The organism is Streptomyces sp. NPDC048297 (genome assembly GCF_043201585.1).
Lineage (GTDB): Bacteria > Actinomycetota > Actinomycetes > Streptomycetales > Streptomycetaceae > Streptomyces.
The window spans coordinates 1-56,126 of record NZ_JBICZA010000006.1; the positions used below are offsets into that span (position 1 = coordinate 1).

The 56,126-nt window shown below is 68.9% G+C and carries 54 protein-coding genes, 1 tRNA gene and 2 pseudogenes (1 of these 57 running past the window's edge); 39 read left to right on the top strand and 18 right to left on the bottom strand.

All coding sequences use genetic code 11. The features are described 5' to 3' along the window. Positions 1–97: transposase (locus tag ACGFYV_RS08295; protein WP_030183493.1), on the top strand; the 97-nt coding region annotated here is incomplete at its 5' end. 70 nt (positions 98–167) lie between these two features. On the opposite strand, the pseudogene ACGFYV_RS08300 reads toward ACGFYV_RS08295, so the two are convergent. The 3 genes and pseudogenes from ACGFYV_RS08300 to ACGFYV_RS08310 all read right to left on the bottom strand — a co-directional run. Then, positions 168–314, bottom strand: a pseudogene (locus ACGFYV_RS08300) (MerR family DNA-binding transcriptional regulator); the annotation flags it as partial. A gap of 61 nt (positions 315–375) precedes the next feature. Then, positions 376–885 (bottom strand): glutathione peroxidase, encoded by a 510-nt coding sequence (locus ACGFYV_RS08305; protein ID WP_393877557.1) that lies wholly within the window; start codon positions 883–885, stop codon positions 376–378. Between the two features lie 298 nt (positions 886–1,183). After that, entirely contained in the window at positions 1,184–2,155 is a 972-nt protein-coding gene (locus ACGFYV_RS08310; RefSeq protein WP_393877558.1) for an ArsR family transcriptional regulator, read from the bottom strand. A gap of 255 nt (positions 2,156–2,410) precedes the next feature. Here ACGFYV_RS08310 and ACGFYV_RS08315 point away from each other — a divergent pair, with 255 nt between their 5' ends. Continuing rightward, a complete protein-coding gene (locus tag ACGFYV_RS08315; protein WP_393877559.1) occupies positions 2,411–3,625 on the top strand; it encodes an MFS transporter in 1,215 nt (404 codons plus the stop codon). Here the strand turns inward: ACGFYV_RS08315 and ACGFYV_RS08320 are convergent. Then, the gene (locus ACGFYV_RS08320; protein WP_393877560.1) at positions 3,546–4,397 is read right to left on the bottom strand and encodes a slipin family protein; all 852 of its coding nucleotides are present in this window, start codon (positions 4,395–4,397) and stop codon (positions 3,546–3,548) included. The two genes, ACGFYV_RS08315 and ACGFYV_RS08320, sit on opposite strands and share 80 nt — an antisense overlap. Positions 4,398–4,549: 152 nt before the next feature. Further along, on the bottom strand, positions 4,550–7,018 hold the full coding sequence (locus ACGFYV_RS08325; protein ID WP_393877561.1) for a SpoIIE family protein phosphatase: 2,469 nt from the start codon (positions 7,016–7,018) through the stop codon (positions 4,550–4,552). Positions 7,019–7,350: 332 nt separating this feature from the next. On the opposite strand from ACGFYV_RS08325, the gene ACGFYV_RS08330 reads away from it, so the two are divergent. The 3 genes from ACGFYV_RS08330 to ACGFYV_RS08340 all read left to right on the top strand — a co-directional run bounded on the left by ACGFYV_RS08330 (position 7,351) and on the right by ACGFYV_RS08340 (position 12,239). Then, positions 7,351–9,021 carry a stealth family protein gene (locus ACGFYV_RS08330; RefSeq protein WP_393877562.1) on the top strand — a complete coding sequence of 557 codons (1,671 nt, stop codon included), beginning with the start codon at positions 7,351–7,353 and terminating at the stop codon, positions 9,019–9,021. Between the two features lie 91 nt (positions 9,022–9,112). Beyond that, on the top strand, positions 9,113–11,137 hold the full coding sequence (locus ACGFYV_RS08335) for a stealth family protein (protein ID WP_393877563.1): 2,025 nt from the start codon (positions 9,113–9,115) through the stop codon (positions 11,135–11,137). A 112-nt stretch (positions 11,138–11,249) separates the two neighbouring features. Next, positions 11,250–12,239, top strand: coding sequence for a virginiamycin B lyase (locus ACGFYV_RS08340; protein WP_393877564.1), 990 nt, complete (start codon positions 11,250–11,252; stop codon positions 12,237–12,239). Positions 12,240–12,254: 15 nt separating this feature from the next. Here ACGFYV_RS08340 and eccCb read toward each other — a convergent pair whose 3' ends face one another. Beyond that, a complete protein-coding gene (gene eccCb, locus ACGFYV_RS08345) occupies positions 12,255–16,592 on the bottom strand; it encodes a type VII secretion protein EccCb (RefSeq protein WP_393877565.1) in 4,338 nt (1,445 codons plus the stop codon). Continuing rightward, entirely contained in the window at positions 16,555–17,037 is a 483-nt protein-coding gene (locus ACGFYV_RS08350; protein ID WP_393877566.1) for a hypothetical protein, read from the bottom strand. Before ACGFYV_RS08350 ends, eccCb begins: the two co-directional genes overlap by 38 nt. Before the next feature lie 270 nt (positions 17,038–17,307). Here ACGFYV_RS08350 and ACGFYV_RS08355 point away from each other — a divergent pair, with 270 nt between their 5' ends. From ACGFYV_RS08355 to ACGFYV_RS08390, 8 genes are all read left to right on the top strand, one after another. Then, entirely contained in the window at positions 17,308–17,565 is a 258-nt protein-coding gene (locus tag ACGFYV_RS08355) for a hypothetical protein (RefSeq protein WP_393877567.1), read from the top strand. A 3-nt stretch (positions 17,566–17,568) separates the two neighbouring features. Further along, positions 17,569–17,907 (top strand): hypothetical protein, encoded by a 339-nt coding sequence (locus ACGFYV_RS08360; RefSeq protein ID WP_393877568.1) that lies wholly within the window; start codon positions 17,569–17,571, stop codon positions 17,905–17,907. Positions 17,908–17,935: 28 nt separating this feature from the next. Continuing rightward, positions 17,936–19,432 carry a translation initiation factor IF-2 gene (locus ACGFYV_RS08365; RefSeq protein WP_393877569.1) on the top strand — a complete coding sequence of 499 codons (1,497 nt, stop codon included), beginning with the start codon at positions 17,936–17,938 and terminating at the stop codon, positions 19,430–19,432. A gap of 31 nt (positions 19,433–19,463) precedes the next feature. Then, positions 19,464–20,807 (top strand): type VII secretion-associated serine protease mycosin, encoded by a 1,344-nt coding sequence (gene mycP / locus ACGFYV_RS08370; protein WP_393877570.1) that lies wholly within the window; start codon positions 19,464–19,466, stop codon positions 20,805–20,807. A gap of 183 nt (positions 20,808–20,990) precedes the next feature. Further along, positions 20,991–21,455: a hypothetical protein gene (locus ACGFYV_RS08375; RefSeq protein ID WP_393877571.1), complete on the top strand. Its 465-nt coding sequence runs from the start codon at positions 20,991–20,993 to the stop codon at positions 21,453–21,455. Positions 21,456–21,464: 9 nt separating this feature from the next. Then, complete coding sequence (locus ACGFYV_RS08380; RefSeq protein ID WP_393877572.1) at positions 21,465–22,460, top strand: hypothetical protein; 996 nt, start codon at positions 21,465–21,467, stop codon at positions 22,458–22,460. 30 nt (positions 22,461–22,490) lie between these two features. Further along, positions 22,491–23,303, top strand: a complete 813-nt coding sequence (locus tag ACGFYV_RS08385; RefSeq protein WP_393877573.1) for an alpha/beta hydrolase — start codon at positions 22,491–22,493, stop codon at positions 23,301–23,303. Between the two features lie 66 nt (positions 23,304–23,369). Then, positions 23,370–23,900 (top strand): hypothetical protein, encoded by a 531-nt coding sequence (locus ACGFYV_RS08390; RefSeq protein ID WP_393877574.1) that lies wholly within the window; start codon positions 23,370–23,372, stop codon positions 23,898–23,900. Positions 23,901–24,200: 300 nt separating this feature from the next. On the opposite strand, the gene ACGFYV_RS08395 is transcribed toward ACGFYV_RS08390, so the two are convergent. After that, a complete protein-coding gene (locus ACGFYV_RS08395; protein WP_393877575.1) occupies positions 24,201–24,461 on the bottom strand; it encodes a cold-shock protein in 261 nt (86 codons plus the stop codon). Positions 24,462–24,765: 304 nt separating this feature from the next. After that, positions 24,766–25,518 carry a GntR family transcriptional regulator gene (locus ACGFYV_RS08400; RefSeq protein ID WP_393877576.1) on the bottom strand — a complete coding sequence of 251 codons (753 nt, stop codon included), beginning with the start codon at positions 25,516–25,518 and terminating at the stop codon, positions 24,766–24,768. Between the two features lie 78 nt (positions 25,519–25,596). Between ACGFYV_RS08400 and ACGFYV_RS08405 the strand changes: the two genes are divergently transcribed. The 5 genes from ACGFYV_RS08405 to ACGFYV_RS08425 all read left to right on the top strand — a co-directional run bounded on the left by ACGFYV_RS08405 (position 25,597) and on the right by ACGFYV_RS08425 (position 29,173). Further along, complete coding sequence (locus ACGFYV_RS08405) at positions 25,597–25,875, top strand: hypothetical protein (RefSeq protein ID WP_393877577.1); 279 nt, start codon at positions 25,597–25,599, stop codon at positions 25,873–25,875. A gap of 550 nt (positions 25,876–26,425) precedes the next feature. After that, on the top strand, positions 26,426–26,623 hold the full coding sequence (locus ACGFYV_RS08410) for a hypothetical protein (RefSeq protein ID WP_393877777.1): 198 nt from the start codon (positions 26,426–26,428) through the stop codon (positions 26,621–26,623). Next, on the top strand, positions 26,620–27,363 hold the full coding sequence (locus tag ACGFYV_RS08415) for a GntR family transcriptional regulator (RefSeq protein WP_393877578.1): 744 nt from the start codon (positions 26,620–26,622) through the stop codon (positions 27,361–27,363). The genes ACGFYV_RS08410 and ACGFYV_RS08415 overlap by 4 nt, the downstream gene beginning before the upstream one ends. Next, positions 27,360–27,662 (top strand): hypothetical protein, encoded by a 303-nt coding sequence (locus ACGFYV_RS08420; protein WP_393877579.1) that lies wholly within the window; start codon positions 27,360–27,362, stop codon positions 27,660–27,662. The genes ACGFYV_RS08415 and ACGFYV_RS08420 overlap by 4 nt, the downstream gene beginning before the upstream one ends. 686 nt (positions 27,663–28,348) lie before the next feature. Then, positions 28,349–29,173 (top strand): DUF4231 domain-containing protein, encoded by an 825-nt coding sequence (locus ACGFYV_RS08425; RefSeq protein WP_393877580.1) that lies wholly within the window; start codon positions 28,349–28,351, stop codon positions 29,171–29,173. Positions 29,174–30,212: 1,039 nt separating this feature from the next. On the opposite strand, the gene ACGFYV_RS08430 is transcribed toward ACGFYV_RS08425, so the two are convergent. Further along, positions 30,213–31,571: a hypothetical protein gene (locus tag ACGFYV_RS08430; RefSeq protein ID WP_393877581.1), complete on the bottom strand. Its 1,359-nt coding sequence runs from the start codon at positions 31,569–31,571 to the stop codon at positions 30,213–30,215. 827 nt (positions 31,572–32,398) lie between these two features. On the opposite strand from ACGFYV_RS08430, the gene ACGFYV_RS08435 reads away from it, so the two are divergent. Both ACGFYV_RS08435 and ACGFYV_RS08440 read left to right on the top strand, forming a co-directional pair. Beyond that, a complete protein-coding gene (locus ACGFYV_RS08435) occupies positions 32,399–33,136 on the top strand; it encodes a hypothetical protein (RefSeq protein ID WP_393877582.1) in 738 nt (245 codons plus the stop codon). 30 nt (positions 33,137–33,166) lie between these two features. Then, positions 33,167–33,895, top strand: coding sequence for a hypothetical protein (locus ACGFYV_RS08440; RefSeq protein WP_393877583.1), 729 nt, complete (start codon positions 33,167–33,169; stop codon positions 33,893–33,895). A 240-nt stretch (positions 33,896–34,135) separates the two neighbouring features. Here ACGFYV_RS08440 and ACGFYV_RS08445 read toward each other — a convergent pair whose 3' ends face one another. Further along, complete coding sequence (locus ACGFYV_RS08445) at positions 34,136–34,600, bottom strand: NUDIX hydrolase (RefSeq protein WP_393877584.1); 465 nt, start codon at positions 34,598–34,600, stop codon at positions 34,136–34,138. A gap of 18 nt (positions 34,601–34,618) precedes the next feature. Between ACGFYV_RS08445 and ACGFYV_RS08450 the strand changes: the two genes are divergently transcribed. The 12 genes from ACGFYV_RS08450 (at position 34,619) to ACGFYV_RS08505 (ending at position 41,988) form a co-directional block, all read left to right on the top strand. Beyond that, positions 34,619–35,398 carry a GntR family transcriptional regulator gene (locus tag ACGFYV_RS08450; protein ID WP_393877585.1) on the top strand — a complete coding sequence of 260 codons (780 nt, stop codon included), beginning with the start codon at positions 34,619–34,621 and terminating at the stop codon, positions 35,396–35,398. A gap of 138 nt (positions 35,399–35,536) precedes the next feature. After that, positions 35,537–35,893 carry a hypothetical protein gene (locus tag ACGFYV_RS08455; RefSeq protein ID WP_393877586.1) on the top strand — a complete coding sequence of 119 codons (357 nt, stop codon included), beginning with the start codon at positions 35,537–35,539 and terminating at the stop codon, positions 35,891–35,893. Between the two features lie 2 nt (positions 35,894–35,895). Beyond that, positions 35,896–37,251, top strand: a complete 1,356-nt coding sequence (locus ACGFYV_RS08460; protein ID WP_393877587.1) for an FtsK/SpoIIIE domain-containing protein — start codon at positions 35,896–35,898, stop codon at positions 37,249–37,251. An 83-nt stretch (positions 37,252–37,334) separates the two neighbouring features. Then, positions 37,335–37,538 (top strand): hypothetical protein, encoded by a 204-nt coding sequence (locus tag ACGFYV_RS08465; RefSeq protein ID WP_393877588.1) that lies wholly within the window; start codon positions 37,335–37,337, stop codon positions 37,536–37,538. Further along, positions 37,538–38,191 (top strand): DUF2637 domain-containing protein, encoded by a 654-nt coding sequence (locus ACGFYV_RS08470; protein WP_393877589.1) that lies wholly within the window; start codon positions 37,538–37,540, stop codon positions 38,189–38,191. Before ACGFYV_RS08465 ends, ACGFYV_RS08470 begins: the two co-directional genes overlap by 1 nt. 31 nt (positions 38,192–38,222) lie before the next feature. Continuing rightward, positions 38,223–38,417 carry a hypothetical protein gene (locus tag ACGFYV_RS08475; RefSeq protein WP_393877590.1) on the top strand — a complete coding sequence of 65 codons (195 nt, stop codon included), beginning with the start codon at positions 38,223–38,225 and terminating at the stop codon, positions 38,415–38,417. Between the two features lies 1 nt (position 38,418). Further along, a complete protein-coding gene (locus ACGFYV_RS08480; protein WP_089102147.1) occupies positions 38,419–38,610 on the top strand; it encodes a mobile element transfer protein in 192 nt (63 codons plus the stop codon). A 13-nt stretch (positions 38,611–38,623) separates the two neighbouring features. Then, positions 38,624–38,779: a hypothetical protein gene (locus tag ACGFYV_RS08485; protein ID WP_263209767.1), complete on the top strand. Its 156-nt coding sequence runs from the start codon at positions 38,624–38,626 to the stop codon at positions 38,777–38,779. 24 nt (positions 38,780–38,803) lie between these two features. Further along, complete coding sequence (locus tag ACGFYV_RS08490) at positions 38,804–39,133, top strand: SpdD-like protein (RefSeq protein WP_393877591.1); 330 nt, start codon at positions 38,804–38,806, stop codon at positions 39,131–39,133. Between the two features lie 91 nt (positions 39,134–39,224). Next, a complete protein-coding gene (gene repSA / locus ACGFYV_RS08495) occupies positions 39,225–40,649 on the top strand; it encodes a replication initiator protein RepSA (protein WP_393877592.1) in 1,425 nt (474 codons plus the stop codon). Then, a complete protein-coding gene (locus tag ACGFYV_RS08500) occupies positions 40,646–40,834 on the top strand; it encodes a helix-turn-helix domain-containing protein (RefSeq protein ID WP_263209762.1) in 189 nt (62 codons plus the stop codon). The genes repSA and ACGFYV_RS08500 overlap by 4 nt, the downstream gene beginning before the upstream one ends. After that, positions 40,834–41,988, top strand: coding sequence for a tyrosine-type recombinase/integrase (locus tag ACGFYV_RS08505; RefSeq protein WP_393877593.1), 1,155 nt, complete (start codon positions 40,834–40,836; stop codon positions 41,986–41,988). Before ACGFYV_RS08500 ends, ACGFYV_RS08505 begins: the two co-directional genes overlap by 1 nt. 71 nt (positions 41,989–42,059) lie before the next feature. On the opposite strand, the gene ACGFYV_RS08510 is transcribed toward ACGFYV_RS08505, so the two are convergent. Continuing rightward, positions 42,060–42,132 (bottom strand) — tRNA-Arg (locus tag ACGFYV_RS08510). Between the two features lie 79 nt (positions 42,133–42,211). Then, positions 42,212–43,504: a M6 family metalloprotease domain-containing protein gene (locus ACGFYV_RS08515; protein WP_393877594.1), complete on the bottom strand. Its 1,293-nt coding sequence runs from the start codon at positions 43,502–43,504 to the stop codon at positions 42,212–42,214. 618 nt (positions 43,505–44,122) lie between these two features. On the opposite strand from ACGFYV_RS08515, the gene ACGFYV_RS08520 reads away from it, so the two are divergent. Then, a complete protein-coding gene (locus tag ACGFYV_RS08520) occupies positions 44,123–44,764 on the top strand; it encodes a TetR/AcrR family transcriptional regulator (RefSeq protein ID WP_393877595.1) in 642 nt (213 codons plus the stop codon). Positions 44,765–45,176: 412 nt separating this feature from the next. Beyond that, positions 45,177–46,721, top strand: coding sequence for an MFS transporter (locus tag ACGFYV_RS08525; RefSeq protein ID WP_393877596.1), 1,545 nt, complete (start codon positions 45,177–45,179; stop codon positions 46,719–46,721). 50 nt (positions 46,722–46,771) lie between these two features. Here ACGFYV_RS08525 and ACGFYV_RS08530 read toward each other — a convergent pair whose 3' ends face one another. Next, a complete protein-coding gene (locus ACGFYV_RS08530; RefSeq protein ID WP_393877778.1) occupies positions 46,772–47,281 on the bottom strand; it encodes a MarR family winged helix-turn-helix transcriptional regulator in 510 nt (169 codons plus the stop codon). A gap of 226 nt (positions 47,282–47,507) precedes the next feature. On the opposite strand from ACGFYV_RS08530, the gene ACGFYV_RS08535 reads away from it, so the two are divergent. Then, a complete protein-coding gene (locus ACGFYV_RS08535) occupies positions 47,508–48,317 on the top strand; it encodes a dioxygenase (RefSeq protein WP_393877597.1) in 810 nt (269 codons plus the stop codon). Between the two features lie 34 nt (positions 48,318–48,351). On the opposite strand, the pseudogene ACGFYV_RS08540 reads toward ACGFYV_RS08535, so the two are convergent. Continuing rightward, positions 48,352–48,711, bottom strand: a pseudogene (locus ACGFYV_RS08540) (GNAT family N-acetyltransferase); the annotation flags it as partial. A gap of 191 nt (positions 48,712–48,902) precedes the next feature. Here ACGFYV_RS08540 and ACGFYV_RS08545 point away from each other — a divergent pair. Continuing rightward, positions 48,903–49,904: an RNA polymerase sigma factor RpoD/SigA gene (locus tag ACGFYV_RS08545; protein WP_393877598.1), complete on the top strand. Its 1,002-nt coding sequence runs from the start codon at positions 48,903–48,905 to the stop codon at positions 49,902–49,904. Between the two features lie 552 nt (positions 49,905–50,456). Next, the gene (locus ACGFYV_RS08550; protein WP_393877779.1) at positions 50,457–51,317 is read left to right on the top strand and encodes a TetR family transcriptional regulator; all 861 of its coding nucleotides are present in this window, start codon (positions 50,457–50,459) and stop codon (positions 51,315–51,317) included. A gap of 172 nt (positions 51,318–51,489) precedes the next feature. Here ACGFYV_RS08550 and ACGFYV_RS08555 read toward each other — a convergent pair whose 3' ends face one another. Continuing rightward, positions 51,490–52,476 carry a helix-turn-helix transcriptional regulator gene (locus tag ACGFYV_RS08555; RefSeq protein WP_393877599.1) on the bottom strand — a complete coding sequence of 329 codons (987 nt, stop codon included), beginning with the start codon at positions 52,474–52,476 and terminating at the stop codon, positions 51,490–51,492. A gap of 313 nt (positions 52,477–52,789) precedes the next feature. Here ACGFYV_RS08555 and ACGFYV_RS08560 point away from each other — a divergent pair, with 313 nt between their 5' ends. Both ACGFYV_RS08560 and ACGFYV_RS08565 read left to right on the top strand, forming a co-directional pair. Continuing rightward, a complete protein-coding gene (locus ACGFYV_RS08560) occupies positions 52,790–54,265 on the top strand; it encodes an MFS transporter (RefSeq protein ID WP_393877780.1) in 1,476 nt (491 codons plus the stop codon). A gap of 314 nt (positions 54,266–54,579) precedes the next feature. Then, on the top strand, positions 54,580–54,831 hold the full coding sequence (locus ACGFYV_RS08565; protein WP_393877600.1) for a hypothetical protein: 252 nt from the start codon (positions 54,580–54,582) through the stop codon (positions 54,829–54,831). Positions 54,832–54,870: 39 nt separating this feature from the next. Here the strand turns inward: ACGFYV_RS08565 and ACGFYV_RS08570 are convergent, their stop codons facing one another. Beyond that, a complete protein-coding gene (locus tag ACGFYV_RS08570) occupies positions 54,871–55,617 on the bottom strand; it encodes a DUF6227 family protein (protein ID WP_393877601.1) in 747 nt (248 codons plus the stop codon). A gap of 198 nt (positions 55,618–55,815) precedes the next feature. After that, on the bottom strand, positions 55,816–56,126 hold the 3' portion of the coding sequence (locus tag ACGFYV_RS08575; RefSeq protein ID WP_393877602.1) for an Ig-like domain-containing protein. Its footprint extends 919 nt past the window's final position; only the last 311 of its 1,230 coding nucleotides appear in the window; its start codon lies off the right edge, out of view; it ends in the stop codon at positions 55,816–55,818.

The window sequence follows — 56,126 nt, forward strand, 5'->3', positions numbered from 1 at the left end:
ACACCTGTGGTCGCCCTCGTACTTCTCCGCGTCGTGCGGCGGAGCACCGTTGGCGATCGTCCGCCAGTACATCGAGCAGCAAAAACGTCCGCTCTAGCCTGCGGGTCAGAGCAGTCCTGAGGTGCCTTTCATCCCCGGCGTGAACGCCGGGGCTTTCTGCAAGAGTCCTGGTAACCGCTGGCCTCGTCGACCTGGGCAGGCTCCAGCAGACCGAGACGGTCGTACAGCCGCAGCGCCTTCGCCGAGAGGCGGGAGCGGGCGGCGAACACGCCGATGGTGAGCAGCTCCTCGTTCACGCGGTCATCCTCCGTCACCGGGCGGTTCCTTCCGCCCGGTGACAGGGACGCTCATGCCTGCCCCAGGGGCAAGGTCAAGTTACTGGCCGAGCTGGGCCTCGATGGCCGCCACGACCTCGGCGGACTCCGGCTCGGTCTGCGGCGAGAAGCGGGCGACGACCTGGCCGTCCCGGCCGATCAGGAACTTCTCGAAGTTCCAGCGGATGTCACCGCTGTGGCCCTCGGCGTCGGCGAAGTCCACCAGACGCTCGTACAGCGGGTGCCGGCCCTCTCCGTTCACCTCGATCTTCTCCGTCATCGGGAAGGTCACGCCGTACGTCGCCGAGCAGAACTCCGCGATCTCCTCGGCGGAGCCGGGCTCCTGCCCGAGGAACTGGTTGCTGGGCACCCCGAGCACGGTGAAGCCCTGCTCGGCGTACCGCTCCTGGAGCTTCTCCAGGCCCGCGTACTGCGGGGTCAGGCCGCACTTGGAGGCCACGTTCACGATCAGCACGGTCTTGCCCGTGTACCGCGCGAGGTCGGCGGAGCCGCCCTGGAGGGCGTCGATCTCGGTGTCCAGGACGGAGGTGTCGTGGTCAGAAGTCGTCATGAGCGGGATGGTATGCGGTGCGTGGGGGCGCAGGGGTCGGGGGTTGCGGTGGTGGGTGGGTGCGGCTGCGTCGTGGCTGGTCGCGCAGTTCCCCGCGCCCCTTTAGGGGGTGGTTCTTGGCGTTCGTCGGGGGGTGCTGCCCGCTTCCGCGTCGTACCGGACTGGTGGGGGGTGCGGTGGTGGGTGGCTGCGGCGGCGTTGCGGCTGGTCGCGCAGTTCCCCGCGCCCCTTTAGGGGGTTGTCCTTGGCGTTCCTCGGGGGGTGTTGGCTCCCTTTAGGGGGTTGTCCTTGGCGTTTGTCAGGGGGTGTTCGCGGCCTTCAGTAGTACCTCGCCCGCCGCTGTTCGGCCGTACAGGACCGAGCGTCCCGATCGCCAGCGTCGTACCAGACCGGCGTCCCGCAGGACCTTCAGGTGGCGTCCGACCGAGCCGAGGGCCTGGCCGGTCAGCGCTGTCAGTTGGGTGGTGGTCAGTGGGGAGTCCAGCAGGAGGAGCACGCCGGCCCGTGCCGAGCCGAGAAGTGCGCCCAAGCTCGCGGGCACCGGGCGGTCGGCGTGACCGGCGAGGACGCCCGAGCAGGGGTAGACCACGGCGTAGCGCTTCCCGTCCTCCCAGGCCACCCAGCCGTGCCGCTGGGACGTCACCGGGACGAAGAGCAGTTCGGCGCCCGAGATCTCGCGGGGCGGGTACTCGTGCAGGTTCACCTGGAACCGGCTGTCCCCGAGCCAGCGGGTGCCGCCCGGCCGCAGAGAGTCGAGCACACCTGCCCAGCCGTCCCGGCTCACCCGCGCGGTCCGCGCCGTCACGTCCGCCTCCAGCACCCGCCTGCGCCGCTCCCACGACGGCCGTACCGTCTCCCGCCACACCCACTCCAGCAGCGCGGCGGCCCGCTCGGGCAGGTCGTCGCGGTCCAGCACGGCCGGCAGCGGACCCGCCAGGGAGACGAGCAGGTGCGCGCGGGCGGCGGCCGGGTCCACCGCCCGCACCCGGCCGACCTCCGTCGCGAAGTCCTCCCCGCCGCGGGGCGCGGGCGTCAGGAAGTCGGCGATCCACTCGCGGCCGAGCCCGACCCGCACCAGCCGCGCGGTCACCGGGTCGGCCGCGAGCAGCGCCCGGTAGCCGGGCAGATGCGCGCGCAGCCACTCCTGTTCCCCGGGATGCGCACCGGCGCCCGCGTGCAGCAGCTTCAGACACGCGAACGTCTCGGCGAGCGGCGAGACGACGAACCGGCTGCGCGCCAGCGTGTCCGCGTCGAGCTGCCACCACCCCATGAACGATCTCCCTCCCGGGTCTCGGCTCCCGGCTCCCGGGTCTCGGGTCTCGGGTCTCGGGTCCCGGGTCTCGGGTCTCGGGTCTCGGCTCCGGGTCTCGGCTCCCGGGTCTCGGGTCTCGGGTCTCGGGTCTCGGGTCCCGGGTCTCGGATTTCCCGACGTGCACCGTGCCCTGCGCCCCGCGCGAAGACCTCGACCTTTCGCGTGACCGCGAAACAGTAACGGTCCCCGCGCCCCCCGCCCGAGACTCCCCGTATGCCCAGTTACCGATCCCTGTTCCGTACGCCCGAGTTCGGCCCGCTGTTCCTCGGCGTGGCCCTGCAGACCGCCGCGCAGACCGTGGGCGGCCTCGCGCTCGGCACGCTCGTGTACCGGGCGACCGGGTCGCCGCTGCTGTCGGCGATCAGCATGTTCGGCCCGTCCCTCGCCCAGGTGCTGGGCGCGACCTTCCTGCTGTCCGGCGCCGACCGGCTGCCCCCGCGCACGACCCTCGCCGCGATCGCGCTGGCCTTCGCGGCGGGTACGGCACTCCAGGCGCTGCCCGGCCTGCCGACCGGGGCGCTGTTCGCGGTCGTCCTGCTGCTGGGCCTGGTGGCCTCGCTGGGCGGCGGGGTCCGCTGGGGACTGCTGAACGAGATCCTGGCCAAGGACGGCTATCTGCCGGGGCGTTCGCTGTTCAACATGATGAGCGGCCTGATGCAGATCGCCGGGTTCGGCACCGGCGGCGTCCTGCTGGCCGCCTTCTCCCCGCGCACCTGCCTGCTGCTCGCGTCGGCGCTGTACCTGGCGGCCGCACTCGTCCTGCGCCTCGGCCTGACCGCCCGCCCGCCCCGCGCCGCGGGCCGCCCCACCCCGGCGGCGACCTGGCGCACCAACGCCCTGCTGTGGTCGGACCGTTCGCGCCGCCTCACCTACCTGGGCCTGTGGCTGCCCAACGGCCTGGTCGTCGGCTGCGAGTCGCTCTACGTGTCGTACGACCCCGGCGCGGCCGGCACCCTGTTCGCGTGCGGGGCGCTGGGCATGTTCGCCGGGGACCTGACCGTGGGCCGGCTGCTGCCGTCCGCCGTGCGCGCCCGGCTCGCGACCCCGCTGCTCCTGCTGCTGGCGGCGCCGTACCTGCTGTTCGCCGCGCACCCGCCACTGGCCGTGGCGGTGGTCTGCGCGACGACGGCCTGCGCCGGGTTCGCCGCGAGCCTCGTGCAGCAGGAGCGGCTGATGAGCCTGACCCCCGACGAACTCGCCGGTCACGCCCTGGGGTTGCACTCCGCCGGCATGCTGACCCTCCAGGGCGTGAGCGCGACGCTGGCCGGTTCGGTCGCCCAACTCACCTCACCGGCCACGGCGATGACCGTGATGGCGGCGGCCTCGCTGGCCGTCACCCTGGCGCTCGCTACCGCTGCTCGGCGTCCGGCTGCGGCTGAGGCTGCGGCTGAGGCTGCGGCTGCTGTGCCGGAACCTGCCGCGCGGTGATGTCCGCGTCCATCTTCTGGGTGGCCTTGTCGAAGTAACGCAGCAGCTCGACCGGGAACGGCATCACCAGCGTGGAGTTCTTCTCGGCGGCGACCTCGACGACGGTCTGCAGCAGCCTGAGCTGCATGGCCTCCGGCGTGTCCGACATGATCCGCGAGGCGTTGGCGAGCTGCTGCGCGGCCTGGAACTCACCGTCCGCCGTGATGACCCGGGCCCGCCGCTCCCGCTCCGCCTCGGCCTGCCGCGACATGGACCGCTTCAGCGACTCCGGCAGCTGTACGTCCTTGATCTCGACGCGGTCGATGTGGATGCCCCAGCCGGCCGCCGGGCTGTCGATCATCAGCGCCAGTCCCTCGTGCAGCCGCTCCCGGTCGCTGAGCAGGTCGTCCAGATCGCTCTTGCCGATGATGGACCGCAGGGAGGACTGGGCGACCTGGCCGACGGCGAAGACGTAGTCCTGCACCTCGATGGCGGCCCGCGCCGGGTCGGTCACCCGGAAGTAGACGACGGCGTCGACCTTCACCGACACGTTGTCCTTGGTGATGCCCTCCTGCGTCGGCACGGGCATGGTCACGATCTGCACGTTCACCTTGCGCATCCGGTCGGCGAACGGGATCAGGAAGGTGATCCCGGGCTGCCGGTGGCCGGGCAGCGCCTTCCCCCACCGGAACACCACTCCGCGCTCCACCTGGTTCACGACCCGCATACCGCTCTTCAGCACGAGCAGCAGGGCCACGAGCACGATCACCACTGCGACGACGGTGCCTTCCATGGCACTCCATTCTCCGACGCGACTGCGACTGCCGTCCGGTACCGGACAAGGAGGAGGACTCCGTGGCGGGCCCGCCGGATGCGTCCGCCACGTCAGGGATCCGTAAAGAAAGACGTCGGGGATCCGTGAAAACGGGGGCCGGCCGGTCATGGTCAGATCACGGCGGTGACGGGCTCCTCCGCCCAGATGGTCTTGCCGCGGTCCTCGTACCGGGTACCCCAGCGCTGGGCGAACTGCGAGACCAGCAGCAGCCCGCGGCCACCCTCGTCCGTCGTCCGGGCGTGCCGCAGATGCGGGGCGGCGCTGCTGCCGTCGGACACCTCCACGCTCAGGGTGCGGTCGCGGATCAGCCGCAGCTGCACGGGCGGCTTGGCGTACCGGATGGCGTTGGTGACCAGCTCGCTGACGATCAGCTCGGTGGAGAACACCTCGTCCTCCATGGCCCAGGTGGTCAGCTGGCGGGCGGTGAGCGAACGGGCGGTGGCGACGGCCTCCGGGTCGGCGGGCAGCACCCAGGTGGCGACCCGGGCCGGATCGAGCGAGCGGGTGCAGGCGACCAGGACCGCCGCGTCCGTCCAGGGATCGGGCGGGACCAGCTCCTCGGTCAGGCGCAGACACAGGTCCTGGGGCGTACCGCGGAAAGCGGACAGCAGGCGGGCGAGCCGCCCGTACGCGTCGTGCCGGGCGTCGTCGCCCTTGAACGCCTGCAGCAGCCCCGGGGTGAACAGGACCAGCCGGGTGCCCTCGGACAGCCGCAGCGTCGTCTTCGCGAAGGGCGGCCCCGGCCGGCCGAGGGGCGGACCCGCGGCGATCTCGGGGAAGGACACGGTGCCGTCCACGGCCAGCAGGGCGAGACCCGCCGGGCCGGCGGTGGCCGCGGTCGCCTGGCAGGTGACGGGGTCGTAGACCAGGTACAGGAAGCTGGTGCCGACCGGGCCGCCGGACGGCTCCCGGGCGGTCTCGGCCTGCATCTGGCGGACCAGGTCGTCCAGGCGGGCCGTCAGCTCGTCGGGGGCCAGACCGAGGGAGGCCAGCGTGTGCACGGCGGTGCGCAGCCGCCCCGCGGTCGCGGCGGCCCGCACACCCCGGCCGGGGGCGCTGCCCGCCACGAGGGCCACCCGGGCGCCGGGCAGGGCGATGACGTCGGTCCAGTCGCCGCCCGCGCCGGACTGCACCCAGTGGTGGGCCGCCCGGACCGCGCGCGGCGCGTGGAGGTCGTGCGGCACCAGACCGCGCTGCAGCGTGAGCACGCTGTTGCGTTCGCGCACGTAGCGGTGGGCGTTGTCCAGCGCGACGGCGGTACGGGCGGCGAGGTCCTGGGCGACGGTGAGGTCGTCGTCCTCGAAGGGGCCGCGGTCGGTCCACCGGTAGAAGGTGACTAGGCCCAGCGTGCTGTCGCGGGCCAGCAGCGGGACGGACATCAGGGAGTGGACCCCCTCCTCCCGCATCCGCCGACCCCGCACCGCGTCACGGCGCACCCACTCGCTGTCCTCACCGACCGTGCGCACCAGACACGCCCGGTGGTCGTTGAGGACCTGGACGGCGGGCGCCGCGTCGGGATAGCTGCTGACCTCGCCGATCGCGTACGCGCCCGCGTGGCTGTCGGCCTGGATGGACCGGGAGGCGGCCCGCCGCAGGTCCCAGCGGGGCTCGATCGGCCCGCCCGGCACCTCCTCGCCGGTCAGCACGGGCTCCAGCAGGTCCACGGCCACCCGGTCGGCGAGCCGGGGCACCACCATGTCCGCCAGTTCGGCCGCGGTGCTCAGCACGTCCAGGGTGGTGCCGATACGGGAACCGGCCTCGGCGATCAGGGCGAGCCGCTCCCGCGCCCGGTGCTCCTCGGTCACGTCGGCGACCAGGTCGGCGAGGCCGAGGATCCGCCCGTCGGGGTCCTCCAGACGGAACACGGACGCCGAGTAGACGTGCTCGTGCTCCGGATCGCCGGGAGGCCGGCCGCGCTTCTCGAAGGAGAGCACCGGCTCCCCGGTCTCCAGCACCTCGGCCATCACCCGCTCGGCGTTCTCGGCACTGAAGTCGTGCCACGCCTCGGTGGGCCGCAGCCCCAGCTGCTCGGTGGTGCTGCCCTGCATGCCGATGGCGGCGGCGTTGTAGCGGGTCAGGCGCAGGTCGGGGTCCAGGACGAACAGACCGATGGGGGAGCGGTTGAACAGGGCCTCCAGAAGCGCACGGTCCACGGCGCCCGACGCGGCCTCTGCGCCGGCGCGCGCCCCGGACTCCCCGGACTCCCCGGACTCCCCGGACGTCCCGTGCGTCTGGGGTGCCCCGCTCTCCCCGTACGCGCGGGTCGGCTTCTCGTTCACGCCTGTCTGCTTCTCGTACGCGCCGGCCGGCCGCAGGTCGATCCTCCAGCGCAGCACGCTTCCCGCCTCCTGCTCGGCCCTCACCCGCACCTGGCAGGCGACGGGCCTCCCGTCCCGGTGCCGCAGCACGACATCGGCGTGCGCCTCGGCCCCCGGCACGTCGGCCATGAACTCCCGTGCCTTCCGGCCGATGCTCTCCCGCGCGGTATACCCCAGCAGGTGTTCGGCGGCCGTGCTCCACGCGACGACGACGCCCTCGTCATCGACCGCGAGAGATGCCCTGTACGTCGAATCGTTCATGATCACCCGACCGTTCTCACGCCCGGCACAGTGCGGTCGTACCCCCAGTCTGACCGGGGTGCCCCGACTCGGCATTCCGTTCGGGCGCGCGTTATCACGCCCAGGCAGTGGGCACATGCGAAAAAGACGCACATCTCATTAATTCTTGGAGAAAGCTTCTACAACCTTCCGTCGCACGCGCCCGTCTGCTTAACGCAAGGACGTGTTGACGTGCTGAACGCATGGACGTGCTGACGCATGGACGTGCTGACGCATGGACGTGCTGACGCAAGGGCGTGTCGGGGTTCTTGGAGGGGGCACAGAACGTGACCGTTCGTTCCTTTGCGCGGCGGATGCGACCACGAGTCGAGCGGAAGGCCTCCGAGAAGGTGTGGTGGCTGCGCACGCTGCGGCAGCGGCGCCGGGCGGCGGTCGCGGACCCGCTGCTGCGCCCGGTGACCGTGCGGGGCCAGCGGATGTACGGCCGGGTCGTGCCCCGGTTCACCGCCGCCGGGGCAGCCGCCGCCAACCTCGCCCTGGTCGTCGCCGCGCTGGAACAGGACGGCATCCCCTACTTCCTGCTGCCGGCCTCGCGCATCCGCCACACGGTCGGTGTGAACACCGTCGACCGGGAGCGGTTCCTCACCGCCCTCGAAGCGCGGAACGCGGGCAAGGCGGCGTTCATCGGCAGACCGCTGCCCGGCGGGAGGCTCAGGCACCCCGCGCTGTTCATGGACGGGGTCCTGCCGGCGCCGCTGCGTACGGCACCCGTGCTGCGCGTCGGCGAGAACCACCTCGGCCCCTCGGGACAGTTGCTCGCCGGTCCCGAACTGGCCTGCGACGTCGAGTTCTGGACCGACGGCGCCCAGCTCCTCGCCACCGACGACGGGCCCCGGCGCCTGGCCAGGGTGCAGCCGCAGGCGTCCGAGGACGTCTTCGCCGAATCCCTCGTCGCGCCGCGCGACAACGGCCTCACGGACGTCCTGCCGGCGTCGGAGCAGAAGCCGGCGACCGTGCGGGTGGGGGAGCGGGAACTGCCGACCTTCGCGCCCTTCACCCTCCCCACCGTGAACGACGTGACCTTCCCCGTCGACGTCGTCTACACCTGGGTGGACGGCGACGCGCCGGACATGCGCGCCAGGCGGGCCCGGTACCAGGAGCGCGGCATCCCCGAGATCCTGGACAAGGAGACCAACGCCTCCCGCTACACCAGCCACGACGAACTCAAGTACTCACTGCGCTCGCTCGCGATGTACGCGGGCTTCGTCCGGCACGTCTACCTCGTCACCGACGGCCAGACGCCGCACTGGCTGGACGACCGGGCCCCGGGGATCACGGTCGTCGACCACCGCGACATCTTCCCCGAGGGCGTCCTGCCGGTGTTCAACTCGCACGCGATCGAGACCCGGCTGCACCACGTCCCGGGCCTGTCGGAGCACTACCTGTACTTCAACGACGACGTCTTCGTCGGCCGCCCGGTCGGCCCGGGGCACTTCTTCCACGGCAGCGGCCTGATGAAGATCCCGGTGTCCCCGCTCAAGATCGGCGTCGGCAAGCCGCACGCCGAGGAGACGGCCACCAACTCCGCGAGCAAGAACGTCCGCCGGCTGTTGTTCGAGACGTTCGGCCGCGTGACCACGAACAACTTCATGCACACGCCGCTGCCGCAGCGGCGGGAGACCCTGCGGGCGATCGAGGAGATGTTCCCCGAGGATGTCCGCCGCACCACGGAATCCCGCTTCCGCTCACCGCGGGACATCGCCATGACGGCCCCGCTGCTCTACCAGTACGCGCTGATGACCGGCCGCGGCGTGCCCGGGAAGTACAGCTTCCGGTACGTGAACATCAGCCGCCCCGACGCCGAGGCCCGCCTGAACGACCTGCGCCGCAACCGGCGCTTCGACTTCTTCTGCCTCAACGACGTCGACGTACCGCCAGAGGAACGGGAGCGGGTCGGCGCCCGGATGAACGAGTTCCTGGAGCACTACTTCCCCTACGCGAGCCCGTACGAGAAGCGGAACTGACGGGGCTGGGGGGACCATGGACACCGATCACACCTGTAATACCCGCTATGCATGCTATGTCCGCCATATCCGCCACTGTGTCGTGGCACCCGTGGGACTACGGGCCGCCCGCGACCTTCTGCCGCGCCTGCGTCGCGGGCTGTCCGCCCGGCTCTGGGCGCTGCGCGCGGCCAGGCCCCGACGGCGCCTGCGGGCAGCGGTCCCCGCACTGCGCGGCGTCACCTTCGGACCGACGCGGCTGTACGGCCGTACGGTCGGCGCGTACACCGCCGCGGGCGCCGCCGACGCGGATCTGGAGCGGGTGTGCGCCCTGCTGGAGGGGGCCGGCGTCCCGTACTTCCTGGTCCCCGCCGAGCACGGGCACGGTGCGCCGCGCCGGGTCGTCGGCGTCGAGGAGACGTACCGCGGCACGGTCCTCGCCGAGGCCGCGCAGTGCTTCGCCGGCACCGCCGGGTACGTGGGCGCCGTCGGCCCGGACGGCACCGTGACGACGGCGGTGCTGTGGGCTGACGGCGGCCTGCCGCGGACGGTGCGGCAGGCCGCCGTACTGCGCACCGGCCTGGTGCGCCTCGGCCCGGCGGCACAGATCCTCACCGGCCTGGACACGGGCTGCGACATCGAGTTCTGGCACTACGGCCACGACCCCAGATCGGACTCCGCAACGGCCGCAGTCCCCGTAGCGGACGCGGACTCCGCTTGGAGCGCCGGCTCCACCGCGCCCGCTGGCTCCGTTTCGGGTGTCGGCTTTGCCTCACTGGCCGGCTCCGTGGCGCCCGCCGGTGCTGCATCGGGCGCTGGCTTCACTTCGTCGGACGGCTCCGCATCGGGCGCTGGCTCCGCTTCACTGGATGGCTCTGCATCGGGCATCGGCCCTGCCTCGCCGGTCGCCCTACCCTCACCGGTCACCCTCGCCCCACCCGCCAGCTCAGCTTCACCGGCCGCCCCCGCCTCACCCCCCACCCCCACCCCCGATCCGCCCCACCTCACCGTGCCCGGCGCTCGGTTGGTGGGCGTGTTCGGGCGGGCGCTTGTCGCTCCGCGACGTAACGCGGTGTCGGAGGTGCTTCCGGTGGTGGCGCGGGAGCCGGTCGTGGTGGTGTGCGGGGACCGCAGCGTGCCGACGTTCGCTCCGTTCGCCGAGCCGGGCATCGATGAGGTGCTCTTTCCCGTCGATGCCGTGTACACCTGGGTCGACGGGGACGACCCGGCGATGGCGGCGAAGCGCCGGGCCCACCTGGAACGGTCCGGCAACGTCATCGCCGCGCGCGAGACCGGCGCCTCCCGCTACACCAGCCATGACGAACTGCGGTACGCGCTGCGCTCGTTGGAGATGTACGGCGGATTCGTCCGGCACGTCTTCCTGGTGACCGACTCCCAGGTGCCCGCCTGGCTGGACCCGGACGCGCGGGGCCTGACCGTCGTCGACCACCGGGACATCCTCCCGGCCGACGCGCTCCCCGTCTTCAACTCGCACGCGATCGAGAGCCGGCTGCACCACATACCGGGCCTGTCGGAGCACTACCTCTACGTCAACGACGACGTGTTCATCAACCGCCCGGTACGGGCCGAGCACTTCTTCCACGGCAACGGCATCGCCCGGATCCCGCTGTCCCCGCTGAAGATCGGCGTCGGCCCCCCGCACCCGCTGGAGCCGGCCCCGAACTCCGCCGGCAAGAACACCCGCGAGGCGATCAGGCGCTTTCACGGCCGGCACATCACCCACAAGTCGCTGCACACCCCGCACCCCCAACTGCTGTCCGTCATGTGGGAGATGGAGAGCCTCGGGATCGAGGAGCTGCTGCGGACCACCTACTCGCGCTTCCGCTCCACCTCCGACGTCGCCCCCGCGTCCACGCTCCACCACCACTGGGCCATCGCGTCCGGCCGCGCCGTCCCCGCCGACTACCGCTTCCGCTACGTCCAACTGGGCACCCCGGACATGCGACGGCGCCTGGCCCGCCTCGCGGCAGGCGAGGACGTCGACTTCTTCTGCCTCAACGACGTGGAGACCACCCCGTCGGCCAGAGCGGAGGCACAGGCCGACATCCACGCCTTCCTGGAACAGAAGTACCCCTTCCCGAGCCGCTTCGAAGGCCCGCCCCGCCCCACCGCCTGACGAGGGGTCCGCGGCGCCCGGGGAGCCGGAAAAGCGGGTGCGCGGCACCGGAATCGAGATCACAATCGGCGAAGTCGCCGAGCGATCCGCCCCCGAACACGAAGGAGTTGCCGTGCACCGACCCGACGTCCCGGCTGCCCTCCCGGCTGCCGTCCCGGCCGTCGAGGAGATCGCCGTGGCGGACGAGGAGGCCGGCCCCTACGGCATCACGGCCGGCCCCGACGGCGCCCTGTGGCTCACCCTCGTACACAGCGGCCGCATCGCGCGCCTCACCCTCGACGGCCAACTCCACGAGTACGAACTGGACTCGCCCGCGTGCGGTCCCACGGTCATCACCCCCGGACCCGACGGCGCCCTGTGGTTCACCCGGTACCAGGACCACCGGATCGGCCGTATCACCGTGCGCGGTGAGGCCACGTCCTTTCCCGTACCGACACCCGACAGCGGCCCCTACGGCATCACCGCCGGACCCGACGGCGCCCTGTGGTTCACGCAGTTGAACACCGGCCGCATCGGCCGCGTCACCACGACCGGCGAGTTCACCGAGTTCGCGCTTCCCGTCGAAGGCGGTTTTCCCTCGATGATCACCACGGGCCCCGACGGCGCCCTGTGGTTCACCCTCAACCAGGCGAACGCGATCGGCCGTATCACCACCGACGGTGACATCTACCTGCACCCGCTGCCGACCCCGGACGCCGCCCCCGTGGGCATCACCAGCGACGGCGTCGCCCTGTGGTTCGTCGAGATCGCGGCCGGCCGGATCGGCAGGATCACGGTGGACGGCGGGATCGAGGAGTTCCCGCTCCCCGACCGCACGGCCAGACCCCACGCCATCACCGCGACCCCCACCGGGGACCTCTGGTTCACCGACTGGGGCGCCAACCGGGTGGGCCGTATCGCCGCGACCGGCGAGATCACCGAGTACGACCTGCCCTCACCGTCCTCCGAACCCCACGGCATCGCCTACGGCCCCTACAGCCCCGAAGGCTCCGAAGGCCCTGACGGCCCCGAAGGCCCCCACGGCGCCGTCTGGGCGGCCCTGGAGACCGGAGGCGTCGCCCGCGTCACGCTCCCCTCCCACCCGGCGCGGGGAGGCCGGTAGGCCGGTGGGCCCGGTTCACTCGGAGCGGGGCGGCTGGTAGGCCAGTTGGACCTGCCGCGGCACATTGCGCCGGCCGGTGAGCGTGGCGCGGCCGGGCGGCTGGCGGGAGGGGATCACCGAACCGATCAGCGCGCCCTCGGACTTGTCGCCCGAGAGCGTGAGCCCATGCACCCCCTGCTCCCGCATGTACTGCATGATCGGTTCGAACATCGAGCGCCCCGCCCCGGCCGAAGCGCGGCTCAGCACGATGCGCAGGCCGATGTCCCGTGCGAACGGCAGGTAGTCCAGGAGAGGGCGCAGCGGGTTGCTCGACGTCGTCGCGACGAGGTCGTAGTCGTCCACAAGCAGGAAGATGTCGGGCCCCGAGTACCAACTCCGGTGCCGCAGCTGCTGCGAGGTGATGTCCGAGGTGGGCATCCTCTTCGCCGCGAGGTCGACCAGGGCCCGGACCTGGGACTCCAGTTCCAGCCCGTGCGGGACGTAGTGCGCCACGTGCTCCGCGGGTAGATCGCCCAGCAGCGAACGCCGGTAGTCGACGACGATCAGCTGCGCTTCCTGCGGCGTGTACCGCTCGCTGATCCGCCGGGCGAGCAGCCGCAGCAGTGACGTCTTCCCGGACTCGCTCTCCCCGATGACGACCAGATACGGGTCGGCTTCGAAGTCGATGCCGAAGGGGAGCAGGGTCGTCTCGTCGAGCCCGAGGGCGATTTCGGCCCGGGAACGGCCGAAGTCCGCGGGCAGCGCGTCCACGGACAGCAGCGTGGGCAGGACCCGTACGGGCGGGGCGGCCGGCCCCGTCCACTGTGCCCGGATCGCGTCGGCGAGGTGCGCCGTGGCCTCGGCCGGGCCGGCGGTGGGGCTCGGACGGCTGCCCAGACACGGCACGGCGGCCAGGAAGTGGAACTTGTCGGGGGTCAGACCGCGTCCCGGGGCGCCGAGCGGGACGTCCGCTGCCGCCTTGCGCGCCACCTCCGATTCCGTCGGGTCGCCGAGGCGCAGCTCGACCCGGGTGCCGAGGTGGTCGCGCAGCGCGGTGCGGACGTGTGCGTAGCGGGTGCTCGCGAGCAGCAGATGGACGCCGTAGCCGAGGCCGCGTGCCGCGAGGTCGACAACGGTCGCCTCCAGTTGCTCGTACTCGTGCCTGAAGTCCGCCCAGCCGTCGATGACCAGGAACACGTCGCCCCACCGCTGGTCGGGCCACCGTCCGGCCGCGCGCCCCGCGCGGTACGCGGCCATGGAGTCGATCCCGTGGGCCCGGAAGAACTCCTCCCGCGCCGTGAGCACACCGGCGACCTCGGCGACCGTACGTCGTACGTGCTCCGGGTCGAGCCGCGAGGCCACCCCGCCGACATGCGGCAGAAGCTGGACCTGCTGCATGCCGACGCCGAAGTCGACGCAGTAGAACTGCACTTCGGACGGCGTGTGGGTGAGAGCGAGCGCGCAGACGACCGTGCACAGCAGTGTCGACTTGCCCGCCTGGGGCGCGCCGACGACCAGGCCGTGACCGGCCGAGCCCGAGAAGTCGAGGTACATCGGATCGCGGCGCTGCTGGTCGGGACGGTCGACCAGTCCGACCGGGACCCGCAGTCCGCCGAGCGCCCCGTACCCCGGGGGGTGCAGCCCGCGCTCCGGCGTCGCCGCCAGTTCCGGCAGCAGGTCGTCGAGGGCGGCCGGAATGTCCAGCGGAGGCAGCCAGACATGGTGCGCGGGCGGTCCCTGGCCGGCGGTCCGGTGGACCAGCACGTCCAGCAGGCTGTCCGCGAGAACGTCTTCGAAGACGCCGTCGTCGGTGGTGGACGGTGCTTGTGTTCCTTCCGGCGTATAGGGGGCCGAGACGTACGCGGCGAGGAAGCGGGTCGTCTGGGTGAGGTCGTGCTTGAGATAGCCGGAACCCGGCAGCGGGGGCAGGTGGAAGGCGTCCGGGACCCCGATCGCCCTGCGGGACTCGGCGGCGGAGAAGGTCCGCAGCCCGATCCGGTACGAGAGGTAGGTGTCCAGGCCGCGCAGCTTGCCCTCCTCAAGACGCTGCGAGGCCAGCAGCAGGTGCACGCCGAGCGAGCGCCCGACGCGGCCGATCTGGATGAGGGTGGTGATGAACTCGGGCCGGGCGGTGAGGAGTTCGGAGAACTCGTCGATCACGATGAGAAGCGAGGGAAGGGGACTTAGCGGGGCGCCCGCCGCTCGCGCCTTCTCGTAGTGGAAGACGTTGGCGTAGTTGCCCGCGTCGCGCAACAGCTCCTGGCGGCGCAGGAGTTCGCCGCTGATGGCGTCGCTCATGCGGTCCACCAGGGTCAGTTCCTCGGCGAGGTCGGTGATGACCGCCGAGACGTGCGGCAGATCCGACATGCCCGCGAAGGTGGCGCCGCCCTTGAAGTCGGCCAGGACGAAGTTCAGGGTCTCGGACGAGTGCGTGACGGCGAGGCCGAGGAGCAGCGTGCGCAGGAGTTCCGACTTGCCGGAGCCGGTGGCGCCGACGACCAGGCCGTGCGGCCCCATCCCGCCGTGTGCGGCCTCCTTGAGGTCCAACACGACCGGTCGGCCGTCCTCGCCGACCCCGATCGGCACCCGGAGCCGGTCCTGCTGCGGGCGCTGCGACCAGGCGCGCGTCACATCGAACCGCTCGGCGTCGCCGATGCCGAACAACTGCGTGAACAGGGTGTCCGTGCGGGGTGGGGGCGCCGTGTCCGGCTGCACGCCGAGCCAGCGTTCCCGCATCCGCCGGGTCGCCTCGGTCAGGGCCTTCCTGGCCTCGGCGGAACTGCCGGCCTCCTCCAGATGGGGTACGGCCACGCGGAAGCGCCGCCTGCGCGACAAGGCCCAGCCGATCCCGAGGCCCGCCGAGAGAGAAGCGTCGATCTGCGATTCCGACGGATCGTCCAACGGCAGCTCGACACGGGTTCCGAGCAGCCCGAGCAGACTCGCGCCGAAGTCGCTCCACCGCCGGGCGGAGACGAGGAGGTGGACCCCGTAGTTCAGCCCGGTGTTGGCGAGCCGGTGGACCTCCTGGGCGAACTCGGGCAGCTCCCAGTCGAAGTCGAGCCAGCCGTCGATCACGAGGAAGACGTCGCTGCCGCTGTCGCGCGGCAGCCGTCCCGTCGCCCGCAGTTCGCGGAACTCCTCGACGGAGTCGATGTCGAGGTCACGGAAGAGGACGCGCCGGGCGGCGATGGTGTCCTTCAACGCGGTGAGGACCTCGGCGACCGCCTCGTGCTCGTGCGCGGCGGCGACCTTCCTCACGTGCGGCATCGACCGCAGCACACCGAGCCGGTTGACGGCCCCCTCCAGGAGGTAGAACTCCGCCTCGTGCGGGGTATGGGTCAGCCCCATCGACATCGTGAGGACGCGCAGCAGCGTCGTCTTGCCGCTGCCGAGGCGGCCGACGACCGCCACGTTCCCGCTCCGGTTCGACAGGTCCAGGCACATCAGATCGCCGGCGGAGGCCGCGGCCGTACGACCGATGGGCACCATGAGCCGGGACGCGCCCTCCCACGAGTCGCAGATGAACCCCCGGTCCGGGGTGTCGACCGGCGGAGGGAGCAGCGTGCCCAGCACCAGTTCGTCCGTCCGCGCGCCCCGCGCGGGCAGGCCGGTGGACAGGTCGGTGCGCGCCGCGTAGGCGAGGGGGACATGGCCCTCGCACTGGCCGGACTTGGTGGGCGTCTGATCCGGGCCGCTCTGGTTGACGACGGCGTCGTGCACGTACGTGTACAACTCGTCGGGTGTGATGACCCCGTCACGGTCGAGGTCGGCCAGTCCGGTGCTGAGCCCTTCGTTGACCGCGGCGGTGAAACGCGCCACGGGCCGGGCGTTGTCCAGCGTGAGCTGGTCTCCCTCGTAGGCGTATTCGAGCGCGGTGGACGCGGTGATCACGAACGTGCCGCGGCCGACCAGTGCCGCCTCCACGTCGACCGGCGCGGGGGACATGGGGGTGGCCCGGTGGAAGAGACCGCTGTAGCAGCAGTCGAGCAGCACGATCTTGGTGCGGGCCTCGCACTCGTCCAGGAGTTGGTGGATGAGATCCGCGCGGACGGCGGTCGTGTGCGGACGGCTCAGATCCGTGCCGATGGTGGCGAAGAACAGCCGGTCGGTGTCGTTCCTGATGCCGTGACAGGCGAGGTAGAGCAGGACCAGGTCGTCGGGCGCGCGATTGCTCAGCAGCGCCTCGATCTCCCGCTCGATCTCTTCCTTGGGCCGGTTGGCGAGCGTACGGACGAAGTCGAAGCGGCCCACCGCCTCGTCCTTCAGGAGCGCTTCCAGCTCGCCGGCGCCGCGCGCGGGTGAACGGAGCTGGTTGAGGCCGGGGTCGACGTATCCGTCAGTCGCGACCAGCAGTGCGATCCGGCGCCCCGCCATCACTGCCTCCCGGCTGCCCGCTGCCCCCGCTCGCCCCGTCCTCCCCGGCTTCCCCGTCCTCCCCGGCTTCCCCCGTCTCCCCGGCGATCCGCGCGGCCACGACCTCGACCAGCCTGTTCTGATCCTTCGCGGAGAGCGCCTGGAAACTGCCCTTGTCGCCGCCGAACTCCCATTCCACGCACCGGGCCTTGGACCGCTCGACATACGCGACCAGGACACTGCTCATGGCCTTCAACGCCGCCGCCGAGAAGGTGCCGCTGACGACGAGCGCCCCGATCTCATACCCGGCGGACGCCATCGAACCGGCCGGCGCGGGAGCCTGCCGACGCTCCACATGGAACAACCCAAGCGTCCGCAAGTCCCGGTAAAGACCGCGCACTTGCCGCTCGACCTGCTCCCCGGACACTGCGGGCCCGGCATCCACGCGGAGCACCAGCTCGTCCACCCTGCCTCCCGGCATCGCAGCTCCCATCCCCGGCCGATCGTATAGCGACCCAGCCGACCAAGGTGAGGCAATCGCCGCGCCCGGCGACAGCGCCGCCTGCCTCCGCCGCATCTGAGTACACGTGCTCATGTGCTCCATCTCGCCGGGGTGTTGGGTGGTGAGCATGCCTGACGAGTCGTCGGCCTCCTGGCGGTGGGCGGAGTGGCCCAGCTTGAATGAACTGTTTCTGGTCACTCTCTGCTACAGAGTGACTGTGGAGTGTCGCCGCTGGTGGCTGAAGTTGCTGGTGCGGCTTTGAGCGGTCGGTTGTTCGGACGATACGGGGAGGGCGTTGTGCTTCCGAGCGAGGGCGGGTCGACGCCGGGCACGTCGTCGTGGGCGTCCGGCCTGTTCGACGGGGCACGCGAAGCCGTTGCCGATGTGGCCATGGAACTGTCGTCCTTCACCACCTTCCACAAGCGCGTCGATGCCCTGATCCACGACCTGAAGGGCTCGCAGGCAGGTCCGGGCGGGATCGGGCAGGAGTAGCTCGTGCGCCATCAGTTCGGGGGCGGGGCTGGCGCGTGGGCGGAGGCGGCCGGGCTGTTCAGCACGTACGAGACGGTGATCAGCGAGCTGGAGACGCTGTCGAAGCTGCTGCCGGACTCCATGGAGGGCATGGGTATCGCGGTCATGGCCTCGCACAAGGGCTACCAGAACATCGACCTGGACATCCGCGACCGCATGGCGGCGATCAGCGCGGAGACGACGGAGCGCTACGGAGACACTGACGACCCAGAGGGGCCGAGCAGGAGCAACGACGGCGGGAACGGGACTCGGACGGGGAAGGCGTCGACGCCGGCGGGCAGCGACGTTGGCGGTTCGATCTGATGGAACCGACGGGAGCGGGGGAGTTCTGATGTCTGGCGATGGCCCCGGCGGCGGTACGTCCTTCGAAGACATGAGCCACGAACAGATGCTGGCGTGGCTCGACCAGGCCAACGCCGGCATGGTGAAGGGCGCCGCCGACCAACTGCTCGCTGCGGCCGAGGAGATCCGCAAGATCGCCGAAGAGCTCAAGATCCGTCCGCAGTGGGTGGAGTGGAAGGGCGAGGGCGCACACGCGTTCCGCGCCTGGTCCGCGGACCTGGCCAACTCCACGCTGCGACTGGGTGACTTCAGCGAGGGCGCCGGGAAGTGGCTGGGCGAGGCTTCCGGGGCGATCGCGCAGGCGCAGGCGTCGATTCCGCGCGACACCAAAGGCACGCAGGCGAACCTGGACGCGGCGAAGGCCGCGCACAACCACCCGGACGCGGCGACGGTCAGCGCCAAGTCGGAGAGCGAGCCGGCTGCTCTGGCGGCGAACAGGGAGAAGGTCCGCCTGGAGGCGGCGGCGCAGATGCGGAAGCTGGGGCAGACCTACGACTGGTCGGCCACGCAGATGGACGCGTTGGAGCGGCCGAAGTTTCCGCCGCCGCCGAAGGCGATCGTGCCCCCGGGAAGCAAGACGATCGATGCCGGCGAAGCCAAGGCTCGTCCGGGCGTCTCCGCCCAGGGCGCCGCTGCCTCCGCTGCCGCTGCCTCTGGTGTCGCTGCCTCTGGTGTCGCAGCCGCAGCCGCAGCCGCAGCGGGTACGGCGGAAGGGCGGGAGCGGAACGTGCCTTCTGGCGCTGTCGCTGTGAGGCGGCCCCTGGGCGTGTCCTCCCATGAGCAGCACGCCGCGCCTGCCGAGGCCACCGGACCGTCACGGATGGACATGGACTCTGCGGCCACACTGCCGAAGACCTCACACACTCCGACGGACACGACGGCCAACCTCCCCGCCCCCGAGCGGATGACAGACGGGGCGGCTCCACACGCCGGACCAGTTCCTCCGGTGTCCGGAGGCGGCGGACGTGTTCCTGGCACCGGCCCGGCGGTGCGCGGGCGGGCGCCGGGGACCGGCCGGATGCCCGTCCTGCCCGTCCTGCCCGGCCAGGAGGCCGTACCGAATCCCGTGCGCACGCCCGGTGGTACGGGCGTGGCCGGCGGCGATGCGGGTATCGTCGGCGGCCGTCCCGTCGCGTCACCTGTGGGCAGGCCGACGGGAGCCGTCCCACGCGGTGTGGTCGTCGGTGGGGAGGGTACGGCCGCGCGCGGCCCGATGGGCCCGACCGCTGGTGCGACGAACCCGGTCGGGCGAGTTGCGCGGCAGCAGGGCCGCCAGGTTCCCGGACCTCGTCCTTCGTTCTCGAACGGCGGCGTGGTCGGCGGCCGTCCGATTCCGGGGGATGGTGTTGTCGGCGGTCCCCGTTCGCCCCGGTCGGGTTCCTCGACGAACACGGGCGGCAGGAGCGGGCGGTCGTACCGCGTGGCCGAGGACGAGGAGACGTGGCGGCGCGGAGAGCGCCGCGCCGTCCCGCCGGTCATCGACTGATACGTGTTCAGGAACGGAGAGAACCAGGCTCATGCCCACCAGCAGCCATCGACACAGTGACCGTCGTGCTCATCGCGCGGCGGTATCGGCGGCACTCGGCCTCCTGTTGGTGGGTGCCGCAGGATCGCCGGCTCACGCGGAGTCGACACGTGAGGAGCAGTGGTTCCTCGACGCGATGAAGGCCGAACAGATGTGGCGCACCAGCACCGGCAGAGGCATCACGGTCGCCGTCATCGACACCGGCGTCGACTGGACCAATCCCGACCTGAAAGGCCGCGTCCTCCCCGGCGAGGACTTCGCCGAGGACCAGCCCGGCGACGAGCACACCGACTACGAAGGCCACGGCACAGGCATGGCCGGTCTGATAGCCGGGACCGGCGCGTACGGCGGCGGAAGGGGCGCCTTCGGCCTCGCGCCCGGCGCGAAGATCCTCCCGGTCCGGATGCCCAAGGACGAGACGGCGGCCAACGAAGCTGAAGGAGCACGGCGGTTCAACGAGATCGCCCCGAAGGCGATTCGCTTCGCCGTGGATTCGGGCGCGCAGGTCATCAACATCTCCCTGGCGCAGACCGAGAGCTCGCCGCACCTGACGGCGGCGGTGAAGTACGCCCTGGACAAGGGGGCGCTGATCTTCGCCGGCGTGGGCAACGACGGGGACCGTGCCAACGAGGTCATGTACCCGGCGGCGACACCAGGCGTGGTCGGCGTCGCGGCGGTCGGGAAGGATCTCCGCGCAACCGCCGAGTCCGAACACGGGCCGCAGGTGGACGTGGCTGCGCCGGGCGTGGACATGGTGCACGCCTGCGGGAGCGATACCGGACTGTGCGAGACCCACGGGACCAGTGACGCCACCGCCCTGGCCTCCGCCGGAGCCGCCCTGATCTGGTCCGCGCACCCGAACTGGACCAACAACCAGGTACTCCGCGTCATGCTCAACACCATTGGCGCCCCCACGGACGGCGCCAAGCGCAACGACTCCATCGGCTACGGCATCGTCCGTCCCCGCGTCGCGCTGCAGAGCCCAGCCGACCCGGGCCCCGCTGACGTCTATCCGCTGCCGGACCTGAAGGCGGCGGCGCCGAAGCAGACGTCTCCGGAAGCCTCCGAATCCGCAGGCGCCGGTGCTCCGGCAAAGGACGGCAACTCCGCAGCGCCGGCATCCGCATCCGATACCGGCGGCACCTACTGGATGGCGACGGGCATCGGCGGCGTCGTACTCCTCGGAGCCGTGCTCACCGCTGGCGCCATCGCCCGCAGGCGAAGGACGTCAGCAGCACCACTCGCAACGCCGGCGTCCGCTCCGGGCCAAGCTCCGTACGCAGCGGCACCGGGGCTCACTCCCCCTCCGTACACACCACCGGTCCCACCGGACTGATTCCGCCCGTCCGATCGAGGATCTGGGGCCGCCTGAGTACAGATACTCAGACGGACTGGTGACCGACGCGGATGGGGCACGTGATGCGGTGTCGCTACCGTGCCTGTTGACCACCACAGCATTGCCGATCGCACGTTCACAGCATCTCGGCGGCGTACGACGAGACACGGGGAGGGGCCACGCATGGCGTGGGAGGAGTGGGAGCAGCTCAAGGCCACGGCGGTCGAGCGGCAATCAGCGCGCATGCAGCTCAACCACGTGCTGATCGACCCGGGAGGCACCAGCTCGGGTGGCGGCGGCGTGCCCGGCAAACTGAGGTCCGACAAGGCCGCGTGGTCCACGGCAGGCAATGACGTCGGCGACCTGCGGGACAACGCCGGCAAGGCGCTGACGAAGCTGAACGACGGACAGAAGGGCCTCGGCAAGGATTCCGGGTGCCTGACCGCCGCTGCCCAGCGGGAGGTCCACACGTCCTGGGAGCGCTACGTCGGGGACGTGAGCGGGCGCTGCGAGAAGCTGGCTGGGCTGCTGGAGAAGGTGGGCAATGATCAGCTCAGGACGGACGAGGCCATCAAGGCCGAGATCGCGAAGGTGAAGACCGAGTACGAGGACACGCCGGCGGTCGGCGGCCAGTCCAGGGGCCGGTGACCAGAAGCCATGGATTACACGACGCTGAAGGCCTTGAAGCTGTCCGAGTACTCGGATGCGGCAGATGGTTTCCGCGCGGTGAGCGACATGGCCGGCGCGGCCAAGGACCGTATCGACATGCAGATCATCGTGGCTGTGAAGAAGGCCAACGAGGGTGAGGCAGCGGATGCGGCGGACGGCCAGTTACGGGAGCTGGCGAAGGACTTCCACTACACGCAGGTCGAATGCGGGCTGGTCAGCACGGCGCTGGACGGGTTCGTGTACGACCTGGAGGCGGCCAGGAAGAAGCTGGACGCCGTAGTCGAGGCAGCGCACGCCAGGAAGTTCACCGTGAACTCCGACGGCTCGGTCAGCTACCCGGCCGCCGGCGAGGAGACCGACGGCAAACTCCCCGAGGCCGGTACCGTGGCCAGCCTGGCGGAGGACCCGACCGCGGATGCGATCGGCCGCTATGCGGCCGGCATCGACCCCAACCCCAACGCCCGGTACGCGCTGGAATACGCCGACCGCATCGCGGACGCCGTCAAGGAGGCCACGGAGGCCGACGAGAAGTGGGCGCCGAAGCTGCGGGCGCTGAAGGCGGACGACGACCTGACCGTCTCCGACCGGGACTGGGCCGACGCGCAGAAGGACACCGCCGGCGTTCTCAAGGGAGCCGAGGACTACCTGCACTCCATCAAGGAGCCCCCCAAGCACGGGACTCCCAAGGAGAACGCGGAGTGGTGGAAGAGCCTCACCGACGAGCAGCGAGCGGATTACACCACCCTCCGTCCTGATTCCATCGGATGGATGGACGGCCTCCCTGCCACCGTGCGTGATGAGGCGAACCGAACCGTGCTTGCCGAGACCCGTGGCGCCGCTCGGGTCGAACTGGACGCCTGGATCGCGAAGGAGCCCGACCGCTTTACGACCATGCACCAACTCAATCCCAACACGGGTGGGGAGGTGGATGTCGAAGTAAGGGATCCTGAAGGCGAAACGAAATGGAAGGCATGGGAGGCCTAGCGGAAGGAGTTGCAAGGGCGGATCGACGGCATGGATGCGATCCAGAAGCGCTTCGACGCGACCGGCAAGAACGGACTGCCCGAGGCATACCTGCTGGGATTCAGCACCGAAGGAGACGGCCGCGCGATCATCGCCAACGGAAACCCGGACACCGCCGATCACCAGGCAGTCTATGTTCCGGGTACGGAGTCGGATCTGGGAAACATCGAGGGCGGCATCAACCGGATGGTCAATGTCTGGCACGAAGCCGATGCCAAATCCGATGGAAAATCCGTCTCTACGATCACATGGCTCGGCTACGACGCACCTGACAGCGTCTGGAAGGACGCACCGTTCCCGAACTACGCATACGACGGTGCGCCGGCGTTCAACCATTTCTTGGACGGACTCGAGGCATCGCATTCCGGTGATTCGGAACCACACCGTACCGTGATCGCCCACTCGTACGGATCGACCCTTGTCGGCGCCGCGGCCCAGACGGGCCATCTCAACGCCGATGACGTCATCTTCGCGGGCAGTCCCGGTGTCAGGGTGTCCGGTGCCGATGAGATGGACGTCCCCAAGGGACATGTGTGGAACGAGGAGGCTGACGGAGACCCGGTTCCGGACATCGGCCGCTGGGGCCACGGCGGGGACCGCTTCATCATCCCCAGCGATCAGGAATTCGGCGCCAACCAGATGACCACGGACACCGAAGGGCACAGCGGTTACTGGGACGAGACCTCCTATGGCCCCTCCCGGAGTCTGCTGAACCAGGCCCTGGTCGTCGTCGGGAAGGGCGACAACGTACCGCTGAAGCCGCCGCCCGACCCCTGGGCGCACCCGACCCCTGGGCGCATGTGAAGTAGGAGCGTTGACAGTCAGGGGAAACAACACGATGACCAGCCCGACGAAGTAAGGCTCCCCGACATGAAGACCAGACTGAGCGCTCTCGTGCTTGCCCTGCCCCTTGCCCTCACGGCCCTCTCCGGATGCGGCATGACTGACAACCACTCTGACGAAGTCCCGTTCGCCGGCACGAGCACCTCAAGCGACGCCTCCGACGCGGTGGAAAAGGTATCCAGCGAGGTCTACGACCTGATCGGCGTCAAGGGGAAGGCGTCCGACAGTCGTCCGGGAGTCATGGACTGCTCGGACAAGGACACGAAGAAGTATTTTCGCATCTTCCACCCTTGGAGCTTCTACCCCGAATCGGCGAGCGACCTCGACGTAGTGATGGAGCGGCTCAAGACGGAACTGCCGAAGCGCGGGTGGGAAATCGTCGCATACGGGCCGGACGCCAGTAAGAACAAGAATATCAACCTTACCGCTGACAACGACAAGAAGAAAGCCAGCGTAAAGATCATCAAAATGGCGAAGGACGAACCGCCGATGCTGAGCCTGGACGTCGTATCCGGTTGCTACAAGGTCCCGGACGGTGAAGAGGTCGAACGTTTCTGAGAGTTCCAGTGGCCTGTGAGGGCTGGGGGGAGCAGCTTCCGAACCCTCCGAGAAGGATCCTGCGGGCCCGCAGTGGCACGCGTGTGGCACGACCGCTAAAACGTCGAAGGGCCAGCCTGGGAGGAAACCCCTCCTGAGCTGGCCCTTCTCTCTGTGCCCCCGGCAGGATTCGAACCTGCGACACCCGCTTTAGGAGTTCGATCCGCGCCCGCCCCTGGTGCCGTCGTCGGCTGGTCCGACGGTCGCCCGGGGGTGCTGCTGTATGCCGCCGTCCGGCCTCGTTGATGTCAGCCGTGGATGTCAGATGGGCCTTGGGGTGATGCTGACCGCGCGGTAGTCGTACCCGTCCTGCTTGAAGCCGGGTGCTTCCCAGACGAGATCGACCTGTTGCCCCGGCGACAGCGTGCGAAAGCCGGGCGCCTGAATGTCGGCGTAGTGGCCGAAGCACCCTCCGGGAGTCTCGGGCGAGTCGAGCACACCCCACCCCTCCTCGTCGCTCCACTCCCGCACAGTCGCGGTCACGGCTGCGAGGACCTTCCGGGTCCCCCTGCGGCGACTCATCTGCCTCTCCCCTCTTCTATCCCACAAGATCACAAAAGGCCTTTCCCGGCAGGCTGACATTGTCCTCAGAGAGCGGCACTGTGACAGTGGCAGTCGGGAGGCTCGAAAGATGTACGGCCCGAGATACAGACCTCAGCACTGAGAACGAGCAGGCTGATGCTCAGGTCGTCGACACCTCAAGACCAAGCGATTTACCTTCCCTGGTAAAGACGCCAGCTCCCGCATGGGAAATCCTGGTGGGCGAGCAAGGAGGTGGCCCATGTGGTGGATGACCCTCGGGGTCTCGCTGCAAACGGCGCGATCATCAGTTGATCGGGATCTCGTAGACGATCTCGCAGTGAGCTGCGGGCACCACGATGTCCGCCGTCTCCACGGGCCTTCCGTCGTCGCTGTAGTACGTCCGCCGGATGTGCGTCACGAGCGCGGCCTTCTGGATGCCCAGTAGCGACGCCTCCTCGGCGCTCGCCTGCCTCGGCTCCGGCTGCTCGACGGCATGGCTGACGGTGACCCCGATCGCGGCCATGCGGTTCACGACTCCGGTACCCGCGTGGGGCCCACCTTCGGGCAACACGACGAGAGTGCCGGCCGTGAGGTCGTACGGCTCCCAACTCGTCGACAACTGCACCGGTCTGCCGTCCGCCAGGAACTCGTACGTCGTCCGGACACACAGCTCGCCCTCGGTGATTCCGAGTCGCGCCGCGATCTCCGTCGGCGCCGGCACTTTGGCGTCGGTCCGGCTCTCCCAATCGCCCTGCCTGCCGACGGCCTTCATGTCCGCACGGAACGGGGACCCGTCGGGCTGTTCACGCGCCGATGAACGGACGACTCGCACCCGCTGCCGGGGCTCGGCCACATACGTTCCCGACCCTGCGCGGCCCTCCAGTACGCCCTGGGAGATCAGCAACTCCTGCGCCCGGCGGACCACGTTCTCGCCCACGCCGTACTCCTGGCCGATCTGGGCGCGGGACGGCAGACGGTCCCCCGGCTCCCATACGTGCTCCGCGATGCGCTGCCGAAGCTCGTCGGCGATGCGGAGATAGGGCGGCTGCTCAGGCATATGGAAAATCTAGTCCACTAGCTCTAATCTAGTTAACTAGCTTCACTCAACGTGATCGCTGGTGACGGAGGCTGCCCTGTGCCCGCTTCGGGAGTTAGCGCGGCGGCCATCGCCGCCCGGCTGTCCGCTTTCGGGCTCCTCACGCGAGTGGAGGAACACCCCCGACACACCTCGGTGGAAGCGGAGATACCGGAATCAGTCTCCGCAGAGAGATGGCGGGAGGTCCTGGATGTGGTGGCGGAAGCCGATCGGTTCGGGCTCCTCGCCACCAGCTTGAACGGCCGCACCCTTTGGGCGGTCGTACGCAAAACGGTCCCCACGACGGGCGATGTCGGGGGACCGGGCCATCAGCGATAGGAGCTGAACAGCGTGCTCAACCGTATCCGCCGCGCCGTCTCCCTCACCAGAGTGCGGTGCGTCCCGAAGGGCAGGCACCGCCGCCCCTTAACGCCCGCTCGGCCTCCGACCGCTTCCACCTCTCCTGCGTCAGCTGACACGTCGACCGTCGTTCTGAATCGGGCTTCGGCAGGCCCGGACCATCAACACCCGTTCAGGGGTGAGGACACCGCGCTCGTCCGCCCGTACGTACTGGCCTGGGAGGCACACGTACGGGCGCGTTCGATGGCGGTTGCTCCCCATGTGCCGATCGATGCATTGCCGGCCCTTGTGGGGGTTCGCTGATGCCTCCTCGCCAACAGCCACGTATGGCGGACACCCCCGCCTCCCTCTACCGATCGACCGCCTGCCGCATCGGCACCCATCCCGCCTGCACGGAATCCTCTCCGACCTCGACGTCGGTCGACCTGCCGGTGACCTACGAAGCGTGTAACTGCCCGTGCCACACGGCGCGTGACCAGTCTGCGTCGGCGGAGGTAGCAGGGTGAGCGAACGGGTCCCCGGTGGCATTGTGATCTCCCACATCGAGGTCACCTCGACCACCGTGCAGTGCGGCGACATCATCCAACTCGGCGGTTGCGCCTGCCGGGTGAGAGACCTCTTCCAACTCCCTCACGGAGCCAAACAACTCGTCTTCGAGTCAGGCGAGTCGCTGACCATACACGGGCGCACCCGGCTCTTCGCCGCGCGAATGCTGAGAAGGCGGTGACCGGAGTCGTGCCGTCTCGCCACCACGACATCGCCGAGGATCTCCGGCGCCAGATCACGACCGGTCGGATCCAGCCTGGCGAGCGTCTTCCGTCCGAAGCCGGCCTGGCCGACCGGTACAAGGTCAGCACGGTGACTCTGCGGAACGCCCTCGCGGTGCTCCAAGGGGAAGGCCTCGTCGAGAAGATCCACGGCAAAGGCAACTTCGTCCGCCGCCCCGTGCGCAAGATCATGTACGTCGGCGGCTGGGGCACGCTGGACCCCTGGACCGCCGCCGATGCGCCGCTACGCGTCACCATTCGCAGCGCGACGGTGCAGGCTCACGGGCATTTGACGACCTTGCTGAAGGTGCCCACGGGCAGTCCCCTCGCCGAGTTCACCTGCGTCAGCCTCGAAGGAGACACACCGCACGGGCTGGCCCGCATCTACATCCCGCGTGACCTCGTACCGGCCGGGGTCCTCGACGACGAGTCCACCTGCCGGGAGACGGTCACGAGATTCGCCGTACTGGGCCCATCGCCGGCCGCCGTCAGGGAGACGGTGTGCGCCCGCCAGCCGACGCCGGACGAAGCCTCTGCCCTCCGCATCGGCTCCGCCCCGCCCGTCCTCGCGATCACGCGCGTTGCAACTGACCTCGCTGGTCGAGTCGTCGAAGCCGCGCTACTGGCATTCCCAGGGGATCGGGTCGACGCGGTCTTCACCACCCACCACATGACAGACGAGAGGCAGACGCAAGGATGACGGCATGGAACGAACTGCGGCTTCTCCCGTGGTCGGGTCCGGAGGGCAAGCCGTGCTACCTGAGCACCGACGACCCGGACGGCTGGATGTCTCGCCTGGCAGACAACATTGAGGCAGTCCAACTCGGCACGGCGGCGGAGCTGCTGGAACGAGCCTACGAAGCGTTCGACGACCAGGACACGAACCCGGAGGACTTGCGGCGCCTGACGAAGGAACTCACCGGCGCACTGCGAGACGTCCTCCGCGTCGCGACCAGCCGCGGTCACCTCCTGGCGGTGAACGAACCGCAGGGCAACTGAAGGAGCGGGCGAAAGGGCGCTTGACGATAACGGCCGTCTTCGAGGGGAGGGGAGTCTGGGCACCAACCCGGGCACTCCTCCCCCTCGCGTTATGCCGTCCCTAGCTGGTACACCGCGCATCGATGCGGACAGGAATCTCGCTCCGACCGTCTGAACCTCAGCCGACGACAGCCAGCCACAGCGGCGGGTTAGCCGACCGCGCAGGCGCGCGTGTGCCGCGCTGTACCCCCACTTGCCTCAGCCACGTTGCTCGGTGATGTCCGTCAGGGTCTGCTGCGACGGCGGAAGCGTGGTGGTGGGGATTGGACAATGACCTCTTCGTCTTCTAGTCCACAGATAGTCCGCGACTCAGCAAGGTCTCCCCGTCTCAGAGCGGCCGGAATCTGACCAGTGACGCTTGTTGAGCACCCCATGCGCCCCCTGTGCTTCTACCGTCATGATACGAGGAGATCAGCGCTTGACATGGCGTGAATGCTCACGGTTATAGAACAACTTGAGAAACAGTCGCAACATTGATTGATTGGTTCCCCTCATACGACAATGCGGCATTGTGAGCTACTGAAACTATCCGTACTCTCCCAACGCATTGCATTAGCGAGTCGGAGTACGGGGGTGCTGTGACCAGCGGACAGGGCGATACAGGGGGACGCGCGCGTTCAACCGGGGGAGTTACACACACACCTTCTGTGCTGACAGAAGAGGAAGAAAGGCGCTTACAGGAAGAGTACAGGCAGCACGTAAAAGCATTTGACGAGATCGAAGACGACCTGCGCGCTTCTAGGACCTTTCAGCGCATTTTCGTGTTATGCCTATTCGGCGCCGTCGCGCTAGCCTTTTTGCTGGGATACACGGTAATCGTTGGGCTCTGGGAATCGAAGCCAGATTTCACGCGCTGGGCTGGATTGGTAATCGTCCTGGGTCTCTGGGTTGCCCTAACCTGGACCATCTGGAAGAACCGCAAGAAAATCGTTAGTCGCGCCGGGGCGCTTCGTAATGCCTTGCAAGATCGGCAGACGGCCGCCGCCCGCCTGCCGCTGGACTCTCCATCTGGCCTTCGAATCTACCGTGAAGCATCACTTGATCTAATTGCCCAGTACCGAAAAGGGGCCAGCAGGAACAGGCGGGTGCACAACATATTCCAACTGGTGATCATCAGCGGCTCGATCGTAACGTCGACCCTCACTGCTATGAATGAAGGAGACAACAAAGTTCTCGCCATCAGCACGTCGATCCTAAGTGCTCTAGTCGGCATCTCGGCTGGTGTTACGGGATACTTCAAGTTCCGGGAACGAGGCTACAACCTTCAATCCACCGCGGATGAGATTGAGAAGCATTACAATGCTTCTCAATTTATGCTCGACGATTATGCGAGCCAGAACGGCGTCCCCCTGGCTGAAGTAGACCGCCTGCGGCTCTTCGCGAGATACGTGGAGCGCCTCAAGGAAGAACAGCGAAAGCGTGAACTGCAACTAGAGCAGTCCAGCTCGGCTCGCGAGGAACGAGCCGGTTAAATCCCGCTAAGCGCGTTGTCGAGCCTACGGAGAAGAGTCCGTGACTGCAATGTGGCGGTGGTTACTGGCGCCCATAAGCCAGTGGCGTGCTTATCGGCTAGTGCGGCATCACGGCGCATCGATGAGTTATAAAGCAGCATGGTGTCTGGTATTACTGGCTCAAGATCCGGCATCCCTTCCCTATGTGCGTCGATTATGGCTTGAAGGCGGTAGCAGAAAACCACAAGCAGGCGTCATGGTAGATGTCTGGGTTCAAATGACCGAGGGGGAGCAAGAAAGGCGGCGTAAGTGGCTGCGACGCTATTTCGAGACGCCTTTGTATAGGCTAGGTATTACAGAAGAGTTGATCGAGCTAGCTGGGCTGTCTGTCACCGAGTGGGCCTTGCCGCCCAACTGCCCGGCCACGTCTATCGTGGTTCAGCAGCGCGGCCACAGGGCTGAGTGACTCTGCCGCGTCTGTGTCTCGCGACTTCGGGGACCCGATAGGACGCAGTCGTCCTCCTGCTCAGAGAGCACCAAGCCGGCCGACTTCATGACATGGTGGCACTCTGGACGGCTGGAGTCATGGTCATGCGACGCACCCTAACGGCGGACCTCTTCGTCCCGAAGTAACTTGGGTGGGTGCGCGACCTTGGGCTCGTGCGCTGATCACCTGCGCTGATGGTCCGCAGGCGTCCGTAGTTGTCCGCCGCTGTTCGTCGGCGTTGTCACGCAGATAGACACTCACCAACCCTGCCCCGCGCGTGGGACTGCCCATGCTCACCAGCAGTCCACTGATCTCCCGGCGTACTGGCATGTTGGCCCGTTGGGGTCACCTCGCTCGTCACCGCTAGCGCGTGACCACATGATCAGGAGTAGCAGAGCGACGAAGCCGATCACGATGCCCTTGGCCCACTTCATGGACTCCTCATCGCGAACGCGCTGAATGAGTTCCTCATCGGCTTGTAGACGGCGGGACCTAACGGCTGATTCACGACGAAAGCGCAGATTCGCGGTAACTTCGGGGCTCACAGTTTGGGAAGCTCGGGAGATCGAAGGCTCATTTCAGAGCCATGATGGCGGCCACAGCAGCGAGAACGGTGGCTACAGCACCAATTGCGGGCCAAAGAATGAAATTGCGATTCCATTTCGGAATGCCTGGTTTATTCGTTGCTTCGCTAGTCGGATTGGCGTTGGAACTCGCGACCGCGCCGTGTCCAGCATAAGCCTGGCTTGCATACACGGTGACAGGGGAGTTGTCGCCTGTACGGAGCTGGAACGACTGCGAAGAAGGCATTTCCGAATTAGAAAGCTGACCGAATCGGTTCATGATGTTCACCAGTTCCTTGTGTGTGTGGAGGACATCATCCCGGGCGGTCGAGATACTTTTCAGCGTCTCGTAATATTGATCACGTTGCGTCCTCTTCCATTCCGGCGGGATCTCTGTATAGGCTCCATTTCCGTGAAGCGGCGGAAAGGTATCGCCAAAACTATCGGTCAGCACGTCCAGTGCATCAATAAATGCTTTATGGGCCGCAAATAGCTCAGGGTTGATGAAGTCGACTACATCGCGTTTCAGCGCTGCATAGGCGTCATTGACTACGTCTGTAAGCCAGTCGGGAATTCGATGCAACGGCCTCCCTGTGGCTAGGAAGGCTAGCCAGCGCGCATCTAGTGGAACGGTCTTCATGATTCGGGTCGACTTTGCTCGATCTTGATCCTGGCCTTCAATTTCTTGTCGCGAATTTTCCTCCTGATACTGATCCATTGGCTCATCAGGAGTTCGATCGACCGGAATATCCTCTAGCCGACGTGGCACCAATGAGTCGCGACTCAGCAGTTGGTCGTACTCTGAAGCCCAACTTGAAACGAATCCGCAGACTTTCGTGACGTAATCCTCCGCTGACCGAACGTCCTCGTAGGGGAGGATGTCCCGAGTGATCTCACGCTTCCAGAACCCGTCCTCTCTAGAGTTGCTAGACCCCCTGCGCGTGGCAACTTCAAACCCGAGGATCGTTGGCAGTGCAACCCAGAAAGCCTCACGAGGGAAAGAGATCGCCGATCGCATCTGGACTGATGTGCACCAGACTTCCTTCCCCTTGTCGGGACTTGCTGGCGCCTCCCGATAGAGTTTGATCATCTGATGGAGGACCGAGAGAAACGGTTCGGAGATAAGGGCACGCAACTCGGGAACGACAAGGCCCGCCGCGACGGTCAAGCCAAGGCGTGTGTCCTCTTGCACGGCCTCTACGGGAAAGGTGGTGAAGCCGTAGCTGGGCCGCCCGATCATGGACAACGAGTCCGGAACCCGGGGAAGGCTAGCCAGAGTCTTGCGCGCGTCCATCCGGTGCTCGTCCATGACTGCAACCACGTAGCTGAAGACGGGCCACACCCCTGACGAAACGAACGGCTTCGCCATGGTCCGGAGCAGCACATCCTGCTCCTCAGTGAGTTGGTGTGATGACAGGGGTACAGGCACGAGGGGACCCTCGGAAGCGGGACTGGTCACGCCATGCCTCCAAACCGTCTCAAGGAGCCCGGTACGCCCCCGACGCAGAGAACCGTATACGCAGCAAGCGCGGGCAGACGAGCAGTCGTTCGTAGAGAGGATTGACCACTGCCGAGCGGCGTCGGATGGACAGGTACTGACCGGCCGACTTGGTTCAGGACCATGTCCGACTCACGATCGGTGGCGTCAATGAGGGCTGTCTGCGCCCTACTTCCGACAGCTAGCCCCAGATGCAGGGCAACCGATCGGACGCGCACGCGTATGCCTCGCTGCGCTCCCGGCGGCCTCAGTAACTCTGCCAGCACCGCCGATCAGGCAGCACGGCGGCCGGCCCGTACAGACAAACCGGAACCGGCTGTCGGTGGCAGGTGCTAGCGTCCCCGCACAGGTGCACCCTCTCGAACAAGCCAAGCCCCAGCGAGACCCTCTGGGTGCTCGCCAGAACGGAACGAGACGTCATGGCGACTCCTCCCAATCCTTCCTCCGGCGCATCTCCTCAGCCGCCCAGAGGCACTGGACAGCGCATCGACATCACCAGCGGCAACCACTCCCCAGTCAATGTCAACGCACCATTCGCCTATGCAGAGCAAGGCGGCACGGCACGCACCAACGCCGATCGGTCAACCCCCGCACCGACGCCATGGTGGAGTAGGGCCTCCGTGGTTTGGAGTGCAGTTGGAGCGCTTGCCGCAGTCGCAGGCGTAATCGTGGCCATCATTGCCCTGAAATAAGAAGACATGGTGAGCAACCTGAGCGGTCTCGATCGCCTCGAACGTGACGTCCTAGACGAGTCAGTTCCATTGGCATCCCTGCTCCGCCAAGTTTTGGTCATGGGCGGTCGTGCGGCCTCGGAGTCTCTTCGAGCCTGGGCTCAGAGAGAGCTAAAGGGGTACAACGAACCTGACGCGACGCTTCCTGAGTATCGGACGATTCTTGCCCCGCTGAAGGCCGACATTATGGCCGGTCCCGCGAGTTTCATCGGACAGGAAATAAGTCAACGAGATCTCCCCGAAGTCGCCCGCAGTGAAATCAAGAACGATGTTCCCGTTTCTTGGGGTGTTGCCGAGATCCAGGCAACGGTCGAATCGGCATCTAGCGGGCACGTCCGGCTGGGCGTCCGAAACATGTCGGATCTTGCACGAATGATGACTACGCATCAACGGAAACTTCACGGGTCTCCATTCGTGAACGTAACGTCTGTCTATTGGTCCGTCAGTACATCGGCACTCGAAGGAATTCTCGATCAAATTCGCACTCGTCTCGCCGAATTCATCGCGGAAATACGAGCTTGCATGCCTGAGGGTGCAGAAGAGCCGACGCCGGAGCAGATTCGCCAAGCCGTATCCGTCATAACTATCACTGCGGGGGACAACTCTCCCATCAAGGTCACCTCACCTATTGCAATTGCCGGAAGCGATGCCGATGCGACCATCGTGCCGGAAGTGGAGAAGACAAAAAGAGGGTTGCGGGGCTAAAGTCCCGCGCTACTCCGGCATGGAGGAAACATGGGCAAGAGATCACCCATTGATCAGCTTGAGCAAGACATTCTTGACGAGTCGATCTCGACCCAAAAGATTTTGCGATTGTTCATCGTGATTGGAGGGCGGGCCTTTTCTGAGCCACTTCGAAAGTGGGCGATGAATGAACTCCAGGGATACAATGGGCCCTCTGAAAGTATTCCCGAGTATCGAATCATCGGAGCACCCATTCAGGCGGACTCGCGGTCTCCGTTTTGGGAGGCTAAAGGTCAGACAATCAGCACATTGGATCTCCCTGAGGTTGCCCGAGGGGAGATTTCTCAGGAGCTTCCAATCCGATTCAGCATCGCTAAGATTCAGTCTCTTTTGAGTGGTGCGGATCTCGCTGAACCGATTAAGCTATCCCTGCCGGGCGGTGCCGAACTCTGCCGCCTCATGAGCTATGAGCCCGACCGCCGAGAACGGCGCGTGATGGTTGAATCGCTATATTGGGCTGTTCACGGTTCATCCTTGCAAGACATTCTTGACCAAGTGAGGAATCGGCTACTTGAGTTTTCCGCCGAACTGCGGTCGAATATGACGCCAGGTCGAGAAGATCCCACTGTGGAGCAGGTGCATACTGCTATTCAAAATATCAACATCACCGTAGGTGATAATTCGCCAGTGAACCTCGCTGCTCCCATTCGTGCGGAACGAAAAGATATGCCGGTGGAGATCCCTCTGCTTTCTGGCTATAGGGGTATTTTTAGAAGGTGAAGAGGAGGATCATTGCCGGAAGTGGCGGACGAGCACTGCCGCTCGCTATAGGAAAGTAGACGCAAGCGCGCATCCATAGCCGCAATGTATCCAATAACTGGGGCAACGGCTGATCCTGACCTGTCGCGGCCCGGCCGCCGGCCGGGCTGGAGCGGGACGAAGGCAGGAGCGCAGGCCCGGGCGGGGGCCGTGCCGCGCGCGGGGAGCGGAGCGAGCCGCCTTGATGATGGAGAGAAGGTTTTATCCCGATGGGATGAGGCGCTTGCCGTCGTGGCTGCGGACGTGGGGGCCGTTGTTGTCCAGGGCGTCGAGGAGTCTGACCGCGAAGACCTCGGACATGCGGTCGCTGACCTCGTCGGGGGTGAGCCAGGAGACGGCGGTGGATTCGCTGGAGGTGCGTTCGGTGCCGCCGGAGGGCTTGCAGCGGAAGACCAGGGCGACGATGCCTCGGGTGGTGTTCTTGTAGACCCCAGTGAGTTCGTCGATCTCGACGTGGATGCCGGTCTCCTCCAGGACCTCGCGGGCGACGCCGGCTTCGGGGGTCTCGTTTAGTTCGAGGATGCCGCCGGGGAGTTCCCAGGTGCCGTTGTCGGCTCGGCGGATCGCCAGGAGGCGGCCGTCCTCGCGCACCACTGCTCCGGCTACGGACACGGAGTGCAGGGGGGAGGGTGTCGCTTCCTGTGGTTGACTCATGTAGAGGAGCATAGGAGGCAGGGAAGGACTATGGGAACTGCGGCGGGAGGGGTCGGTACCGGGCCTCGGTACGTGCAGATCGCGGACGAGATCGTGCAGCAGATCCGGGCGGGGATTCTCAAGCCCGGTGACATGGTGCCGAGTGAGTCCGAGCTGGTGGACCGCTACGGCGTGTCCGGCGGGACGATCCGTAAGGCCATGGTCGAGGTGCGGGCTAGCGGGCTGGTCGAGACCCGGCACGGTAAGGGCTCGATCGTGAAGAGCCGGCCTCCAGTGCGGCACCGTTCCTCTGATCGCTTCCGGCGCTCGCTCCGGCAGGGTGGGCAGGCGGCCTACCTCGCGGAGTCTGCGCAGTCCGGGGCCACGGCCAAGGTGAGCGTCCTCTATATCGGGCCCATGGAGGCGCCCGAGGATGCCGCCGAGCGCCTGGGCGTCCCCGCCGGTACGCAGGTGCTGGCCCGTCGGCGCCTGTACTTCCGTAACGGCACGCCGGTCGAGACCGCCACGTCCTACCTGCCCTGGGACGTCGTGAAGGACATCCCCGAGCTGTTCGCCGAGAACCCCGGCGGCGGTGGCATCTACGCCCGACTGGAAGACCACGGGCACGAGTTCGCGGAGTTCGTCGAGACACTGCAGGCGCGGCCGGCCTCGAAGGCAGAGGCGTCGGAGCTCGCGCTGAGCCCGGGTGCTCCTGTGGTTCACCTGATCCGGGAGGCTCGTACGGCCGCGGGCCTCGTGGTCGAGGTGTGCGACACCCTCATGGCCGCTGACCAGTTCGTTTTCGAGTACCGGATCCCTGCCGGCGACTGACGCCCGCTCAACTTCTCACAGTCCGTCGCGAGTTCTTCTTCGTGGCGGGTTGACTCATGTACAGGAGTGATGCACTCTTCTTCATGTCACTCATGTACATGAGTGGCGGAGTTCAGCATCTATAGAGGAGTGATCTCTGTGCGTCAGATTCCCGTCGACACCTCCGGCGCGGTTGTCATGGTCGCCAAGTCCCCGCAGGTCAAGGTGCGTGACCGCCGTACCGGCGAGATCGCCACAGACACCGAGACCGGGGCGAAGCTGATGACGGTGGACGTGATGTTCGCGGCGAACGAGGAGGTGGAGATCCTGTCCATCACCGTCCCGGAGCCGGGCATCTCCGGTGAGCTGGCCATGGGTACGCCGGTCGCGCTCACGGGGCTCATCGCCCGGCCGTGGGAGAACGACTTCAATGGCCAGAAGCGGCACGGCATCGCGTTCCGCGCGGTTGCGGTGACCTCGCTCTCCAGTGCTGCCGCAGGGTCGAAGGCGGCCTGATCATGACCGGGTTCACGGTCGCCCTGGTGCTGGTCGTCGCCGCCGTGGGTCTCCTGCGGTGGCGGCGCCCCTCCTGGTACTGGTTGACCTTCGGGGTCACGCTGGCCGTGGTGCGGGTCCTGGTCCGGTACGGCTCGGTCATGGACGCGTGCGGGCTGACCGTTCCGCCCGCGCGGTGGCGGCTCGCCCTGGCTCGTGCCGCCAACCGGCCGATACCGGAGTCCCGGCCGCCTCGTATCTTGCGGCTGCGGCCGACCCGTACCGGCCTGGTCCTACGGCTCAAGCTCCGCCCCGGACAAGATGCCTTCGACATCGCCGCCGCCTCGGACCGGCTCCGGCACTCGTTCTCCATGTACGGCGTCACCTCGCGGGAGCTGCGTTCCGGCGTCGTCGAAGTGCGGATGACCGGCTACGACGTACTCAAGCGGGTGCAGATGCCGGCCGAGACCGACCCGCGGCCGATGCGGGTGCCGGTCGCCCTGCGGCAGGACGGCTCGGTGCACTACCGCGACTACCGTGCGATACCCCATGCCCTCACCCTCGGGGCAACGGAGTCCGGCAAGTCCGTCTACCAACGCAATCTGGTCGCCGGACTCGCTCCGATGGACGTCGCCCTCGTCGGCATCGACTGCAAGCAGGGGGTTGAACTCTTCCCGCTGGCCCGCCGGTTCTCCGCGCTGGCCGACGATCCTGACACCGCCGCCGAAGTGCTCGATGCGCTGGTGGCACGGATGGGGCGCGTCTATCAGCTCATCCGGTCACAGCAGCGGATCACCTCCGACGTACCGGATGCGGAGATCGCCGCCGACATCTGGGACCTGCCCGACGACCTGCGCCCGGTGCCGGTCGTGGTTCTGGTCGATGAGGTCGCCGAACTCGCCCTGTATGCAAGCAAGGAGGAGGAGAAGCGTCGGGATCGCATCGTCACCGCTCTGGTTCGCCTCGCCCAACTCGGCCGCGCGGCCGGCATCTACCTCGAAATCTGCGGGCAGCGCTTCGGCTCCGAACTCGGCAAGGGCATCACCATGCTCCGCGCCCAGCTCACAGGCCGTACCGCCCACCGTGTCAACGACGAATCGTCCGCCAACATGGCCTTCGGCGACATCTCTCCGGACGCCGTCCTCGCCGCCATCCAGATCCCGGCCGAGATGCGGGGGCTCGCCATCGCGGGCGACTCCTCCGGAGGGTGGCACCGCATCCGCGCCCCGCACACCTCGCTCCGCCAGGCCGTGAACATCTGCAACCGGCACGCCGACCGGACGCCGGACCTGCCTGAGCTGGCCTCGTTCCGGCCCGTTCTCCCCGGCTCCGACGCCGAGTCCGTGCCGCTGGTCAAGGCGTCCTCGGCTACCGCCTGATCTCTCACCGCTCCTCACGGTCGGCGTGACCGCCTTCGCGCCGCGTCCTTACCCAGCCATGCCCAAATGAAGGGAGACCCGCCATGTGCCCGGACTGCGAGGACTTCGCCCGGACCGTGCTCCTCCTCGGCCAACTCGCCCTCTACGCCGACATGGCCGGCGCCGACCTCGACTTCGTGGACGCCGTCAGCCCGTCCCTCGCCGTCTCGCTGCCCGAGCCGCCGCCCGGCATGTTCCCGGACGACCAGGACCCCGACGGCGGCCCCGTCTACCCGGGCGACGTCTGATGGGTGCCCGTCACGGTCTCCGGGTCGACGCGGTCCTGATTCAGGCCGTGATCGCCGGTGCCCTGTCCTTCGCCCACCTGCACGACCTGGCCGCCGCTGCCGGACAGAACGGTTGGAAGGCCTGGGCCTACCCGGTCAGCGTTGACTTGCTCCTGGTCGCCGCCTGGCGGCGGCTGCGCAGCGAGGGGCCGTCCCGGCTGGCCTGGTGCTGGTTCGTCGTCGCGCTGTTCGCCTCGCTCGGCGCCAACGTCGCCACCGCCGGGTTCCTCGACCTGACCGATCCGCCCGCCTTGCTCCGCCTCGGCATCGCAGGATGGCCAGCGCTCGCCTTCCTCGGCGGCACGCTCCTCGCTCACTCGTCGCCTGCTGAGCCGGAGTCGGGGCCGATTCCGCCGGCCCCCGTCTCGGACACGCCGGACGCCGAGCAGTCCGTACTGGAAGCCGTGACCGCGCCCGACGTGGCCCCCGCGCCGGAAGTCACGACCGCTGCGGCGCCGGTGCCGCAGGTCCCCGCCGTCCTCGTCGACCACGCCCGCAAAGTCGCCGACGAGTACCGCGCCCGCACCGGATCCCCGATCGACTCCGAAACTCTTCGCTCCCGCCTCGGCGTCCCGCCCCACCTTGCCGACGCCATCGCCGCCCATCTCACCTGACCCGCGAGAGACACCGGAAGGAGGACAGCAGATGACCCGCGACCCCGCCGCCCTGACCGCTGCCGACTACCTCGACAGCGCCCGCGAGATGGCCGCAGCCGATCGGCCCTACCTCGCCTACCTGCTAGCCGAGGAGGCCGCCAAGCGCACTTCCGACCCCGCCATCGCCGCCGGTATCCGCGCCACCTTTCCCGACCCGACGACCACCCGAGAGGGGAGCGACTGACATGCCCGCCCGCGACAACTTCCACTCCCTGATGCGGATCGGCCCCGTGCAGATCGGCACCCACCGCGACCGCAACGGCCGCACCACGCACGCCGCCGTCTGCACCGCCGACCGCTGCGGCTGGTCCGCCGACTACTCCAGCCAGACCGCCGCCCAGCTCGCCGCCCGTACGCATCGCTGCCGCGTCGCCTAGGAGGCCACCGTCCATGCAAGTTCCGCTCTGGTTCGCCTTGTTGGCCGTCGGCTACCTCGGCGTCAAGCTCATCCGCCCGCCCTGGTGGCTGATCTGCGTGCTCCTCCTCGGCGGATACCTCCTCGCCGACAGCGTCTTCGCCCCGCTCATCAACACCGCCGTCAAGTAACCCGCCGCGAAAGGAGAACCGTCCATGCTCCGGCCCAAGCTCCCGACCATGCTCCAGCCCACCGGCCTGACCACCCAGGCCGCCGTCATCCACCCGACCACCATCACCCCCGGCACGCAGGCCACCCCGGTCCCGCAGGCACCCGTCGCAGTTCCCGCGCCGCCGTCCCGCCCGGTCGTCCAACTCACCCCCGGCACCGCCCTTGCCCTGGTCGGCGGCGGTACGGCCGTCGTCCTGGTCGTCGGCGCCGTGCTTGTCTCCCTGCTCCTGGCGGTCGCCATCACCGGCGCTTCTGTCGCCGTCTGCGCGGTCGTCCTGCGCTCCCTGCTCGCCTCCGACGCCAAGCGCCGCTGACCGGCCCCCGGGCGGCCTCGATACCGCCAAGCATCCGCCGCCCGGGAGCCGTCCCCGCCGATCGATCTCGCAACCGGAAGGAACCACCAGCATGGCCCACCGGGCCGCACCCGCAACACAGAAGACGCACCCGCCCACCCCGCCGCCACTCGACCCGACCACCCTCCGGGACGTCCTCCGGGTCGCCTCGGCCGCCGACTACACCCGCTGGGAAGACCAGATCCGCCGCACCGGCGGCTGCTCCGACCCGATCCACCTCACCGGCTGGACCCTCCACAAGGACAAGACCACCGGCGAGACCCTGCACCACTACTCCACCGCCACCGAACCAGGCGGACGCCTCCGCCTCGCCTGCGGAAACCGTCGCGCCTCCCGCTGCCCCTCCTGCGCCTGGACCTACGCGGGCGACACCTACCACCTGATCCGCGCGGGCCTCGCCGGAGACGACCGCCGTGACATCCCCGCCGCCGTCCGCGACCACCCGCGCGTCTTCACCACCCTCACCGCTCCCTCCTTCGGCCCGGTCCACAACCGCCCCGACAACGGCGGCACCTGCCGCTGCGGCACGCCACACACCCTTGACGCCTCCGAGCTGGGTACCGCTCTCGACCCGGGCACCTACGACTACGCGGGCGCCGTCCTCTTCAACAACCACGCCGGTCAGCTCTGGCAGCGCTTCACCACCCGCCTCCGTCGCGAACTCGCCGCCCGCGCCGGCCTGCCCCGTCGCGAACTCGCCGACCACCTCCGCGTCTCGTACGGCAAGGTCGCCGAATTCCAGAAGCGCGGCGCCCTCCACTTCCACGCCGTCATCCGCCTCGACGGCCCCGACGGACCCGGCACACCGCCGCCCGCCTGGGCCACGGTCGACCTCCTCACCGACGCGGCCCGCGCCGCCGCCGCGCACTCGTACACGTCTGTCTCCGTCCCGGCCGCCGCCGACCAACCCGCCCGGACCTTCCGATGGGGTCGGCAACTCGACGTCCGTCCGGTCAAGGCCTTCGGCGACGGCTCCGATATCACCGAACAGGCCGTCGCCTCCTACGTGGCCAAGTACGCCACCAAAGCCGCCGAGAACACCGGCACCCTTGACCGCCGTATCGGCGAACTCGCCGAACTCGACCGCCACCACGTCCCCGACCACACCCGCCGACTCATCACCGCCTGCCGCGACCTGGACGCCCTCTATCCGGACCGACGTCTCTGGGCCTGGGCGCACATGCTCGGCTTCCGCGGCCACTTCTCGTCCAAGTCGCGCACCTACTCCACCACCCTCGGCGCCCTCCGCCAGGAACGCGCCGACTACCGCGCTGCCCAAGAGGCCTCCGCCCTCGGCCTCGACGACCGCGAGCCGGACACCGTCCTCGTCCTGACCGACTGGCAATTCGCCGGCCACGGCCACACCCCGGGCGAAGCCGCCCTCGCCGCCACCATCGCCCGCGACCTCCAGACCAACCGCGAGACCGCCCGCGACGTCCTGCGCGACAAGCTCACCGAGGAGGGAGCCGCAGCATGACCACCGCCACCGCCGAACTCCTGACCGTGCCGGAGGTCATGGCCCGGCTCAAGCTCGGGCGCTCAAAGGTCTATGACCTCATCCGGTCGCACCGCCTCGTCTCGATCAAGATCGACGGCGCCCGTCGCATCCCCGCTGACGCCGTCCGGGACTTCGTCCTCGGTCAGTTGGAGGAGGCTGCCTGATGGCCACTCAGCGCAAGCGCAACCCGAACGGCGCCGGCACCATCACCAAGCGCAAGGACGGCCGCTTCCAGTGCGCGGTCTACGTGCTCCAGCCGGACGGCACCCGCGCCCGCAAGTTCGCCTACGGCAAGACATGGGCCGAGTGCGACGCCAAGCGCCGTGAGCTGCTCGACAAGGTCGACCAGGGCGTGCCAGTGCCCACCAAGTCCGCCAAGCTCTCCGAGTGGCTGCCGTACTGGCTGGACAACGTCATCAAGCCTCGGCGGAAGCTCAGCACCTTCGACAAGTACGAGGCACACATGCGGCTCTACCTGGTGCCGCTCCTCGGTGCCAAGCGCCTCGAATCCCTCGGCGTCGCCGACGTCCGCCGCTTCCTCGTCCGCCTGGAGAAGGAGACCACCGCCGCAACCGCCAAGGAATCGCACCGAGTTCTGCGATCCGCGCTGTCCTCCGCCTGCCGCGAGGAACTCATCACACGCAATGTCGCCAAGCTCGTCGAGCCGCCCCGCACGGACACACCCGAACTGCACCCCTGGACCCTGGACGAGACGCTCGACTTCCTCGCCGCCTCCCGCAAGGACCCGCTCTACGCTGCATTCGTCCTCGCCATCGCCATGGGTCTGCGCCGGGGAGAGATCGTCGGTCTCCGCTGGTCTGACCTCGACCTTGATAACCGCGTCCTCTACGTTCGCCACCAGGTCCAGCGCCGCCGTGGCGTCCTGTACGACGATGACCCCAAGAGTCGCCGTCGCCGTGCCGTCCCACTGCCCGCCCTCTGCATCGCGCCTCTGCGCTGGCAGCGCATGCGGCAGGCGGCTGCCCGCGCCAAGGCGGGGGAGAAGTGGCAGGAGTCGGACTACGTCTTCGCCACCCGGAACGGTCGGCCCGTCGAGCCGCGCAACCTGTATCGCTCCTTCACCCGCGTCGCCGAGTCCGCCGGCCTCCGTGTCATCCGCCTGCACGACGCCCGCCACGGGACAGCCACGCTCCTCACGGCGGCCGGAGTCGCGCCCCGAGTCGTGATGGAGATCCTGGGCCACTCTCAGATCAGCATCACCATGGACGTGTACACCCACGTCGTCCAGGACACCCAGCGCGAGGCCATGAGCCACATGGACCGGCTGCTCAGGAAGCGGCGCCCTGATCGTGGGTGATCGCCCGCGTTGATGTCAGAAGTGGATGTCAAAGGCCACCTAGGAACGTTCCTAGGTGGCCTTTTCCCTTGTGCCCCCGGCAGGATTCGAACCTGCGACACCCGCTTTAGGAGAGCGGTGCTCTATCCCCTGAGCTACGAAGGCGTGGTACTCGGTGGACAGGGTACCGGATCAGGGTGGGGCCGCGTGAAGGGGCGATGGTGGGCTTGGGGGGAGGCAGGCCTCAGTTGCGGGTGATGCGGACCTTGTAGTTGCCGTGCAGGTCGGCGCTGGTCACCTGGACGGTGATGCCGTGGCGGGGGTCCTTGAAGGTTTCGCCGGGGGCGAAGGGGGCGTCGGAGAGTTCGGCCTGGACGTTGGGGCTGCGGGTGCAGCCCCCGCTGTTGCGGTGGGAGTCGAAGACGCTGATGGGGCCGCGGCCGGTGTCCACGTCGGCGTCGACCTTGTAGATGAGGATGCCCGGCTTGCAGATGGCCTCGTCGTTGCCGCCCTGGGCGCGCAGTTCCAGCGCGTAGGAGGTGCGGGCGTCGACGGGGACGAGGACCAGCTTGCCGCCGCCCTCCTTGTACAGGGGGGTCAACGTGAACTCGACGCTGCCCCGGGTCGCCGCGCAGCCGACCTGGCGTGCGTCCAGCCAGCCCAGCTTCCACTTGTGCCAACCCAGCAGGTCGTTGTTGGCCCCCCAGTCCTCGCTCATGATGTCCCAGTGCCCGACCGTGCTCCCGCCGTCCTGGGTGTAGAGGTCGGGCAGGCCGAAGGTGTGGCCGTTCTCGTGGGGCAGGACGCGGTAGCCGGTGCTCCCGTACGTGCCCGAGCCGTCGTCCTGGCGGGAGTAGACGAAGGACGCGTTGGAGACGGGGACGCCGTCGGCGACCGGGGCCTCGCCGTTCCCGGCGAAGGTCACGGACAGCACGGTGTCCAGGGCGGACGGGCCGGCGTTCGGGGTGACCAGCACGTTCAGCAGGTCGTACGAGCGGAAGTCCACCTCGGGGTCGGCGGTGGCCACGATGTCCTGGACCAGTTCCCGGTAGCCGGGGTCGAAGGGGGCGCCGCGCTCTATACCGTAGTCCTTGAACGCTTTCGGCATCCGCAGCCAGTGGGTGACCGGTGTCTCCGGGCGGTAGTCCAGGCGTCCGTACGACGCTCTGCGGAACCACTCCTGGGTCTGCGGGAAGAACTCGTGGAAACGGTCGAGGGCGCTGCCCTCCCCGGGTGTGTCGGGGAAGTCGACCATCAGGGTCAGGGCGTGGACGGTGCCCGTGGAGCGCGAGTAGCCGGCCGGGGTGGGGAAGCCTTCCGTCATCTGCACGTTCTGTGCGGCGCGGATCATGCAGGGCGAGAGGGCGGAGGAGCGGGCCAGGCCTATGGGCCCGGCAGTGGTGGGCGCCGCCAGTTGTCCGGTCCCGGCCGAGGTGCTGACCGCGAAGGTCAGCGCGGTCACCGCGGTGAGAGCGGCCACGCGGCGCGGACGTATGCGGCGCCGGCGTATGCGGCGGCGGGGCAACTGCGGCTGCATGCACGGACCTCCGCTCGACGGCAGCCGCCGAACCCCGGCTGCACCCTTGCGCTCACCCTGTGTCGGGGGGCGGGAGAGGCGCGCGCTGGAGGAGACCGATCGTGGGATTCCGGCAGGTACGGGTGTGAATTGTGGTGAGGAGGGGGTTGGGTGGGGGTGGGGAGGGTGCGTTGGCTTGGGTGGTGCCGGCGGTGGGGAGGGGGCGCCTTGGGTGGTGCCGGTGGTGGGGAGGGGGGCGCCTTGGGTGGTGCCGGTGGTGGGGAGGGGGGCGCCTTGGGTGGTGCCGGTGGTGGGGAGGGGCGGTGCCTTGGGGGTGCCGGCGGTCTGCAGGCCGTGCGCGCGTGGTGTGAGTCAGGTCACCGGAAGTTCTTCGGTGCGGGGGAAATAACCGGGGACCCTTTCCCCGTTTGGACCTATGTCCGTGCGAAACGGGGAGAGGTTCCCCGGATCCCGGATCCCGGATCCCGGATCCCGGATCCCGGATCCCGGATCGCGGATCGCGGATCCCGAGTCTTGGAGATCGGGGTCCGTGGATCCCGGCTCCCCGGTTCCACGGATCGCCTCGACCGACCAGCCGACAGCCGGCCAGCTGTCCAGACCGTCCGATTGGAGTACGCCGTGCAGACCGCACCCTCCACCGGCAAGGCGACCCGGCCCCGTGCCGACGCGCTGCGCAACCGGGAGCGGATCGTCACCGCCGCCCAGGAGATGTTCGTCGAGCACGGACCGCAGGTGCCGCTCGACGAGATCGCCCGCCGGGCCGGCGTCGGCAATGCCACGGTGTACCGCAACTTCCCGGACCGTGACGCCCTCGTCCGCGAGGTCGTCTGCACCGTGATGGACCGGACCGCGGAGGCGGCCGAGAGGGCTCTCGCCGAGACCGGAGACGCCTTCGCGGCCCTGGCGCACTTCGTGCACACCTCCGCCGACGAGCGGATCAGCGCGCTGTGCCCGATGGTCGCCTCCACCTTCGACAAGAACCACCCCGACCTGGAAGCCGCCGGCCACCGGCTCGAGCGGCTCGTCGAGGAGATCATGGACCGCGCGAAGGTGGCGGGGCAGCTACGGCCCGACGTCGGCGTGGGTGACCTGATGGTCGCCGTGGCGCAGCTCAGCCGGCCCCCGGCCGGTACGGACTGTCTCAGCGTCGACCGCTTCGTCCACCGTCATCTCCAGCTGTTCCTGGACGGCTTGCGGGCTCCGGCCCCCTCCGTCCTGCCGGGTACGCCCGCGACCATGGAGGATCTGCGCCACGCCTGACCGAACACCGTCCGAACGAACGTCGTCCGAGCGCTGACCGGACACCGTCCGACCGAACATCGTCCGAGTGCTGACCGGGAGCCCGTCCGATCGGCGATCGGACACCGTCGACCTGACCATCCGACCGTCCGATCGACCGTCCGACCGATCGACCGTCCGACCGATCGACTGACCACCGTCTGACATCGACTGACCATCGACTGACCGACCACCGACTGACCGACCACCTGCCCGACCGATGAGTCCGGGGCCGAACCCCGGTCCACACTCCCGGCCGGCAGACACCGCCGAGTCCACCAAGCTCTCCGAGTTCACCGAGCCCCCAGGCGCCCCCCCGCGGCGCGCCCGCGCTCGGACCCGCACGCCCTTTTCCCGTTTTTTCTCCTTACGAAGTCCCGAAGTGGGTACCCCCATGTCTCAATCGACCGCCAAGGCTCCCGGCGCCCTCGCCCCGAGCGGTGGTGACGCCAATCGCTGGAAGGCGCTCGTCTTCATCGCGCTCGCCCAGCTGATGGTCGTGCTCGACGCGACCATCGTGAACATCGCGCTGCCCTCGGCGCAGCAGGACCTCGGCATATCCGACGGCAACCGGCAGTGGGTCGTCACCGCCTACTCCCTCGCCTTCGGTGGTCTGCTGCTGTTCGGTGGCCGCATCGCCGACCTGTGGGGCCGCAAGCGCGCCTTCGTGCTGGGCCTGGTCGGGTTCGCCGCCGCCTCCGCGCTCGGCGGTGCGGCCACGTCCGGCCCGATGATGTTCGGCGCTCGCGCCCTTCAGGGTGTCTTCGGCGCGCTGCTCGCCCCGGCCGCCCTGTCCCTGCTCGCCGTGATGTTCACGGATGTCAGGGAGCGCGCCAAGGCGTTCGGCATCTACGGCGCGATCGCCGGTGGCGGCAGCGCCGTCGGCTTCATCCTCGGCGGTGCGCTGACCCAGTACCTGGACTGGCGCTGGACGTTCTTCGTCAACATCCCGTTCGCCGCGGTGGCCGCGCTGGGCGCGTACTTCGTCGTCCGTGAGCCCGAGGGCAGCCGTAACCGCAACCCGCTCGACATCCCGGGCGTACTGCTGTCCACCCTCGGCCTGGTCTCGCTCGTCTACGGCTTCACGCGCGCCGAGTCCGACGGCTGGGGCGCTCCCCTGACCATCTCCCTGTTCGTCGCGTCGGCGGTCCTGCTGGTCGCCTTCGTCGTCACCGAGTCCAGGGTCAGGACCCCGCTGCTGCCCCTGCGCGTGGTGACCGACCGCAACCGCGGCGGCATCTACCTCTCCCTCGGCATCGCGATCATCGCCATGTTCGGCACGTTCCTCTTCCTGACCTACTACCTCCAGGTCGTGAAGGGCTACTCGCCGATCAAGAGCGGCTTCGCGTTCCTGCCGATGGTCGCCGGCATGATGGTCGGCTCGACCCAGATCGGCACGCGCCTGATGACCCGGGTTCCGGCCCGGTTCCTGATGGGTCCCGGCTTCCTGGTGGCCGCGGTCGGCATGTTCCTGATGACGCGGCTGGAGATCGGATCGTCGTACGCCTCGACGATCCTGCCCGCGATGGTGCTGCTCGGTCTCGGCATGGGTACGGCGTTCATGCCCGCCATGTCCCTGGCCACCCTGGGTGTCGAGCCGCGCGACGCCGGTATCGCCTCCGCGATGGTCAACACCTCGCAGCAGGTGGGCGGCGCGATCGGTACGGCCCTGCTGAACACGATCGCCGCCTCCGCGACGACCGCGTACATCAAGGACCATGTCGCCGGTGCCGCGACGACGTCGCAGCGGCAGCTGGTCCAGCTGCAGGGCATGGTGCACGGCTACACCAACGCGATCTGGTTCGCCGTCGGCATGCTGGTGCTCGCCGCGCTGATCGTCCTGGCCCTGGTCAACGCCGGCCGTCCGGACGGCGGCGGCCCCGTGGCCTCCGGCGAGGGTGCCGAGGCGGAGCTGGCGGTGCCGGTGGTCGCCCACTGACCGCCCGCAGCGAAACCCCGGGCACCCCGTAGGGAACCGGCTGCCGGCGCTTAGCGGAGCCAGGGAAGGTCCGCACCCGCTTCGTCCGGCTGAAGGCCCTCGGCGACGATCTCCATGATCTCGCCGAGGGCCTTCTGCTGTTCCGGGGTCAGCCGTTCGAACAGCGCCTGCCGTACGGCGGTCACATGGCCCGGCGCGGTCCGGCGCAGCACCTCGGTGCCCTTGTCGGTCAGCACCGCGAACTGGCCGCGCTTGTCGGAGGCGCAGTCCTCGCGGCGGACCCAGCCGTTCTGCTCCAGCCGCGCGATGGCGTGCGAGAGCCGGGAGCGGGTGATCTTCGCCTTCATCGCCAGCTCGGTCATCCGCAGCCGGCGGCGCGGCGCGTCGGCGAGGGTGACGAGAAGGCCGTAGTAGATGTGCGGCATGCCCGCGTCGCGCTGGAGCTGCCGGTCGAGATGGTCCTCCAGCAGGGTGGTGGCCTGCAGGTACGAGCGCCAGACGCGCTGCTCGTCGTCGGTGAGCCAGCGGTGGTGGGTGGCGGAGTCCGATGCCGGGTTCATGGATCCCACGGGGTTCATGCAGCCACTGTACGAGCTATCTCCTTGAAAGTTAAACAAGTGAGGCGTATGCTGCGGCAGAGAGCTTGAGAGTTAAAGCATCGAGCGCCATTGGGCGTCATCGAGTGTTCTTGAGCGTCATCGAGTGTCAGAGCATCGCGTGTCGGTCCTCTCGGGGCCGAGAAGGCCGAGCGCGAGCCGAGAAGAACGAGCACAGGGAGCCGCCGCCATGTCCGCCGCCACGCAGCAGCCGTCCGCCGCCGGGCGCGAGCGCATGCCCGTCCTCTACCTCAGCCACGGCGCCCCGCCGCTCGCCGACGACCCGGTCTGGCCCGGCCAGCTCGCCGCCTGGTCCGCCGGTCTGGCCCGGCCCAAGGCGATCCTCATCGTCTCCGCCCACTGGGAAGAGGCCCCCCTCGCCCTCGCCGCCACCGACACCGTCCCGCTCGTCTACGACTTCTGGGGCTTCCCCGAGCACTACTACCGCGTCCAGTACGCGGCCCCCGGGGCGCCCGAGCTGGCCGAGTCGGTCCGCAAGCTGCTGCGCGCCCCCGGCATCCCGGTCCAGGACATCCCCGACCGCGGCCTCGACCACGGGGCGTACGTCCCCCTCGTCGAGATGTTCCCGGCCGCCGACATCCCGGTCCTGCAGATCTCCATGCCCACGCTCGACCCGGTCCGCCTCATGGACATCGGCCGCAAGCTCGCCCCCCTGCGCGACGAGGGCGTGCTGATCGTCGGCTCCGGCTTCTTCACCCACAACCTGGCCGCCCTGCGCCATGCGGGCGGCGTGCCGAGCTGGTCCGCGGAGTTCGACGACTGGGGCAGGCGGGCGCTGGAGGCCCACGACTGGGACGGCCTGCTCGACTTTCTGCACAAGTCCCCGGCCGGCCGCTACGCCCACCCGCGCACCGAACACTTCGCCCCGCTCTTCGTCGCCATGGGCGCGGCCGAGGCGGGCGGTGAACTGGACGCGCAGAAGTCGGTCATCGACGGCTTCTGGATGGGGCTCGCGAAGCGCTCGGTGCAGTTCGGCTGAGTTTGGTGGAGTTCGGTGGAGTTCGGCTTAGTTCGGCGGAGGGGGCGACGTGCACGGTCGTCCCCGCGGAGGCCGCGTATGCGGCCTTCGGCCGGTAAGGACCGCTGGGGCCGTAAGGACCGTAAGGCCCGGCAAGGACCGGTAAGGGCTGGTAAGGACTGGATGTGGCGTAGCCCAGAATCTCCTGAGAGTCCGCGTCCGTGGCAACCATCAGCCGGTGAGGGCCGTCTTCCGGGTGGGAGGGCAGCCAGGGGTGGTGCTCTTCCGGAGTGAAGGCCTCCACGTCGAAGGTGGCGGGAGTCTCGCGTACGGAGGGGTTGTAGAGGATCGTGAGGGCGTCGGGATCAGCCTCGAATCCCGCTCTGACCTGCACCTCTGTACGCCGGGACGGCATCGCGCCCCCTGGGTGGCCGAGCAGCATACTGCATGATCAGAAAAATTGGGGGGCGGGTTGGGAATTCTGTCCGGATTCCAGTCGTTGTTTCCCACGGATGCAGGGCACTCCGGGAGAGTTCCATAGACAGCCCAGGAGTGCCTAGCGTTCGACAGGACCACCCGCCAGCCCACCATCGCAAGGGAGCACGCATGGCAACCCGTGCCGTCGCCCGTCGCAAGTCCGCCACCTCCGGCGAGACGGCCGACTCGGCAAGCAGTGTTCGCGCCCATGGCGGCGAGATCGCGGACCGCGACCTGGTCGGCATGTACCTCGATGAGATCGCGCGTACGCCGCTTCTCGACGCCGCCAAGGAGGTCGAGCTGTCCCAGACCATCGAGGCGGGTGTGTTCGCGCGGCAGGTCCTCGACGGCGAGGAGGAGTCCGCGTCGGACGCCACCCGCGAGGAGCTGGAGGCCCTGGTCGCCGCCGGCGAGCGGGCCAAGGACGTGTTCATCCGGTCCAACCTCCGGCTGGTCGTGGCCGTGGCCCGGCGCTACCCGCGCAGTGGTCTGCCCCTGCTCGACCTGGTCCAGGAGGGCAACGCCGGCCTGGTGCGCGCCGTCGAGAAGTTCGACTACCGCAAGGGCTTCAAGTTCTCCACGTACGCCACCTGGTGGATCCGGCAGGCCATCACCCGCTCCATCGCCGACCAGTCCCGCACGATCCGGCTCCCCGTCCACCTGGTGGAGGAGCTGGGCCGCATCCGCCGCGTGCAGCGCGAGTTCAACCGCGAGAACGGCCGCGACCCGGAGCCCGGCGAGATCGCCACGGAGCTGAGCTCGACGCCGGAGCGCGTGACCGACGTCCTCGACTGGGCCCGCGACCCGGTCTCGCTGAACATGCCGGTGGACGACCAGGGCGAGACCCAGTTCGGCGACCTGCTGGAGGACACCTCGGCGGTCTCTCCCGAGCAGTCGGTGATGACGCTGCTGCGCAGCGAGGAGCTGGACGACCTGATCGGCCGTCTGGACCAGCGCACGGCCTCCATCATCAAGATGCGCTACGGCATCGACGACGGCCGGGAGCGCACCCTGACGGAGGTCGGCAAGGAGCACGGCCTGACCCGCGAGCGCATCCGCCAGATAGAGAAGCACGCGCTGCTCGAACTGAAGAAGCTGGCCCGCGACACCGGCTTCGACGCGGCCGCGTGACCCCGGGGGAGGCGATCCCGCGGGGACGTGATTCCGAGAGACGTGGACCCGGAGGGCGTGATTCGGGACGACGTGATCCCGGCGGACGTGATCCCGAGGGGCGTACGCCTGGTGGGGGAAGACGGCGCGAACATGGCTCGGTACCATCGCTTCAACTCCGGGGCCGGAGGGAACAACCCTTCAGGGCCCGGAAGTTGAACCCCGGGAGCCGTACTTCCGCACCTCGCGCACGCTCGCACCGGTCCGACCCACGCATGAGCCACGTCCCGACGCACTCCCCCCCCCCGGCGCCGGGACGTTCCCAGCCGGGCTTCGGCGCCTACTCCCCCCAGGCGCTGGGGCCCGGCTCTTTCGGCCGTACGCCGCTCTCGCGCGCGCCTCGCGGCGGCCCGGCGGGCATCCTGGATCGGCGACCACCCCGTACCTGAACCCCGGGGTGGCCGCCGGATGGCAGATTCTGCCACAGGGGCATAGCCTGCCGACGTGAGCACCCCCCGCCCCACCCGTACCACCGCCGACCAGCAGTCCTTTCCGGCCGCTGCCCCGGTGTCCCTGACCGAGCGCCGTAAGGCCGAGACCCGCGCGGAGATCGCCCGCGCGGCTGCCGCCCTCTTCGTACGCCAGGGACTGAAGGCCACCCGGGCCGAGGACATCGCCCAGGCGGCCGGCATCGCGCCGCGCACGTTCTACCGCTACTTCGCCTCCAAGGAAGAGGCGGTGGCCCCGCTCTACGCGGCCGGCGCCCAGCGCTGGACCCAGGCGGTCCGCGAGGCCCCGTCCTCCCTGACCGTCCCGGAGGCGCTGCGCCACGCGGTCGCCCACATGCTCGCCCCCGGCCACGGCGTCTCGACGGCGTCCTGGGAATGGGTCCGCACGCTCATCCATCTGGCCGACGCGAGTACCGCCCTGCGCAAGGTGTGGGCCGAGGTGTGCCAGGAGTCGGACGAGGAACTGGCACAGGTCCTGGCGGACCGGCTCGCGGCAACCACCGGCGGTCCGGCAGCCACCAGCGGCCCGGCAACCACCGGCGGTCCGGCAGCCACCAGCGGCCCGGCAACCACCGGCGGTCCGGCAGCCACTGGCGGTCCGGCAACCACCGGCGGCTCGCCGACCACCAACCCGGGTGCCGCCACGGCGACGTCCGTTGCCCCGGGGAAGCCCATCACCCCTGCCCCCGTTGCTCCCGTTGCCGCCGTCACCGCCCTGGCCGCCGGCGAAGACAACGTTGCCGCACCCGCGCCGATCACCCCTCATCTGCGCTTCGCGGCGGCGGTCGCCGGTGCGGCGGTCCGGGTGGCCGTGGAGTCCTGGGCGGCCACGCTCTCCTCTCCTACCGGCCCCGACGGCCCCGCGGCCCTGGCCCTGAGGAATCTGGAGGCGCTGGGAGACTTCGCGTGGAGAGCGGAACTCTGAGGGAGCGGTGCCCCGAACTCTGAGGGAGCGGTGCCCCGAACTCTGAGCGAGCGGTACGCCGAACTCTGAGCGAGCGGTACGCCGAACTCTGAGCGAGCGGTACGCCGAACTCTGAGCGAGCGGTACCGCGGCGCACCCTCAGCGGACCCTTAAGGAGCCCCTCGGGGAGCCCTCAGAGAGTTCCCGCACCCCCCGCCCGGCTCAACCGTCCCCCCAACTCCCGTACCGACTCCACCAGTTCACCCGGCTCCAGGACCGTGAACTCGCAGCCCGCCATCGCCAGCCGGACCGCCAGCCACTCCACGGGGTCCCCGCTCGTGCCGCGCAGCACGCACGTGTCCCCGCCCTCGTCCTCGCCCTCCGGTTCGGGTGCCCCTATCCACTGCGGCACCCGCGTGGACACCGTCTCGGCGGGGGCGGCGAAGCGGACGGCGAAGGCGTACGTCTCCTGGCGGCGCCGGATCGAGCGCCGCAGGTACTGCGCCGCATCGCCCTCGGGCAGTTCCCGGGGAGCGAACCGCACTCCGGTCGCGAAGGGGTCGTTCACCCGGTCCACGCGGAACGTCCGCCAGTCGTCGCGGTCGAGGTCGTACGCCACGAGGTACCACCGCCGGCCCGTCGAGACGAGCCGGTGCGGTTCGGTCAGACGGCGTGACTCGCCGCCGTCCTTGTCCCGGTAGGCGAACCGCAACCGCTCGTGCCCCGCCACCGTGGACGCCATCACGGTCAGCGTCTCGGGAGCGATGCTCGCCCCGTCCCCGCTGGTCAGCGCGGTCGTGGCGGCCTGGAGGGTGGAGACCCGGTGGCGCAGCCGGGACGGCAGCACCTGCTCCAGCTTCGCGAGGGCCCGTACGGAGGCCTCCTCCACGCCTTCCACGGCGTGCCCGGCGCCGGCGCGCAGCCCGACCGCGATGGCCACGGCCTCCTCGTCGTCGAGCACGAGCGGCGGCATCGCCTTGCCCGCGACCAGCCGGTATCCGCCGTCCGAGCCCTTCGTGGCCTGCACGGGATAGCCCAGTTCGCGCAGCCGGTCGACGTCGCGCCGCACGGTACGCCGGGACACCCGGAGCCGGTCGGCCAGCTCGCCGCCGGGCCACTCGCGGGGCGTCTGGAGGAGGGAGAGGAGCTGGAGGAGCCGAGCGGGGGTGTCGGTCGTCATGCGTACAGAATGCCGTAGAAGTAGGACACGATCTGACCTAATGGGGTCCTAGCTTGAGGGCATGACGCACGGCGACGACACCATCGACATCTCCCAGGGGCGCGGGGAACCGAGCGCCCGGCCACAGCCGGCAGACGGCGGACACACCGCGGCGATCCCGGGGAACCGGAACGGCGCGGCACCCACGGTGACCTCGGCATCCCCGACATCCCCGGTGGCCCCGGCAACCCCGGTGACGCCCTCCGAACCCCTCTCCGGACCCGCCTCCGAACCCCCCGCCGACCGGACCCGCTGGTTCGCCCTGGCCATCGTCATGACCGCGGCCTTCATGGACCTGGTCGACGTGACGATCGTCAACATCGCCATCCCCTCGATCCAGCACGACGCGGGTGCGTCGTTCAGCCAGATCCAGTGGATCACCGCGGGCTACGCCCTCGCCTTCGCCGCGGGCCTCATCACCGGCGGCCGGCTCGGCGACATCCACGGCCGCAAGCGCCTGTTCCTGATCGGCATCGCCGGCTTCACCCTCGCCTCCGCCCTGTGCGGTTTCGCCGTGAACCCGGAGATGCTGGTCGCCTCCCGGATCCTGCAAGGCGGCATGGCGGCGATGATGGTCCCGCAGGTCCTGTCGATCGTGCACGCGACCTTCCCCGCCCACGAGCGCGGCAAGGTGTTCGGCCTGTTCGGCGCGGTCATCGGCCTCGGCGCGGTGTCGGGCCCGCTGCTCGGCGCCCTGCTGACGGAGTGGAACCTGTTCGGGCTGGAATGGCGGCCCATCTTCCTCATCAACCTGCCGGTCGGCGCCGTCGCCCTCCTTCTCGGCCGCCGCTACATCACCGAGTCCCGCGCGCCGAAGGCCCTCAAGCTGGACCTCGTCGGTGTCGCCCTGGTCACGCTGGGCCTGCTGATGCTGCTCTACCCGCTCACCCGCGGGCGTGAGCTGGGCTGGCCGCTGTGGGGGTACGGGTCGATGGTGGGCGCGCTCGGCGTCTTCGCGGCGCTGGTGGTGCACGAGCGGCGCAAGGCGGCCCGTGACGGTTCCCCGCTGGTCGAGCTGTCCCTGTTCCGGGTGAAGAGCTTCGCCGCCGGCATCGCCGTACAGACCGTCTTCGGTATCGTGCTCGGCGTCTTCTTCCTGGTCTGGACGCTGTACCTGCAGATCGGCCTCGGCTGGAGCCCGCTGCGCGCCGGTCTGACCGGTGTGCCGTTCTCGATCGCCGTGTCCGTGGCGGCCGGCATGTCCGTGCAGAAGCTGGTCCCGCGGTTCGGGCGGAAGGTGCTCCAGGCGGGCGCGCTGGTGATGGGCCTGGGCGTCCTGCTCTACATCTGGGAGGCGCGCCACTACGGCCTCGCCATCGCCTCCTGGCAGATGGCGCTCCCGCTGGTCGTGATGGGCCTCGGCATGGGCCTGATCGTGGCGCCGCTGACGGACGCGGTCCTGTCCGAGGTGCCGCGCGAGCACGCCGGCTCGGCGTCCGGCCTGATCAACACCGTGCAGCAGATGGGCAACGCGCTCGGCCTCGGCCTGGTGTCGGTGGTGTTCTTCGGGGTGATCGACGACCGGCTGCCCCGGGACCAGGTCGGCCCGGCCTTCGTGAACGCCTTCCAGCACACGCTGTGGTGGGTGGCCGCGGTGCTGGGCGTGATCTTCCTGCTGATGTCCGCGCTGCCGAAGCGTCCGGCGCAGCACGTGGAGGGCTCGGAGGGCGCGGATGATGCGGAGGGCTCGGAGGATGCGGAGGGCACGGACCGGGCCGAGGCCCGGAAGGAGCCCGCGCTGGTCCCCTGACCGGGCGTGACGACTTCGGGGGGCAGGGCCCGGCACCGATCTGGATGCTCAGCATCCGGTCCGGCGCCGGGCCCTTCTGCTCCCCACGTTTCAGCCGCCCGGGTTTCCGCTGCCCACTCTCTCGCTGCCACCCACTTCCTCGATCGGCAACCCGTTCCTCTACCTGATCGCCATCGCCGCCTGACGACCGCCCGTCACTCCTTGTCCCTTTGGTGAGCTGTGAGTTGTTCACACCGCCTGGGAGATTCACGCCACCTGCGAGATACGTCACGGTCCGGGGTCAAAGTCCCAGGCCGTGGTGTTCACTGGAGGGCATGGCTGACGACGTCTCGACTTTCCAGATGATCGGCATGGCCGTCCTCGCTGTGGCGGCCATCGTCTGGACCTGTGTCCTCTTGAACCTGCTGCGCCGCCTGCGCGTCGAGACCGCCGGGTGGCGCCCGGCCTCACCCTTCCGGGTCCTCCCGGCCCAGGCCCACGCCGGCCCCTCCCTGGAGTCCGTCGAACTCACCCCGGCCGAACAGGACGCCTTCGCGCGCCTGGTACGGCAGCTCGGCCGCCGCTGACGGACCTGCCGGACCTGACTGACGGACTTGTCGGCCCGGTCAGCCCTGCCGTGCCGCGCGCCGCTCCATGGCGTCGCGGGCCGCGTCCTGGGACGTGTACACCTCGCACATGTGCCGCCCGTCGGGCGTCGCCGTGTGCTCGACCTCCCACAGGGAGATCTCCCGGCCGTCCGCCAGCAGGAACGCGTGCTCGTACAGGGCGAAACTCAGCCCCGCCCGGACGGCCCGCCCCGGGCGCCCGAACGCCTGGGTGATCTGGTGCGCGGCCGCCGTCGCCAGCAGTGCCGCCGTCCCCGCTCCCGGCCGGTCCTGGTTCTCCGCCCGGCGCAGCAGCCTGCGGCCATGGTCCGCCGAGCCGTCGGGCGCGTACACGTGCCGGGGCTCGGGAGCGGCCGACAGCTGGGCCGGTACGGGCAGTTCGAAGTCCGGTGCCTCGGGCGGCAGGGCGAGCCGGGCCGTGGCGGTGGCCAGTTCCTCGGCGTCGACGTACAGCTCGTGCTGCGTCCCGCCGCCCGGCGCGGTGTTGTGGACCAGCTCCCATAAGGTCACCGCCGAGCCGTCGGCGAGCAGCCAGGTGTGCCGGTACGTCTCCCGGTGCAGGCCCGCGCTGTGGTGCGCGGAGTGCAGCGAACTGTCGTGCGCCAGCGCGCAGTCGAGCTGCCGTATCGCCTCGTCGGGCAGCTCGAAGGAGTTCAGGGCACGGCCGAGGAGCCGCTCGAGGTGCTCCTCCGGAGACTCGGGCGACTCGGCGGATTCGTACGCTGCCGTCTCGTACGGAACGCTCAAGGTTTCTCCCGGCGTTGCTGCATGTCACCTGATGGGTGCATACCGTAGCCCCTCGGTCGGACATCATGTCCGGGAACCGAGAAAACGTACGCAGGGAAAACGTCAGGGCCGCGCGAAGAGTTCCCCGCGCGGCCCCACGTTCTGTCAGAATCCGCCGCTCAGGCGGCACTTCCTGCGGTCAGGCGGCACTTCGGCCGCTCAGACGGCACTTCCGGCGGTCCAGGCGCTCCACGCCATGTTCCAGCCGTTGAGCCCGTTGTCCGGGGCCACCGTGGTGTCGGGGGAGTTCTTCACGATCACGACGTCACCGACGAGCGAGTGGTCGTAGAACCACTTGGCCTCGGTGGCGCCCTGCGCGCCCTGCACGTCCGCGAGCCCGACGCAGCCGTGGCTGGTGCCCGAGCGGCCGAAGGGCGGATTGCCCTTGTTGTACCAGTAGTTGCCGTGGATGAACGTTCCGGACGACGTCAGACGCATCGCGTGCGGCACGTCCGGGATGTCGTACTCCC

What these genes read in the sequence shown, in the direction of transcription:
- ACGFYV_RS08305 (WP_393877557.1), bottom strand. Translation starts at nt 885, where the DNA reads ATGACGACTTCTGACCACGACACCTCCGTCCTGGACACCGAGATCGAC.
- ACGFYV_RS08310 (WP_393877558.1), bottom strand. Translation starts at nt 2,155, where the DNA reads ATGGGGTGGTGGCAGCTCGACGCGGACACGCTGGCGCGCAGCCGGTTC.
- ACGFYV_RS08315 (WP_393877559.1), top strand. Translation starts at nt 2,411, where the DNA reads ATGCCCAGTTACCGATCCCTGTTCCGTACGCCCGAGTTCGGCCCGCTG.
- ACGFYV_RS08320 (WP_393877560.1), bottom strand. Translation starts at nt 4,397, where the DNA reads ATGGAAGGCACCGTCGTCGCAGTGGTGATCGTGCTCGTGGCCCTGCTG.
- ACGFYV_RS08325 (WP_393877561.1), bottom strand. Translation starts at nt 7,018, where the DNA reads ATGAACGATTCGACGTACAGGGCATCTCTCGCGGTCGATGACGAGGGC.
- ACGFYV_RS08330 (WP_393877562.1), top strand. Translation starts at nt 7,351, where the DNA reads ATGCGACCACGAGTCGAGCGGAAGGCCTCCGAGAAGGTGTGGTGGCTG.
- eccCb (WP_393877565.1), bottom strand. Translation starts at nt 16,592, where the DNA reads ATGGCGGGGCGCCGGATCGCACTGCTGGTCGCGACTGACGGATACGTC.
- ACGFYV_RS08365 (WP_393877569.1), top strand. Translation starts at nt 17,936, where the DNA reads ATGTCTGGCGATGGCCCCGGCGGCGGTACGTCCTTCGAAGACATGAGC.
- mycP (WP_393877570.1), top strand. Translation starts at nt 19,464, where the DNA reads ATGCCCACCAGCAGCCATCGACACAGTGACCGTCGTGCTCATCGCGCG.
- ACGFYV_RS08375 (WP_393877571.1), top strand. Translation starts at nt 20,991, where the DNA reads ATGGCGTGGGAGGAGTGGGAGCAGCTCAAGGCCACGGCGGTCGAGCGG.
- ACGFYV_RS08380 (WP_393877572.1), top strand. Translation starts at nt 21,465, where the DNA reads ATGGATTACACGACGCTGAAGGCCTTGAAGCTGTCCGAGTACTCGGAT.
- ACGFYV_RS08385 (WP_393877573.1), top strand. Translation starts at nt 22,491, where the DNA reads ATGGATGCGATCCAGAAGCGCTTCGACGCGACCGGCAAGAACGGACTG.
- ACGFYV_RS08390 (WP_393877574.1), top strand. Translation starts at nt 23,370, where the DNA reads ATGAAGACCAGACTGAGCGCTCTCGTGCTTGCCCTGCCCCTTGCCCTC.
- ACGFYV_RS08395 (WP_393877575.1), bottom strand. Translation starts at nt 24,461, where the DNA reads ATGAGTCGCCGCAGGGGGACCCGGAAGGTCCTCGCAGCCGTGACCGCG.
- ACGFYV_RS08400 (WP_393877576.1), bottom strand. Translation starts at nt 25,518, where the DNA reads ATGCCTGAGCAGCCGCCCTATCTCCGCATCGCCGACGAGCTTCGGCAG.
- ACGFYV_RS08420 (WP_393877579.1), top strand. Translation starts at nt 27,360, where the DNA reads ATGACGGCATGGAACGAACTGCGGCTTCTCCCGTGGTCGGGTCCGGAG.
- ACGFYV_RS08430 (WP_393877581.1), bottom strand. Translation starts at nt 31,571, where the DNA reads ATGGCGAAGCCGTTCGTTTCGTCAGGGGTGTGGCCCGTCTTCAGCTAC.
- ACGFYV_RS08435 (WP_393877582.1), top strand. Translation starts at nt 32,399, where the DNA reads ATGGTGAGCAACCTGAGCGGTCTCGATCGCCTCGAACGTGACGTCCTA.
- ACGFYV_RS08440 (WP_393877583.1), top strand. Translation starts at nt 33,167, where the DNA reads ATGGGCAAGAGATCACCCATTGATCAGCTTGAGCAAGACATTCTTGAC.
- ACGFYV_RS08445 (WP_393877584.1), bottom strand. Translation starts at nt 34,600, where the DNA reads ATGCTCCTCTACATGAGTCAACCACAGGAAGCGACACCCTCCCCCCTG.
- ACGFYV_RS08450 (WP_393877585.1), top strand. Translation starts at nt 34,619, where the DNA reads ATGGGAACTGCGGCGGGAGGGGTCGGTACCGGGCCTCGGTACGTGCAG.
- ACGFYV_RS08460 (WP_393877587.1), top strand. Translation starts at nt 35,896, where the DNA reads ATGACCGGGTTCACGGTCGCCCTGGTGCTGGTCGTCGCCGCCGTGGGT.
- ACGFYV_RS08465 (WP_393877588.1), top strand. Translation starts at nt 37,335, where the DNA reads ATGTGCCCGGACTGCGAGGACTTCGCCCGGACCGTGCTCCTCCTCGGC.
- ACGFYV_RS08470 (WP_393877589.1), top strand. Translation starts at nt 37,538, where the DNA reads ATGGGTGCCCGTCACGGTCTCCGGGTCGACGCGGTCCTGATTCAGGCC.
- ACGFYV_RS08475 (WP_393877590.1), top strand. Translation starts at nt 38,223, where the DNA reads ATGACCCGCGACCCCGCCGCCCTGACCGCTGCCGACTACCTCGACAGC.
- ACGFYV_RS08480 (WP_089102147.1), top strand. Translation starts at nt 38,419, where the DNA reads ATGCCCGCCCGCGACAACTTCCACTCCCTGATGCGGATCGGCCCCGTG.
- ACGFYV_RS08485 (WP_263209767.1), top strand. Translation starts at nt 38,624, where the DNA reads ATGCAAGTTCCGCTCTGGTTCGCCTTGTTGGCCGTCGGCTACCTCGGC.
- ACGFYV_RS08490 (WP_393877591.1), top strand. Translation starts at nt 38,804, where the DNA reads ATGCTCCGGCCCAAGCTCCCGACCATGCTCCAGCCCACCGGCCTGACC.
- repSA (WP_393877592.1), top strand. Translation starts at nt 39,225, where the DNA reads ATGGCCCACCGGGCCGCACCCGCAACACAGAAGACGCACCCGCCCACC.
- ACGFYV_RS08500 (WP_263209762.1), top strand. Translation starts at nt 40,646, where the DNA reads ATGACCACCGCCACCGCCGAACTCCTGACCGTGCCGGAGGTCATGGCC.
- ACGFYV_RS08505 (WP_393877593.1), top strand. Translation starts at nt 40,834, where the DNA reads ATGGCCACTCAGCGCAAGCGCAACCCGAACGGCGCCGGCACCATCACC.
- ACGFYV_RS08515 (WP_393877594.1), bottom strand. Translation starts at nt 43,504, where the DNA reads ATGCAGCCGCAGTTGCCCCGCCGCCGCATACGCCGGCGCCGCATACGT.
- ACGFYV_RS08525 (WP_393877596.1), top strand. Translation starts at nt 45,177, where the DNA reads ATGTCTCAATCGACCGCCAAGGCTCCCGGCGCCCTCGCCCCGAGCGGT.
- ACGFYV_RS08530 (WP_393877778.1), bottom strand. Translation starts at nt 47,281, where the DNA reads ATGAACCCGGCATCGGACTCCGCCACCCACCACCGCTGGCTCACCGAC.
- ACGFYV_RS08535 (WP_393877597.1), top strand. Translation starts at nt 47,508, where the DNA reads ATGTCCGCCGCCACGCAGCAGCCGTCCGCCGCCGGGCGCGAGCGCATG.
- ACGFYV_RS08545 (WP_393877598.1), top strand. Translation starts at nt 48,903, where the DNA reads ATGGCAACCCGTGCCGTCGCCCGTCGCAAGTCCGCCACCTCCGGCGAG.
- ACGFYV_RS08555 (WP_393877599.1), bottom strand. Translation starts at nt 52,476, where the DNA reads ATGACGACCGACACCCCCGCTCGGCTCCTCCAGCTCCTCTCCCTCCTC.
- ACGFYV_RS08560 (WP_393877780.1), top strand. Translation starts at nt 52,790, where the DNA reads ATGACCGCGGCCTTCATGGACCTGGTCGACGTGACGATCGTCAACATC.
- ACGFYV_RS08565 (WP_393877600.1), top strand. Translation starts at nt 54,580, where the DNA reads ATGGCTGACGACGTCTCGACTTTCCAGATGATCGGCATGGCCGTCCTC.